Origin of the sequence: Achromobacter sp. 2789STDY5608615, assembly GCF_001298995.1 — a bacterium.
Classification (GTDB): Bacteria; Pseudomonadota; Gammaproteobacteria; order Burkholderiales; family Burkholderiaceae_B; genus Achromobacter; species Achromobacter insuavis.
Genome location: NZ_CYTY01000005.1, coordinates 102754 through 158641, shown reverse-complemented (window position 1 = coordinate 158641; position 55888 = coordinate 102754). Strand labels below are relative to the sequence as shown.

Below are 55888 nucleotides of genomic sequence, written 5' to 3'. Positions count from 1 at the left end.
CGCGCTATATCAAGAAGCTGGTGCCGGCGTGGCATATCGACGGCGCGCAGATGCTGCCGAAGGTGCTGGCCAGGGGAGCGGGCCTGCCGTTCACGGCGCCGGTCATCTCGATGGACGACCTGGCGGTGCTGCAATACACCGGCGGCACCACTGGCGTGCCCAAGGGCGCCATGCTGACGCATCGCAACCTGACGTCCAACGTGATGCAGATGGAAGCGGTGGCCTCGCCCGCGCTGCATGACCTGGCGGGGCAGCAGATCACGATCCTGAGCGCGCTGCCGCTGTACCACGTGTTCGCCATGACGGTCTGCGGCCTGTACGGGCTGCACGCCGGCATGCGCAACGTGCTGATCATCAATCCGCGCGACCAGCCATCGCTGATCGGCGCGTGGCGCAAGACGCCCATCAATGTGTTCCCGGGCGTCAATACGCTGTTCAACGCGCTGGTCCACAACGAGGATTTCGCCAAGCTGGATTTCTCCGGCTTGCGGCTGACGCTGGGCGGCGGCATGGCGGTGCAGCAGGCGGTGGCCGAGCGCTGGCTCAAGGTCACGGGCCGGCCGCTGGTCGAGGGCTATGGCCTGTCCGAAACCTCGCCGGTGGCCACGGTCAATCCGACCGATACCGACGCCTACTCCGGCGCCATCGGCCTGCCGCTGCCGTCCACCGATGTCGCGATCCTGGATGACGCGGGCAACGAGGTGGCGCTGGGCGAGCGCGGCGAAGTGGCCATCCGCGGGCCGCAGGTCATGGCCGGCTACTGGCAGAAGCCGGAAGAGACCCGCCACGCCATGACCGCCGACGGCTTCTTCCGCACCGGCGATATCGGCATCATGGACGACAAGGGCTACACCCGCATCGTCGACCGCAAGAAGGACATGATCACGGTGTCCGGCTTCAAGGTCTATCCGAACGAGGTCGAGGCGGCCGTGGCGCAGATGCCGGGCGTGCTCGAATGCGCCGCCATCGGCGTGCCGGACGAGCATTCGGGCGAGGCCGTCAAGGTGTTCGTGGTGAAGAAGGATGCGTCGCTGACCGAGGCCCAGGTGCAGCAGTGGTGCAAGGACAAGCTGACCGGCTACAAGCGGCCGCGCTTCGTCGAATTCCGCGACGAGCTGCCCAAGAGCAACGTCGGCAAGATCCTGCGGCGCGAATTGCGTCCGGACGCCGAGGCCGCCGCGCCGCAGGGCCAGGCGGCCTGATCGCGCGGGTCGCGCGGGCGGCCGGGCCTCAGCCCGGCTGGTCCAGGTGCGGGGCGATCATCTCGTGCAGGGCGCGTTCGATGTCGGGATTGCCGGCCACGACGCGCCTGCCGATGGGCCAGGAGTCCTGCTGGTGCATGTCGTTGCAGGCGCCGCCGGCTTCGCGCACGATCAGCGTGCCCGCGGCCACGTCCCAGGGCGCCAGTCCCATTTCCCAATAGCCGTCGTAACGGCCGCAGGCGGTCCAGGCCAGGTCCAGCGCGGCCGCGCCCATGCGCCGCACGCCGCGGGCGCGGTTGATGGCGTCATGCAGCATCGGCATGTACTGGCTGGCGAAGGAAAAGTCGCGGAAGGGAAAGCCGGTTGCCAGCACGGCGTCGTCCAGCGTGCGGGTGCGCGAGCAATTGATGCGGCGGCCGTTGAGCCAGGCGCCCAGGCCATATACGGCGGTGAACAGCTCTTCGCGGCAAGGGTCGTAGACCACGCCGGCCACGGGCGTTTCGCGGGCCAGGCGTTCGGTGGGGGACACCGCGGTGCCGGCGTGCGCGATGAGCGCGATCGACACGGCGTAATGCGGAATGTCGTGCAGGAAATTGGTGGTGCCGTCGAGCGGGTCGATGTACCAGGTGGCGGCGCCTTGCGCCTGACCGCCGGTCTCTTCGGCGACGATGCCGAACTGGGGCGTGCGCGCCTGCAATTCCTCGATGATCGCGGCCTCGGCCTCGCGGTCGGCCTGGGACACGAGATCGTTGCGCGCCTTGCGATCGATCACGAGATCGGCGCGATGATGCGCGTAGGATTGCAGGATGGCCGCGCCGGCGTGGGCTGCCGTGACCGCGGCGTCGAGCGCGGCGCACAGGTCTACGGGCGAGGCGAGCGAGCGGGGCGGGTCATAGGTTTCCATGAAACCAGTGTAAGCCCAGCCATGCGTCAAATCCGTGGCGGCGCGGCAAAAGCCCGGACGCCCGTGGCGCGCATCCAACGCAGCCGGCCGCGCCAGCCGATAATCCATCTTTTCCGATCGCCGCCGTTTCCATGTCTTCGTCCTACGTGCCCCTGACCCCCGCGGTCGCTGAATTCGATGCGCAGGGCCGGCTCTATAGCCCGGCCTATGGCGACGTGTACCACTCGCCGTCGGGCGCGCTGGGCCAGGCCGAACACGTTTTCCTGCGCGGCAACGGCCTGCCTGAACGCTGGCGCGGACGCGGCGCCTTCACGGTCTGCGAGACCGGTTTCGGCCTGGGGCTCAATTTCCTGGCGTTGTGGCGCGCGTGGCGCGATGATCCGCAGCGCTCGCGCACCCTGCACGTGGTGTCGCTGGAGGCGCACCCGTTCGGCCGCGCGGACTTGCAGGCCTTGCTGGCGCGCCATGCGCCCGAGCCCCTGGCCGCGCTGGCGGCGCAACTGGCGGCGCAGTGGCCGGCCTTGCTGCCCGGCCTGCACCGGCTGGAATTCGAGGGCGGCGCGGTGACGCTGACGCTCGGTTTCGGCGATGCGCAGGCGCTGGCGCCGCGGCTTGCGGCGCGGGTCGACGCGTATTTCCTGGATGGTTTCGCGCCGGAGCGCAATCCGCGCATGTGGCAGGCCGCCTTGCTCAAGGACCTGGCGCGGCTGGCCGCGCCGCAGGCTACGGTGGCCACCTGGGCCTGCACCGGCGAATTGCGCCAGGCCCTGCGTGATGCGGGGTTCGATGTCCGGCGGGCGCCGGGCTATGGCGGCAAATGGCACATGACGGTGGGCACCGCCACGCCCGGCGCCGACGCCGCGCCGGCCGCGGCGGCCGAGGAGGGCCGTCATGCGCTGGTGGTGGGGGGCGGGCTTGGCGGGGGGCGGGCATCGCGCAGTCCCTGGCGCTGCGAGGCTGGCGCGTGACGGTGCTGGATGCGGCGCTGGCGCGGGGCGCGCTGGCCCATGCCGGCCACACCGCGGCGGCGCTGACGCCGGTGCTGGCGCGCGACGACAACGCCCGCGCGCGCCTGTCGCGCGCGGGCAGCGGACGCGCCCAGGCTCGCTGGGCCGGGCTGGCCGGCGGCGCCGCGCCGACCGTGTGCGGCACCGTGCAGCTGGAGCGAGATGCGGGCCGCGCCGCGGCGCTGGAAGAAACATTGTCGGTGCTGGCGTTTCCGCGCGACTGGGTGCGCGCGGTCAGCCGCGACGAGGCCAGCGCGCTGGCCGGATTGCCGCTGGCGCGCGGCGGCATCTTCTTCGGTCAGGGCATGCTGGTGCAGCCCGGCCAATTGATCCCGGCCTTGCTGGCGACGCCCGGCGTGCGCGTGGCGGCGGGGACGGTGGCGCGGGTGGTGGCCGAGGGCGCGGGCTGGCGCGCGTTCGACGCCGCGGACACGGAGCTGGCGCGGGCCGATGTCGTGATCCTGGCCAACGCCTTCGGCGCGCAGGGCGTGCTGGCGGCCAGCGGCCTGCTGGCGCCGCTGCCGCGGGTGGCGCAGATGCATGCGCTGGCGGGCGAGGTCACGCTGGTGCCGGCGGCGGCGCTGGGCGGCGGTCCGCGCTGCGTGGTGGGCGGCGAAGGCTACCTGCTGCCCGATACCGGCGCCGGTTGCGTGGCGGGCAGCACCTATGTGCACGGCGCCACCGAGGCGCGTATCGGCGCCGAAGGCCAGCGCGTCACGTTGGACAAGGCGGCGGGACTGCTGGGCGGCGGTTTTCCGGCTTTCGACGCCCTGGCGCCGGGCAGCTTGCCGGGCTGGGCGGGATGGCGGGCGGTCTTGCCGGGACGCCTGCCCGCCGTGGGCGAGCTGACCCATGCGCCGGGGCTGTGGCTGGCGGCCGGTTACGCGTCGCGCGGGCTGTCCTGGTCGGCGCTGATGGGGGACCTGATCGCGGCCCGGCTATGCGGCGAGCCGTCACCGCTTGAAACCGATCTGTCCCGGTTGATCGCGCCACGCTGAAAAAAACTTCTGCGGGGCTGCCGGGCGCGGAATGGGGTGGCGTAGAATTGGGGCAAATGCCAGGATTTGGCGCCAAATGGGCCCGCGTTGGGCGCAGGTTTGGTGTTCCGGAGGCGCTCTGGCGACGACGCGCGGGAGGCCGGCCGGGGGCTTTGTGACCCCTTTTTTTGGATGATATCGCCATCCAAAAGAGGGGCCGAGTTTATTTCAAAGCTCAAATCCGTCAAAATAGCGTCTTTTGATGGTTTTTGGCTTAAGCCGGGGGATGCTCTGTGCCGCCCAAGTTCGACTTTGCCCATACTACCCAGCTCGACACCATCGAGCTGCTGACGTCCCGCCCCAGTCGCATCGATTTCGACGCGGGCGATGGGTTGCACCTGGTAGTCGAGGCGCATGCGCCTGGTGTGTTTCGCCTGCGCTGCGGCGAGGCGAACCACCTTACCGATGACAAGCCCGGCGCGCGCGCGCGCGCCGTGGCCGAGATGCTGCTCGCGCGCCAGGAGGCGGTGGGCGAGGCCGCCATCGCCCCGCGCGAAGGCGGGGACGGTTGGCGCATCACCCAGGGCGATGTGGCCCTGGAGCTCCAATCCAACCCGGTGCGCTTTGCGCTCTATCGCAATGAAGAGCGGGTGTTCGAGTCCGAGGTTTCCGCGCATACGCCCGCATTCGGGCACAACGCGCTGGACCAGGCCGACGACGCGGTCTGGACGGCGGGCTTCACCCTGCTGCCGGACGAGCGCGTGTACGGCCTGGGCGAAACCCCGGGCGACCTGAACCGCCGCGAAGAATCCGTGGTCTCCGACGATCCCGAGCATCGCGCCCTGCCGCTGGCATGGAGCCCGCGCGGCTGGGGTCTGTACGTCAACACCATGCGCCGCGTCGAGCACGCGGTGGGCACGGCGCCGGCCGATTCGGCCTACGTCGTCAGTGTCGACGACGTGGTGCTGGACGTGTTCCTGTTCGCCGGCGAGCCCGCTGAAATCCTCAACCAGTACACCGCGTTGACCGGCCGCGCCGGCCAGCCCGTGCTGTGGGCGATGGGCGCGTGGCTGCAGCAGGCCAGCGGCGAAATGCCGACGCAGACCGTGGCCCTGCTGGGCCGCATGCGCGAGAACCAGATCCCGGTCGACGCCGTGACGCTGGCGCAGCCGGCGGCGTGGGGCTTCCAGGCCGACAAGACCGTGTTCGAATGGGATGCCCAGCGCTTCCCCGACGCCAAGCAGATGCTGGCGCTGTTCCACAAGCACAACGTGCACGTGGCCGCGTCCGGTTTTCCCGGCGTCATCAAGACCAGCCCGTTGTTCGAGGAACTCGAAGACCGCGGCTGGCTGCTCACGCGTGAAGACGGCTCGGCGCAGGTGTTCGACGGCATCGCCGCCACCTCCGGCCAGCCCTACGGCCTGCTGGACCTGACCTATCGCGACATCTACAACCTGTGGGTCGAGCGCCATCGCCAACTGGTCGAGGACGGCCTGGACGCGCCGGCCTGCGACGCCCAGATCGCCATCCCCGACGGTGTCACCGCCCGCAATGGCGAGACCGGCCCGGCGCTGCGCAGCATGTATCCGCTGCTGGTGCGCCGCGCGCTGTTCGACGCCGTCGCCGGCCTGAAGGTGCCGCCCGAAGGCGTGGTGCCCAGCACCGACCTGTTCCCCGCCGCGCAGCGCCTGCCGTGGCAGGTGGGGCCGCAGGTCGACAACACCTGGGAAGGCCTGCGCCATACCCTGCGCACCGCGCTGTCGATCGGCGCCTCGGGCCTGCCGGTCCAGGTGCACGGTATCGGCACCGGGTCGCGCGGCACGGCCGACATGACGCCCGAGCTGTACCTGCGCTGGCTGACCGCCGGCGTGTTCTCGGCGAACTTCTCGTTCCAGGGCGTGAATGGCCTGCTGCCGTGGGACTTCGGCGACGAGACGCTGGCCCAGGTCAAGACCTGGATGCAGTGGCGCTATCGCCTGGTGCCCTATGTGCTGGGCGCCATCGAGGATGCCGCGCGCACCGGCCTGCCGGTGCAGCGTTCCATGGCGCTGTCGTTCCCGAACGATCCGCACGCCCACGAATGGGATCTGCAATACCTGCTGGGCCCGGCCCTGCTGGTGGCGCCGATCACCGCGCCGGGCAAGCAGGTGCGGGTGTATCTGCCCAAGGGCGAAGCCTGGTGGGACCTGAACACCGGCCATCGCTACGAAGGCGGCACCACCTGGACCATCGATTGCGATCATGGCCAGTTCCCGGTGTTCGGGCGCGAAGGGCACATGCTCTGTCTGGGTCCGGCGGCGCAGCACACGGGCGAATTCAATTCGGCCCGCATCCTCGACGAAGTCTGGATGTTCGGCATGCCTGTGCATAACCCGGTGGTCATGCGTAACAAGATCCGCGTCATGCAGATGCAGGGCTCCAGCTACATCAAGGGGCTGGAAGGCCTGCGCATTTCGCCGTCGGAAGGCCTGGAGGTCAAGCGCCGCGGCGCCGAGGTCCGTATCTCCCGCGCTCGTTGAGCCAGGCGGGGCTGGTCCGCCGGCCTCCGATGCAAAAAGGGCAGTCAGGAAGGCTTTCCTTCCCGACTGCCCTTTACGTCTTTTTGTGGACGTATTCTATATTACTGTCAGTTATTAAAAATGGAAAAAACGGTCGTTCTCTTTAGAAGAGAAAAGATACAAAATCGCTTGCCATGATTCAGATCGAGAACCTATCCAAGACCTACGCCACGCCGCACGGCCAGTTCCAGGCGCTGCGTGGCATCAACCTGCACATCCAGCAGGGCGAGGTCTTCGGCATCATCGGCCCCAGCGGGGCCGGTAAAAGCACGCTGGTCCAGTGCATCAATTTGCTGGAGCGTCCCAACGAGGGCTCCATCGCCATTGGCGGCCAGGCGCTGACCGGCTTGAGCGAGGCGCAACTGCGCGCCCAGCGCCGCCGCATCGGCATGGTGTTCCAGGGCTTCAACCTGCTGTCGCGCCGCACGGTGTACGGCAACGTGGCGCTGCCACTGGAAATCGCCGGCGTCGCCAAGAGCGAGATCCCGGCCCGCGTCGAGCGCCTGCTGGCGCTGGTGGGCCTTGAGCACCTGCGCGACCGATATCCCAGCCAGATCAGCGGCGGCCAGAAGCAGCGCGTCGGCATCGCGCGCGCCCTGGCCAACAATCCGGACGTGCTGCTCAGCGACGAAGCCACGTCCGCGCTCGATCCCGAGACCACCCACAACATCCTGGCGCTGCTGCGCGACATCAATCGCAAGACTGGCGTCACCGTGGTCATGATCACGCACCAGATGGAAGTGGTGCGCGAAGTCTGCGACCGCGTGGCCGTGCTGTCGCAGGGCGAAGTGGTCGAGATGGGCAGCACCCGCGAAGTGTTCGCGCAGCCGCGCCACGAAGTGACCCGCGCCATGGTGTCGGCCGCGACCGCCTCGGACCTGACCGACGCCACGCTGGCCGCCGTTAAGCAGCGCATCGAGACGCTGGCCGCCGCCAAGCCGGGCCAGGCCGTGCGCCTGCTGCGCCTGTCGCTGACCGGCACCGACGCGTCGGGCTCGTTCCTGTCCGACCTGTCGACGCAGTATTCGCTGGACGTGGGCCTGGTGCAGGCGCGCGTCGAAGACATCCAGGGCGTGGCCGTCGGCACGATGTTCGTGCTGGCCCAAGGCGCGCCCGCCGCGGTCAAGGACGCCATCGCCGCGTTGACCGCCCGTGACATCACCGTTGAAGAAATTGCTCATGAGTCCGCAACTGATCGACCTGCTTATTACGTCGCTGCTTGACACCCTGCTGATGGTGGGCGTGGCCAGCGCCATCGCGGTGCTGGTCGGCATTCCGCTGGGCGTGATCCTGACCGTCACCGCGCGCGGCAACATGCTCGAGAACCAGGCCGTCAACCACGCGCTGGGCGCGGTCATCAACGCCACCCGCTCGGTGCCGTTCGTGATCCTGATGGTCGCCATCATTCCGTTCACGCGCCTGGTGGCGCAGACCTCGATCGGCACCACCGCGGCCATCGTGCCGCTGTCGGTGGCCGCGATTCCGTTCATGGCGCGCATCGCCGAGAACGCCATGCGCGAAGTCGATCCGGGCCTGATCACCGCCGCGCGCGCCATGGGCGCGTCGCCGATGCAGATCATCATGAAGGTGCTGCTGCCCGAGGCGCTGCCCGGCCTGATCGCCGCCACCATCGTCACCGTGGTCAGCCTGATCGGTTATTCGGCCATGGCCGGCGCCATCGGCGGCGGCGGCCTGGGCGACCTGGCGATCCGCTATGGCTACCAACGCTTCCAGTCCGACGTGATGGCCGCCGTGGTCATCGTGCTGATCGTGCTGGTGCAGCTGATCCAGAGCCTGGGCGACCGCTACGTGCGCCGCATCTCGCACCGTTGAACGCAGGCTTTCCTCATCCTTCTCCTCCTTCCGACATTCGGGAAATTCGCAACATGAGCATCAAGGTTTTGAAGTCGCTGGCCGCGTTCGCCCTCGGCGCCGCCGTATTCGCCCAGCCCGCGCTGGCCCAGGACAAGCCGCTGAAGGTCGGCGTCACGGCCGGCCCGCACGCCCAGATCTTCGACGTGGTCAAGCAGGAAGCCGCCAAGCAGGGCCTGAACATCCAGGTGATCGAGTTCACCGACTACGTGCAGCCCAACGTCGCGCTGGCCTCGGGCGACCTGGACGTCAACAGCTACCAGCACCAGCCCTACCTGGACAACGCCAACGCCGACCGCGGCTACAAGCTGGTCAGCATCGCCAAGACCGTGATCTTCCCGATCGGCATCTACAGCAAGAAGATCAAGTCGCTGGCCGAGCTGAAGGAAGGCGCCCGCATCGCGCTGCCGAACGATCCCACCAACGGCGGCCGCGCCCTGTTGCTGCTGCAGGCCAACGGCCTGATCAAGCTGCGTCCGGAAGCCGGCCTGAAGGCCACCCCGATCGACGTCATCGAGAACCCGAAGAAGCTGCGCTTCATCGAACTGGACGCCGCCCAGCTGCCGCGTTCGCTGGACGACACCGACGCCTCGGCCGTGAACACCAACTTCGCGCTGGAAGCGGGCCTGAACCCGGCCACCGACGCCATCGCCCAGGAATCGCCCAACTCGCCGTACGCCAACGTGCTGGTGGTGCGTGAAAAGGACAAGGACCGTCCCGAGTTCGCCAAGCTGGTCAGCATCTATCACAGCCCGGCCGTGAAGCAGTTCATCGAGACCAAGTTCAAGGGCGCGGTGGTGGCTGCCTGGTAAGCCAGGATCGCCTCTCCGATGCAGAACGGCCGCGCAAGCGGCCGTTTTTCGTTGACGCGCGCGGGGCGGCCATTTTCCATTGTCCCGCCGGGCCGACCGGAGGGGCGTGTGCACTGGCGCGTCGGGCGGGTCGCGAACGGATGTTGCGTCGTTGAGGCGCCTCGTCTCTATTTTTTGACAAGGTCTGCGAAATCAGCCATAATTTCTGGCTTCGGTCGGGCTGATAGCTCAGTCGGTAGAGCAGCGGACTTTTAATCCGTTGGTCGCGAGTTCGAGTCTCGCTCAGCCCACCACCCCAATTTGCCGGAGCAAATGCCTGCGAGGTTGTTCAGGTCTTTGTTCCAGGCGGCCAGATTGCCTCTTGCGCCGCCGCATCGAAAAGACGCCGCTTTCATAGCGGCGTTTTTTTTTGCGACGCAGGTCTTGCCGCGGTTTTCTTCTGGCAGGGGCAGGGCCAGCATCGCATCCCGGCGGGGGAATCGTGTCATAATCAATAACGATTCCCATTTCCCTATTTTGTGCGCCGTGGACTCCCATCTGGCCAGAAACGCCCGCTTCGCCAGCATCTACAAAGACGATCATCCGTGGCTCGAGCGGCGCTTGCGCGATGGCCTGCGCAATCGGGAAGATGCGCAGGACGTCGCCAGCGAGACCTTCACGCAGCTGCTGCAGGCGCCGGCGCTGCATCAGTTGCTCGAGCCACGCGCGATGCTGGTCACGATCGCGCGACGCATCACCTGGCGGCTCTGGCGCAGGCGTGAACTGGAGCGGGCCTGGCTCGACATGCTGCGCATCCAGCCCGAACTGGTGGAGCCTTCGGCGGAGAGCCGCTACCAGACCTTGCAGGCATTGCAGGCCCTGGACGCCGTCCTCGATGGCTTGTCCTCCAAGGCCCGCATGGCGTTTCTCTACAGCCAGCTCGACGGCATGACGCATGTCGATATCGCCGGCCGCCTCGCTGTGTCTCCCACGATGGTGCGCAAGTACATCGCCCAGGCCTTGCAGCGCTGCTGCGCAGCGTTCGACGCATGAGCGCCACGCCCGCCACCGAGGCGCGCGAGGCCGCCATCGCCTGGCGGCTCTGTCTGTCGGGGGGGGGCGCGGCCACCGAAGCCGACCAGCGCGCATTCGAGGCCTGGTTGGCCGCCAGTCCGTCGCATCAGGCGGCCTGGCACCACCTGGAGGCCGCGCTCGGCAGCGCGCTGCACGCCATCGATCCCCGTCTGTTGAGCGCTTCCGGCGCGTTGCGGCGTTCCCTGCTGCGGCCGCAGGAGGCCCAGCGGCGTCGATTGAACAAGCTGCTCCTGACCGCCGGCGGGCTGTTCGGCGGCGCCGTCTGCCTGGACCGGTTCCTGCCGCTGACCCACGTGGCGGCGGACTATCTGACCGGCACCGGACAGCGCCGCACCGTGGCCTTGCCCGATGGCGCCATCATGGAACTGGACGCGCGCACCGCGGCCAGCGTCGATTTTTCGGGCGGGCGGCGGCGGGTGCGACTGGAAGCGGGCGCCATTGTCGTGAGGCTGGCCGACGGCGCCGACGCGGTTGGCGGAGCGTCACCGTTGCGCATCCAGACCGCGCAAGGCACGGTGCTGCCGCGCAGCGGCAGCGTCCTGGTGCGATGCGCCGAGAATCGCAGCCAGTGCGTGGCGCTGACCGGACAGGCCGGGATCGTCACCGTGGGCGGCCAGCAGCGCTTGCTGGCCGAGGGGGAGGGTGCGTGGTTCGACGCGCACAGGATCGACCCGGTCCAGGCGGCGCAGACCCATGCGGCCGCCTGGCAGGAAGGGCGGATCGAGGTCCACGACGAACCGCTGCAACGGGTGATCGACGCGCTGGCGCGCTATCGCCCCGGCTGGATCCGGGTGTCTGCCGCCGCCAGCCGCCTGCGGGTATCCGGCCTGTTCCCGCTGGACGACACCGAGCGCGCCCTCGAAGCCCTGCGCCACACGCAGCCGATCACCCTGCGCCGCTTCGGCGCCTGGCTGGTGATGATCGACGTCGCGACGCGGCAGGCCTGAGGCGCGCTTGCCGCGCCACGGAAAATTTTCCGCACTGGGTGTTTTTTTGGCGACGCCATTGCACATACATGGAACGCGTCTTCACGCAATCACGGAGTGTTCCATGTTCTGCTTCAGGTTCCCGGCTTCCCGCGCGCTGGCCGCGCTCGCCTTCGCCGCCGCCGTCCCGGTCCAGGCGCAAGTCGCCCAGGAGGTCCGGTCGTACCGCATCGCGGCCGGCCCGCTCGACGTCGCGCTGACCCAGATCGCGCGGACCGCGGGCGCGGTGATCTCGTATTCGCCCGAACTGGTGGCCGGCAAGATGGCGCCGGCGGTCTCCGGCGACCTGACGCTGCGGCAGGCCGCCGGGCGCGCGCTGGCCGACTCGGGCCTGGAGCTGTCCACGGCGGCGGACGGCACCCTGACGCTGCGCCGAAGCGCGACGGGCGTTGCCACGCTGGCGCCGGTGAGTGTCGAGGGCGCCACGCTGGGGCCGGTCACCGAGGGCTCGGGCGCGTACACGATCGGTTCGATGAGCACCGCGACCAAGTTCCAGCTGTCCCAACGCGAGACGCCGCAGTCGATCAGCGTGGTGACGCGGCAGCAGATGGATGACCGGGGTTTCCAGTCATTGGACGAGGTGGCGCGCGATACCACCGGGCTGACCACGCGCCAGATCGGCGGCGGCGAGCGGACCCAGTTCTTCTCGCGCGGGTTCGAGATCAGTTCCTTCCTGGCCGACGGGGTGCCGCTGGGCTACGACTACGACACGCAGGGCGTCGCCACCCTGGCGATGTATGACCACGTGGAGGTGCTGCGAGGCGCCTCCGGGCTGATGACCGGCGTGGGCAATCCTTCGGGCACGATCAATCTGGTGCGCAAGCGGCCGACCGCCACGCCGCAGTTCTCGGTGACGACCAGCGCGGGCAGCTGGGACAACTACCGTGGCGAGGTCGATGGGTCGGGTCCTCTGAACGCCAGCGGCAGCGTGCGCGCGCGTGGCGTGGTCGCCTACCAGGATTCGCGCACTTTCAAGAAGGCGTACGAGCATCAGCGGCAGCTGTACTACGGCACGATCGAGGCCGACCTGGGCGCGAACACCACGCTGAGCGTGGGCGGCTACTACAACCGCGAGGACAACCCGGGCGCCGACTGGAACGGCCTGCCGACGCGGCGTGATGGCTCGTTCTACGACTTCAAGCGGTCGACCCGCCTGACCCCCGACTGGGCCTACTGGAACAAGGAGAACTCCAGCCTGTTCGCCGAACTGGACCACCGTTTCGCGAACGGCTGGAAAGGCCGGGTGACGGCCCGCGTGCTGCGCTCGAAGCTGGACATGCTGGGCACGTATCTCTATCCCCTGGAGGATTCCGAGGACTTTGGCCAGGGCGCGGGCCAATACGCCTACGACAAGACGCAGCACAGCATCGACGGCTACCTGAGCGGTCCGTTCCAGTTGTTGGGCCGCACCCATGAACTGGTGCTGGGCGGCAGCTTTCGCCGCAACAAGGACGATGACGGCCCGGGCGGCTGGCCCACGGATTACAACGTGATCGTCGATCCGATGAACTGGGATTCCAGCGCGGTGCCCAAGCCCGCATTCACCTACCCGTGGTCGCGCAAGGGCCACCAGCGCCTGTCCAGCGCGTACGCCACCACCCGGCTCAGCCTGGCCGATCCCCTGACGCTGATGGTGGGGGCGCGCGTCGATTCGTATGAATACCGCATGACGCTGAAGTCCGGCGACTACGTCGATCCGGCCGGCTACAAGGTGAGCAACGAGATCACGCCCTACGCCGGGCTGGTCTACGACCTGGATGCCCACCACTCGGTCTATGCCAGCTGGACCTCGATTTTCCAGCCGCAGAACTACCAGACGGCGACGGGCGCATTGCTGGATCCGGTGACGGGCACCAATCTGGAGGCCGGGATCAAGGGCGAGTACTTCGACGGCAGGCTCAACGCCAGCGCCGCGATTTTCCAGATCAACCAGCGCAACCTGCCGGTCACGCAGTTGCAGTCCACTTGCGCGAACCCGACCCAGTCGTGCTATTCGCAATCCGGCGAGGTGCAGAGCCGGGGGGTGGAGCTGGAACTGGCCGGCACGCTGACGCCGGGTTGGCAGGTCATGGCCGGCTACACCTACAACCAGTCCAAGTACCTCAAGGATTCGGAGAACGGTCCGGCCGGCACGCGCTATGACACGCAGACGCCGCGCCACCTGTTCAAGCTGTCCACCATGGTCACGCTGCCCGGCGCGCTGAACGCATGGCGCGTGGGCGGCGCGGTCCGCCTGCAAAGCCCGATCAGCCTGCCGCGCTACAACGTGCGGCAGGCGGGCTACGGCATTGTCGATACGGTCGTGTCGTACCAGGCGAGCCGCAACCTGGACCTGCGCCTGAACGTGTACAACGTCTTCGACAAGTATTACTACCAGGCGATCGGCAGCACCCAGGACAACAACCATTTCGGCGCGCCGCGGTCGTTCCTGCTGACCGCCAAATACACCTTCTGAGTCAGGGGGGGTCAAAGCGGCAGCAGCGCCGTCGCCTCGATCTCCACCAGCATGCCGTCCAGCGCCAGGCGCGGCACCGGGATCAGGGTGCAGGCCGGCGCCAGGTGGATGCCCCAGCGCGCCTTGATCTCGTGGGTGAACAGCGCCAGGCGTTCCTGGCTGTGATCGACCACCAGCACGGTCAGCTTGGCGACATCGAACAGCGTGGCGCCGGCGCCTGCCAGTGCGGTCTGGACGTTGTCGAGCGCCTGGCGCACTTGCAGCACGAAGTCGGGGTGCAGCTCGCCCCGGGTGTTTTCACCGCCCTGGCCGGCGGCGAACACCAGGCGCGCGGGCGTGTCGGCGACGGCCACGTGCGAGTAGCCGTTGGGACGGGGGTCGTACAGGCCGGGCGGATTGAGGAAGGCGAGCGAGGGCAGGGCGGGGGTGATGCGGGACGACATGCTGGACTCCGGGAACGATTCGTCTTGTTGGAGCGCCAGTATCAGACCTCAACCACGGTTGAGGTCAAGGCAGGCCGCCAGGCATCACTTGTCGGCCGGGGCGACGGATCCGCGCCGGATCAGGACAGCGTGCGCGGCGGCATGGCCGACAGGTCGGCCAGGCTCAGGCCGCAGCCGCGGGCGCGTTCGGCCAGGATGGCGCTGTGCTGCAGCGCCCGCTGGCTTTCGGCCAACAGCACGTCCAGCTGTTCGTCGAGGGACGACGCCATGGCCCAGGCGCGCTCGGTGAACTCGGCCGAAAAGGCGTCGGCACAGGATTTGCAGATGGCGGCCCCGTTTCTTTCCAGCAGGGGCGCGCCTTGCGCCAGCGTCGATAGGCAAAAATGGCAGGCGAGGGCGCGGCTCATGCGTCGTGGGCTCGTGGTCGGTTTGAGGCCCGGCGCGGCGAAGGCCGCGGGGCCTGACCTACAGGACAACGGCTGATCGGACGAAGTCTTAAATCGCCGCGTGGCGGCGGCCCGCCGTCAGGCGACGTAAGCCGGGCGCAGCGGGGCGGCGATGGCCTGCGGCGTGACGTCGATCACGGTCTCGGCGGGCAGCTTGAAGAACGCGGCGGTGGCCGCCAGGCGCTTGGCCTGTTCCTCCAGCGAGGAGGCGGCGGCCGCCGCTTGCTCGACCAGCGCGGCGTTCTGCTGGGTGACGTCGTCCATCTGCGTGACCGCGCCGTTGATCTGGTCGATGCCGATGGACTGCTCGGTCGAGGCTTCGGTGATCTCGGCCATGATCAGGGTGACGCGCTGCACCGAGTCGACGATTTCCTGCATGGTGTCGCCGGCCGCGCGGACCTGCTCGGCGCCGCTGTCGACATTGCTGGAGGATTGCTCGATCAGGTCCTTCACTTCGCGCGCCGCCTGGGCGCTGCGCTGGGCCAGGGTGCGCACTTCGCCGGCGACCACCGCGAAGCCCTTGCCCTGCTCGCCGGCGCGGGCGGCCTCGACCGCGGCGTTCAGGGCCAGGATATTGGTCTGGAAGGCGATGCCATCGATCACCGAGACGATCTCGGAGATGCGGCGCGAGCTTTCCGAGATGCGGGCCATGGTTTCCACCACCTGGCCGACGGCCTGGCCGCCGCGCAGGGCGACGCCACGGCTTTCGGCGGCCAGGCTGTTGGCCTGGTGCGCGTGCTCGGTGTTCTGCTTGACCGCGGTGGCCAGTTCTTCCATCGACGCGGCGGTTTCTTCCAGCGAGGCGGCCTGTTCCTCGGTGCGCGCCGACAGGTTGGTGTTGCCCGACGAGATCTCGGCGGCGCCGGTGTTGATCTCGGTGACGCTGCGGCGCACTTCGCCCACCGTGCGGGTGAGGCTTTCCTGCATGCGCTTGAGGGCGGTGAACAGCACGCCGATTTCATTGCTGGAATTGACCGCGACGCGCTGCGTCAGGTCGCCGGAGGCGATGCGGTCGAAGTGCGTGGCGGCGTCCTTGAGGGGCTGCAGCACCTGGCGGCTGATGAAGCGCCAGCAACCCAGCGCCAGCGCGGCCGCCAGGACCAGCATGATGATGGTGGACAACTCGGCGCGTTCATAGCGCAGGTCGGATTCGGCGTTGATGGTGGCGCTGCGGCGTTCGGTGTGCTCGAGGAAGCTGTTCACACGTTCGGCGAAGCGGGCGTCGGCGCTGCGGGTGTCGACCACGGCGGCGGCGTAGCCCTCGGCCGACTGCTTTTGCAAGGAGGCTTCCAGGGCCTCGATGCTGCGCACGTAGGCGGTGAAAACGCTTTCCAGCTCGCCGGCCAGCTTCAGGCCGGCCTCGGTGTTCTTGCGCACGCGCTGGTACACCGCGAATTGCTTGCGCGCATCCTGCAGGTATTGGGTGGCCTGGTCGATGCTGCCTTGCGCCTGGCTGCCCTTGCCGGACACGATGTCCAGGTAGGCGGCCACCAGCGTCAGCCGGCTGCGCAGCAGCAGCGTCTGCGTTTCGTACAAGGGGCGGGTCTGCTCGGTGGCGACCGAGTTCAGGTCGTCCACCGCGGCATCGGCATCGCGGGCGTAGATCCAGCCCATGCTCGTGGCGGTTGCCAGCGCCAGGACGAAGATGGCCATCACGGCCAGCAGGCCGGTGCGTATCTTCAGGTTCTTAAGCATGGTGGGGAGGCTCCTGTGTGTGTCTTGGGGCTGACCCGTCAAAGCGTGGTCTCGGAAAATCCGGCTGACTGTAAATTTGAATTACAAATTTAACAATTGATCATTTTTCATCGAGGCATTCTGCTTTCGGCAATGCTGCCGCCGCGCCTGGCTTTCCTGCGCGTTGGCGGGCCCGGCCGCGGGGTCAGAACAGTTGGGGAGCGTCGCTGCGGATGAAGCGCAGGAAGCGGTGCGCGGCGTCCGACAGGGGGCGCGAGGCGTGCGTCTGGAACTGGAGCTGGCCGGCGTTGAGCAGCGCGTCATTGATCGGGCGGCAGATCAGCCGCCCGCTTTCGAGGTGTTCGGTGGCGGTCAGGCGGGCGCAGAGGGTGACCGCGTCGCTGGCCTGGACATAGTGATAGGCCGCGCCCGGCAGGTTCGAGGTGAAGGCCGGCGACAACGTGATGTTGTAGAGGCTGCAGGCCATGTCCAGCACCTGCCGCAGGGCGCTGCCGCCGTCCGGCAGCGCCAGCGGATAGGCCGACAGCTGCGTGATGTGCAGCGATTCGCTGGCGGCCAGCGGGTGGCCGGGGCGCATCACCGCGACGATCTCGGCGGGATGCGAATAGATCACGGCGATGTCCTTTTCCGCCGTGTGGCTGTAGGTGACGCCGATGTCGGCCTGCGCCGAACGGACCCGTTCGGCCACCAGGCCGGCGTCGAGGATGTGCAACTTGAAGCGGATGGTCGGGTGTTCGGCCTGGAAGGCGGCGAATTTGCGCGGCAGGGCGTAGGCGGCGAAGCCGGGCGCGCCGGCGATCTTCACGGTCTGGGTGTAGCGGCCGTTCTGGCCGTCGATTTCGGCATAGGTGCGGGCGGCGTCGGCCTCGACGCGGCGCGCATGGTCGGCCAGGATGCGGCCGACTTCCGTCACCCGCATGCCCTTGGGGTGGCGTTCGAACAATTGGTTGTGCAGGCGTTGCTCCAGGCCGGCGATCTGGCGGCTGACGGCCGAGCTGACGACGTTGAGCCGCGCGGCGGCGCCATTGACGGACCCTGTGTCGACGACAGTGAGAAAGTAACGAAGCGCGGTGCTGTCGAATTGGAATCGCTTCATTGATGTGCGTGCCGTAAATCTCAATGTCGAGTCCGGGCGGCTGGCAACCGCTATGAACAGCGCGGGAGGCGGCGGTCCTTGGGGTGGCCGCGCGCCGTGCCGTCTTGTGAACGCCACGGCCAACGGCGTCGGACCACGCAAGCGAGGGTGGGTTGCGCCGCGGGATGAGCGCTTTCCGGGAGCCCGGCGCGCTGCAATGCCAGCCCCGGGAGCCTGCGGGACAGGCGATTGGGCCAGTGGTGGAATTTATTCCAGCAACACCTTTTGCCACAATCGCAAATTTATCAATATTGCATTCTAATTTCGGCAATAAGCCCTGGCGCCGGGATTTACGGCCGTGCGCGGGCCGGATACGCAAAAAAAGCGCGCCCGAAGGCGCGCTTGAAAGCAGAGTGCAAGCGTGGTGCGCGTCAGTCGATCACGAAGCCGCCGGGGCCGGCCTGGCCGAGCAGTTCGCGCGCGCACTGCACCGCTTCATGCGGCGTGGCCACGGCCAGGAACGGCATGCCGAAGGCCCGCGCCATCTTCTCGCCGCGCTTGCGGATCTTGTCGAGCGCGCCGGCGTCGCGTTCGACGGCGATGAACGCGCGGCAACGCGCCTTCAGCCGCGGCATGTTGGTGGTCTGCCAGTCGATCATGGCCTTGCGGTCGTCGTGGCTGGCCTCGGTGCGCATGTCCGGCACCACCATGACGAAGGTCTGGGGGTTGTCGACCAGCATCTCCATCTCGCGGATCCAGCTGGCGGAATAGCCGGCCGGCGCGCTGCCGTGCCTGGCGGTGACGATGGGGAAGTGGGATAGATCGTGGAAGAAAAACTGGTCGCGGTTCATTCGAATTCTCCGATGGAAGGGGCGGGCGCGGCCTTGCGGCAGCCGCAGCCGCCGTAAAGCACCAGGCTGTAGGAATCCAGCGCGAAGCCGCGTTGCCTGGCGATATCGCGCACCAGCTGCGCCATCGCGGGGTCGCTGGATTCCTGGATCCGGCCGCAATGGCGGCAGACCAGGTGGTCGTGGTGTCCCTTGTCATTCAACTCGTACACGGTGGAGTGCGAGTCGAGCTGAGTACGTTTGAGCAGTCCGGCGTCCTCAAGTTGCGTGATGACGCGATAAACCGTGGCCAGGCCGATGCTGCTGCGTTCCGAGATGAGGTTGCGGTAGATGTCCGCCGCGCTCATGTGCTGGTCGGCGTGCTGGTGGAAGATGTCCAGGATCTTCAGGCGCGGGAAGGTGGCTTTGATGCCGGCCACGCGCAGGCGGGTATGGTCCATGTCGATTCTCCATTCGGGGGGGGGCGATGCCCGATTGATGAGAATGATGTACATTTTCAAATGACCCCGCTAACGGGAATCCGTCAACCTGTAGCTCAAATCTGCCAACCATGCGCGTGACCGTGGTCCACAACGCCTTGCCCGATGTCCTGCTGACGCCGTTCAGCATGCGGCATCCGCGCGCGTCCAAGGGGCTGTCCGTGCCTGACCACGTGCACAACGAGGGCATGCTGGTGCTGGTGCACGAGGGCCTGGTGCTGGTGCAGTCGGGCGCCGAGGTCTGGACCGTGCTGCCGGGCAGCCTGGGCTGGATTCCGCCCGGCGTGACGCACGCCGCGCGCTGGTTCGGGGAGGCGCGCGGGTCGTTCCTGTACGTGCGGCCCGACGCCTGCGCCCGGCTGCCGGATCATTGCCGCTCGTGGCCGTCGTCGCGCCTGATCGACGCGCTGATGGAACGCTTCACCACCAGCCCGCCCGGCGAGCTGTCCGAGGCCTACCTCGAGCAGCTGTTCGAGGTGCTGCTGGTCGAGGTCAAGCAGCGCGAGCACGCGCCGGTGTTGCTGCCGATGCCGGACGATCCGCGCCTGCAGGACCTGGCCAACACCCTGCTGGGCACGCCCGACGATCCTTCCGGCATCGACGAATGGGCGCAGCGGCTGAACATGTCGACGCGTACCCTGATGCGCCGTTTCCGCCAGGAGACCGGCGTCACGCTGGGCCAGTGGCGCCAGCAGGCGCGGCTGCTGCGTGGCCTGGAAATGCTGTGCCGCGGCGGTTCGGTCACGGAAGCCGCGCTGTCGGTCGGCTACGAAAGCACCAGCGCCTTCATCGGCAACTTCCGCGCCGCCTTCGGCATGACGCCCACGCGCTATCTGGCGGGCCGGGAATAAGTCTTCGACGGGCCGCCGGCCGGTCCGGGGCCGCGTGGCGGCAGGCCGCCAACACCCGTCGCCGGCCGCGCCCTCCAGCCCTGGCCAGCCTTTACGGATCTTCACTTTTTCCCGACAGATTTGCGGATCTTCGCGGATGCCCTTTGCCTACCATGGCGGCAGGGTAGGACAGGTCTTCTCGTCCTGCCCTCCATGCATCAAGGGTGTTCCATGACTTGCCAACCTTTCCTCGCTTTCTCGCCGGCCGGGAGCGCCGGCGCCGCCGCGGCTCCGACCCCGGTCCTCGCCTTCGCCCACGTCCTGGCGCGCCTGCTGGCGGCCACGCGCGCCGCCTGGCAGCTCGATGCCCCGGCCGGGAGCACGCCGTGACCACCCCGCGCACCGGCGCGTTGCTGATCCATGGCCTGGGCGGCACGGAATTCGACATGGGCTCGCTGCACAAGGTGCTGGCGCGCGCCGGGGTGGAAACCCATGGCGTGACCCTGCCCGGCCACGCGGGGCGGCCCGAGGACCTGCTGGACGTGCGGGTCGAGGACTGGATGGACGTCGTCACCCGGCGCTACCGCGAGCTGTGCGAACAGTACGAGGTGGTGCACGTCATCGGCATGTGCCTGGGCGCCTTGCTGGCGGCCGAACTCTGCAAGCGCGAGTCGCACACCCGCGGCGCGCTGGTGTCGCTGTCGGCGCCAGTGTTCCTGGATGGCTGGAGCACGCCCTGGTATCGGGGCCTGCGCTATCTGCTGTATCACGTGCCGGGCGTGCCGCGCCGCATCCGGGTCGAGGAAGAAGACCCGTATGGCGTCAAGAGCGAGCTGGTGCGGGCCTTCATCAAGGCGGGCTTCGCGCGCGGCGACGGCTTTCACTACCAATGGGTGCCGCTGGCGTGTGTGCGGCAGGTCGATCGCCTGCGCGGCATGGTCAAGCGCGGGCTGGAGCGGATGCGCTGTCCGACGCTGGTGATGCACGCGGTCGAGGATGAGCTGACCAGCCCGCGTTCGGCGCGGCTGCTGGGGGCGCGGATTCCCGGCGCGTCGGTGGTGCTGCTGCAGGACAGCTATCACATGATCTGTGTCGATCACGAGCGCGAGCGCGTGATGCAGAACGTGCTGAGCTTCCTGGGCAAGGATCCGGGCATCGTGCGCGTGCGGCGTCGCGACAATGCGCCGCGGGCCGCGCGTGGGCAGGAGGCGCAGGCGGGCGCCGAGGGCATGCTGGTCGCCGCCCGCTAGGACGACAGGCGTTTCAGGCCGCGGCCGGCTGGTCGGGCTGGTTGGGGTGCGACGGGCCTTGCGGATCGTTTTCCGCGTCGGGCCGCGGCGGCACCGCCGGCAGGCCCAGCGCCAGCCGCAGGCGCTGGCAATCGGGATTGGGCGAACCGTCGGGCATCCAGATGTCGAACTCGCGGCAGGGCGTGGGGCGGTTTTCGTAGATCGCGCAGTGGATGCCGGGCTGGCCCAGTTCGCCGCGCAGCGAGACGCAGCGGCCGCCGCCCATTTCGGTGCCCTTCATGCAGGCCCGCAGCGGGCTCATCTGCGTCACGAGATCCAGCGGCACCTGGCCGCCATTTTCGCCGGCCAGTTCACCGATATAGAACGACACCCGGAAATGCGAACAACAGGCGCCGCAGTCCAGACAGGGATTGGTGGCGGGGTTGTTGTCGCCGGCCAGCAGGGCGGGCGATACCAGGGTCAGGGCGGCTGTCTCGAGCAGGGACATGGCGGTGGATCCGAAAGCCTGTCCGGCCCCGGCATGACGCAAAACGGGCTTGCATGCCGCAAGCCCGCCTGGCCGATCCGGGGCGCGCTCGGGCACGGCCGGCGCGGGATCAGGGCGGGAAATAGTAGCTGGATTCGGCTTGCGGCCGCTACGACTTTTTTCGGGGACGTTGCTGCGGTAGCATCGGAAACCCGATAGCCGCCAGGACGCTTTTTCATGACCGCAAACTCCGCCTTTTCCGACGGCCTCGCCCGTTGCGCCTGGGTCGACACGTCCGCCGAATACATGGCGTACCACGACAACGAATGGGGCCGTCCGCAAGGCGACGACCGCGCCCTGTTCGAGCAACTGTGCCTGGAAGGATTCCAGTCCGGCCTGAGCTGGCGCACCATCCTGAACAAGCGCGAGGCCTTTCGCCGCGGCTTCGCCGCGTTCGATCCGGCCAAGGTCGCGCGCTTCGGCGAAAAGCAGGTGCTGGCGCTGCTGGCCGACGCCGGCATCGTGCGCCATCGCGGCAAGATCGAAGCCGTCATCAACAATGCCCGGCGGGCGCTGGAAATGATCGAGCGCGAAGGGTCGCTGGGGGCGTTCTTCTGGCGTTTCGAGGCGCCGCCGGGATCGCCGTCCACGCGCGGCGCGTCGACCTCGGCGCAATCCGAGGCCCTGTCCAAGGCCCTCAAGAAGCTGGGCTGGAAATTCGTCGGCCCGACCACGGTGTATGCCTTCATGCAGTCGGTCGGCATGGTCAACGACCACCATCCCGATTGCCACTGCCACGGTCCCAGCGAGCAGGCGCGCAAGGCATTCCGGCGGCCGGCGATCCGGCGGCCGGCGAACCGGCGGCCGACGTAAGCGCCTATCCGGCGGCAGCCGGCGTCTTCGCGTCCTGCGCCACGGCGGCCGCGCCCGGAATGCAGTAGCGCCCTTCGCGGTAGGCCCAGCTCGGCCACAGCGCGTGCGCCAGCGCCTCGTCGGCCAGCGCGGGATCCAGCGGCGCCGGGGCATAGTCTTCCGGTGCGGTGTAGCGGTACTGCACCGGCGTCTTGTTCGGCGCCAGCACCAGCAGGTCGTTTTCCTTCAGATAGCCGTAGGTGTTGTCGTACTGCATGATGGCGCGGCCCGGCGTGCTGCGCGTCAGGTCATGGCCGAGCATCGGGTGCTCGGTATCGACGCCGATCAGCGACAGCAGCGTCGGCGCCAGGTCGATCTGGCTGATCAGGCGGTCGTCGCGCCGCGGTTCGACGCCGGCGCCCAGGATCACGGCGGGAATATGGAAGTGGCGCACCGGCACCAGGCTGGCGCCGAACACCCGCGAGTCGTGGTCGGCGGCGATCAGGAAGACGGTGTTCTCCCAGTAGGGCGCGGCCTTGGCGCGCTCGAAAAAGCGGCCCAGGGCCCAGTCGGCGTAGCGCACGGTGTTCTCCACCGTGGCCGGGTTGCCTTCGGTCTGGATGCGGCCCGCCGGGTATTCCCAGGGCGAGTGGTTCGAGACGCTGAAGGCCAGCGTGAAGGTGGGCTGGTCGCCGTCCTCGCGCAGCAGCCGGTCGAGCTGGTTGAACATGTCCTCGTCCGACGCGCCCCACGTGCCGACGAAGGCCGGATCGACGAAGTCCTCGCGGTCGACGATCTGGCGAAAGCCGTTGCCCAGGAAAAAGCCCTTCATGTTGTCGAAGTGCGATTCGCCGCCGTAGATGAAGCGCGAGTGGTAGCCATGGCGGCCCAGCAGGTCGGCCAGCGAGAAGAAGCCGCGCTGCGAGCGCGGCAGCTTGAGCACGGCCTGCGCCGGGGTCGGCAGGAAGCCGGTCACCACCGCTTCCAGGCCGCGCACCGAGCGCGTGCCGGTGGCGTAGGCGCGGGTGAAGGTCCAGGCGTCGCGCGCCAGTGCGTCCAGTTCGGGCGTCAGATCCATGCCGCCCAGGCCGGCGCTGTACTGCGCGCCCAGGCTTTCTTCCAGGATGATGACCAGGTTGAGCGGCCGCGCGGTCTTGCGGCTGGCGGGCTGGCGATGCAGGCTGGGGTAGTCCGCGTTGGCCGGCGGATAGGGCAGGCCGGCCTGCGTCAGCACACGACGCTGCATGTCGTCGTCGTCCATGCCGCCGTACACGGCGGAGGCCGACTTCTCGTTCTTCATGCTGTAGACGGCGTAGAACACGTTGTAGAGCGAGTTCAGCGCCAGGGTGTTGAGCATGCCGTCGGAGCTGTAGGCCACCGACGACGGGTTGATGGGCCGGTGGCCGAGGGTGCCGCGGATCGCCAGGATCACCACCGCCAGAATTGCCAGGCTGGCCAGCGGCATCTGCCACCAGGCCAGGGGCGCGTCGGGCACGGCGTGGCCGAACAGCGCATAGCCGCCCCAGCCGATCAGCCCGAGGGCGCCGAAGCCGCCCAGCAGCGCGCCCTTGTAGCCGCGCCACAGCATGCCGGAGACCTCGCGCGGGTGCTTCAGGTATTCGACGAACAGGCGGTTGGGGCGGGTGTCGTATTCGAGGATGAAGGGCGGGGTGGCGACTTCCAGGAAGGCCAGCAGGATGAACGCGACCAGATACCAGATGCCGGCGGCGGTGGCGGCGAACGGCAGGTGGCCGAGCCAGGGCGACAGCACGATCGGCAGCGCGGCCAGCACGCCGATCTGGTGGGCGTCGATGCGCAGCCCGCCCAGCAGCAGGGGGGGCAGGCCGCCGGCGTTGCGCACCCGCTGCCATTGCCATGCGGCCAGTGCCAGGCGGCTGAGGGTCAGCAGCGCAAAGGCCGCCACCACGAAAATCAAGCTCGAATGCCGCATCGGGCCTCCAGGTAGTACTGCTGCTCCGTCCCCGGGGACGGTTGCGGGTCGATCGCCGCGCATTTGAACAGGGCGGGCGTCAAAAAATCGGTAGGAATTATTCCGTCCACGGCGGGCGAACGGCCGGTTCCCGCCCGGTCGCTTTGTAACTTTTGCCGACCGCGCTCTATGACACGGAAAAATCCGTACACATTATGGGGCCGGCAAGCTTAACCCGCCGGGCGCGGCGCGCTACCCTTGAGGGTAAATAGGGCCGGGGCATCGGCGCTCCGGCGGCAACGGCAAGGATGATAACGATGACGCGCAAAACAAAAATAGCGGTCGGGATTGTGGCCACCCTCGTCGTCCTGGTGGCGGCGCTGGTCGTGCTGGTCGCCACCTTCGACTGGAATCGCGCCCGGCCGATGATCAACGAACGCGTCAGCGCGGCCATCGGACGGCCCTTCGCGATCAACGGCGACCTGACCGTGGAGTGGTCGCGCGAATCGGACGAGGGCGGGTGGCGCGGCTGGGTGCCATGGCCGCACATCGTGGCCAATGACATCAGCGTCGCCAACACCGAATGGGCCCGCGTGCCGGAATTCGCCACCCTCAAGCGCGGTGAGTTCAGCCTGTCGCCCCTGCCGCTGCTGGCCCATCGGGTCGTGATCCGGCGCATCCAGCTGACCGAGCCCGCCGCCGACCTCGAACGCCTGGCCGACGGCCGCGCCAACTGGGTCTTCACCCTGCCCGAAACGGGCGAGCCGTCGCCGTGGGTGCTGGACATCAATGAAATCGGCTTCGACAAGGGCAGTGTCGGCCTGTCCGATGCGATCCTGCAGGCCGACCTGACCGTGCTGGTCGATCCGCTGGGCAATCCGGTGCCGTTCGCCGACGTGGCCGGCGCCGCCTTCGTGCCGGAAGACGCCGCCGCGGCGGCGCCGCGCGACTATGTCTTCGGCTGGAAGGTCGACGGAAAATTCAAGAACCTGCCCACCAAGGGCGAGGGCAAGGTCGGCGGCATGCTGGCGCTGCAGGATCCGAAGCAGCCCTTCCCGGTGCAGGCCGACGTGTCGATCGGCGGCACCAAGGCGGCCATCACCGGCACCCTGACCGACCCCGCCAACCTGGGCGCGCTGGACCTGCGCCTGAAGCTGTCGGGCGGTTCGATGGCGCAGCTGTATCCGCTGACCGGCGTGACGCTGCCCGACACGCCGCCGTATTCGACCGACGGCCACCTGGTGGCCAGGCTGCGCAACGCCGGCGGCGCGGTGTTCGAGTACCGTGACTTCAACGGCCGCGTCGGCAACAGCGACCTGCATGGCGATGTGACGTTCTCGCTGGCCGCGCCGCGTCCGAAATTGACCGGCAAGCTGTCGTCCAAGCAGTTGCGCATGGCCGACCTGGGGCCGCTGATCGGCGTGCAGTCCGGCAAGCCCGCCCCGGCCCAGGACAAGCCCAAGGACGCGCCGGCCAAGCCGCCCGACGGCAAGGTGCTGCCGACGCAGGCGTTCCGCACCGACCGCTGGCGCGACATGGACGCCGACGTGGCGCTGGAGGCCGGCCGCATCGTGCACGACGCCAAGCTGCCGCTGTCGGACCTGACGGTGCACGTGATCCTGCAGGATGGCCAGTTGACGCTCGATCCGCTGCGCTTCGGCATGGCCGGCGGCAGCATGGCCGCCATCGTGCGGCTGGACGGCTCCAAGGCGCCCCTGACGGGCCGCGTCGAGATGCACGCGCGGCGGCTGCGGCTCAAGCAGCTGTTCCCGGCGACGGCGTCGATGCAGAGCGCGCTGGGTGAATTGAATGGCGACCTGGCGCTGTCGGGCACGGGCAATTCCGTGGCCGCGCTGCTCGGCTCGGCCAATGGCGACGTGAAGATGCTGGTCAACGACGGCGTCATCAGCCGCAGCCTGATGGAGATCGCCGGCCTGAACGTCGGCAACTACGTGGTCTCGAAGCTGTTCGGCGACGACGAGGTCAAGATCAATTGCGGCGCGGCCGACCTGGAGATGAAGAGCGGCGTGATGACGCCGCGCGTCTTCGTGTTCGATACCGAGAACGCGTTGATCAACATCACCGGCACCACGGACTTCAAGAACGAGAAGCTCGACCTGGACATCACGCCCGACAGCAAGGGCTTCCGCATCTTCTCGCTGCGCTCGCCGCTGTACGTGCGCGGCACCTTCGGCAAGCCGGACGTGGGCGTGCACGTGGGGCCGCTGGCCGCGCGCGGCGCGGGCATGGTGGCGCTGGGCGTGATCCTGACGCCGGCGGCGGGTCTGCTGGCGCTGATCGCGCCCAGCACCACCGACGACAATTCTTGCGGCGCGCTGCTCAAGCAGATGCGCACCCCGCCCAAGGCGCCGGCGCCCAAGGGCAAGTAGGCGGCGTCAGCGCGGCAGCGCGAGGCGGGCGCCGTCGCGCGCCTGGTTGTCGGCGACGCAGACCGCGTTGCGGCCGTGGTTCTTGGCGTAGTAGAGGGCGCGGTCGGCGCGTTGGATCACTTCGTCCAGCGTGGCGCCGTGTTGCGGATAGCAGGCCACGCCGGCCGACAGCGTGATCGGCGCGGGCAGGCCGGTCTCGGTGCCGAGCGCTTCCAGCTTCTGACGCAGGCGCTCGGCCGTGGCCACCGCGGCGGCCAGCGGCGACCCCGGCATCAGCATCACGAATTCCTCGCCGCCGCTGCGCGCGACCGTGTCGCCGCTGCGCGAGCCTTCGGTCAGCAGCGCCGCCAGCACCTGCAGCGCGCGGTCGCCGGCGGCGTGGCCGTAAAGATCATTGACGTTCTTGAAGTGGTCGATGTCCAGCGCCACGATGGCCAGCGGCGTATCGGCCGCCTGCAGCAGCGCCATGGCCTCGTTCAGGCCGCGCCGGTTCAGCAGCGACGTCAGGGTGTCGGTGGTGGATGCGCGGCGCAGGTCGCGGATCTTGTGCTGGATCGACGTCAGCCCCATCAGCAGGGCGCGCTTGAGTTGCGAGGCCTCGAAATACCACGAGCGCACTTTGCGGATGCGTTCGGCCGAATCGGGATCCTGCATGTGCTTGGCGATGCTGGCCAGTTCCCCGAGCGGGCGGGCGATCCAGCGCGACAGCAGCCAGATCAGCAGGATCGAAATCAGCAGCAGCGGCAGGGTGTTGCGCGCGGTCGCCATCAGCAGGTCGTTCAGGGGCAGCAGGGTGCTGGCCACCGGCCGCTGCGCGATGATGGTCCAGCCGGTGCTCGGCACCGGCGCGTAGCCGGCCAGGATCTCGGCGCCCGTTGCGTCGGTGAAGCGCGCCTCGCCGGTCTCGCCGCGCAGCGCCGCGGCCAACGCCGTCTTGTTCGCGGACATGCTGCCCAGGCGGCTGCGGTCGGGGTGATAGATCAGCGTGCCGTCGCGCGCCAGCACGTACAGCAGCGAGTCGTCGCGGTTGAAGTGCTGGCCCAGCAGGCGGTCCAGCACGTTGTCCTCGTGCAAGTAGAGCGTGCCGGCGATATAGCCGAGATAGCGATAGTCGCGCGAAAAGATCGGATGCGTGTACAGGATCAGCCAGCGGCCGGTGCTGGCGCGGAAGGGTTCGCTGATGAACGGCCGGCGCGTGGTCAAGGCGGTCCGGGCGGCGTCGCTGGTCATCTGCTGGCCCATCAGCTGCGGGTAGGAGGTCGACACCGCCAGCACCTTGCCCTGCGCCGACACCACGAAGCTGGAATTGAAGTGGCCCAGCTGTTCTTCCTGGCGCCGTGTTTCCGACGTCATGAGTTCCGGATGGGTCTCCATGTCGGCCAGCATGTCGGCGCTGTAGGCCAGATGGCGCCGCAGGTCGCCGAGGAAGTATTCCGTGGTGGCCGCGAGCTTGGCGGCATAGACGCGGTTGCTCTCGAGCGCGTTGTGCAGCAGCAGGTCGCGTTGCACCAGGTAGCTGGCATGCAGACCCGCGGCCAGCACCAGGAAGATCGACAGCAGGCTGATCCAGAGGATGAGGCGCCGGAGGTCGATGCGGAGCATGGGAGGGCCCGTCAGGCGTGGGCGCGGCCTGGGGGCAGGCCGGAAGGGGGCATGCCGGCGAGCGCGTCCCAGGCGCACATCGCCTGGCGCGCGACCGCTTGCAAGGTCTTGCGGCTGGCGCCGTCGCGCGCCTGGATCGACATTCCGTGCAGGATGGTGGTGTAGAACGCCGCCAACCCTTTCAGGTCGGTGCCGGCGGGCAATTCGCCGGCGGCGGCGCCGGCGGTCAGGCGGGCCAGGATGCGGCCTTGCATTTCGCGGCGGTTGTCGCCCAGGAACACGCCCACGCCGGCATCGGTGTCGGCGCCGGACGGCGCGCCCAGCACGATCAGGCAGCCCGGCGGCGCGCCGGGCGTGGTGAAGCGTTCGGCCGCCGCCAGCAGCATGCCGCAGATGCCCGCGCGGGCGGTGGCGGCGTCGGTCAGGGCGCGGCGCGAGGCGGCGCCATCGGTGTCGCGGTAAAGCTGCACCGCTTCCCGAAATAGTCCTTCTTTTGAGCCGAATGCGCCGTAGAGGCTGGGCGAGTTGATGCCCATCGCGGCCGTCAGATCGGTTAGCGATGCTCCTTCATATCCCTTCGACCAGAAGACTTCCATGGCCTTGCGCAAGGCCTGGGCTCGGTCGAAGTTCCGGGGGCGCCCACGTTCTGCCATGAATCCGATTTTACCTGCGAGAGCTATTTTGTGTTGATTGATAAAAAAATCATTGACGCCTGGCCGCCGTCGGTTGATGATATTTGTACTGAACACTACAAATTAAGGTAGACCCATGCAGAACCTGAACGGAAAAGTGGCCTTCGTGACCGGCGGCAGCCGCGGCATCGGCGCGGCGATCGTGCGCCGCCTGGCGGCCGAAGGCGCGGACGTGGCCTTCACGTACGTCAGCGCCGCGTCGCGCGACACGGCGCAGGCATTGGCGCGCGAACTCGAAGCGGACGGCCGGCGCGCGCGCGCCATCCAGGCCGACTCGGCCGATCCGGCGCAAGTGCGGCGGGCGGTGGAGCAGGCCATCGGCGAACTGGGGCCGGTGGACGTGCTGGTGAACAACGCCGGCATCTTCCTGGCCGGCCCGCTGGACGAGGTCACGCTGGAGGACTACGACCGCACGATGAACATCAATGTGCGCGCGCCTTTCGTCGCGATCCAGGCGGCGCAGGCCGCGATGCCGGATGGCGGCCGCATCATCAACATCGGCAGTTGCCTGGCCGAGCGCTCGGGCCGCGCCGGCGTGACGCTGTACTCGGCCAGCAAGTCGGCGTTGCTGGGCATGACCCGCGGCGTGGCGCGCGACCTGGGCGCGCGCGGCATCACCGCCAACGTGGTGCATCCGGGCCCGATCGACACCGACATGAACCCGGCTGCCGGCGAGCACGCGGGCGACCTGGTGGCGGTGCTGTCGTTGCCGCACTACGGCGAAGTGCGCGACATTGCCGGCATGGTGGCGTTCCTGGCCGGTCCCGACGGACGCTACGTGACGGGCGCGAGCCTGGCGGTGGATGGCGGGTACGCGGCGTGATCCGCGGCGCGATCCCCAGCCCCGTCTACGCGGCCTGATGCCGCGGCGCGCCGCGCGTGACAGGCGGCCCGTTTCGGCGGAAGGCCGGGAGCGATCGGCGGCTCGGCTGCGAGAGGCCTGCGACTTTTTTTGCGGCCGATCGGCAATCGACTTGCACAAATAAAAAAAGGTCCCTATAATCTCGCTTCTTCGCTGGTTAAACACAACAACGCAGCGGCAACAACGCGAAAGCGGCGTTACCCAAGCAGTTGTGAATGAACATGCAGGGCTGTTAGCTCAGTTGGTAGAGCAGCGGACTCTTAATCCGTAGGTCGAGTGTTCGAGCCACTCACAGCCCACCAGAATTTCAAAGGCCGTCGACGTTCAACGTCGACGGCCTTTTTCATGTCCCGCGCGATCCCGTGTCGTCCCGTCGCTCGTCGGGCGCCAAAGCCAGGCCTTCAACGCCAATCCCCCACGCGATACACCACAACAGCCGGACACCAACGACGGCCAGCACGGCACGATCATCGTCGTTGCATGCGAACGCAGGCCATCAATGCGGCGTACATGCCACAACACACATCAGATTTCGTCTTCCGGCTTGGAGGATTCGAAACAATGCGAATAAGATTGATTATTGATTGTGAATAGTGCCGTCTTCCTCGCATGTCCCCGCCTCCAAGCACAGAGGGGGCTCTGTGCCCTGATTCCCAGCAGACCGTCTCCGACCTGTACCGCGCCCATCACTCGTGGTTGACCGGTTGGCTGCGCGTGCGCGTGGACGACCGGCATGACGCCGCCGACCTGGCGCAGGACACCTTCATCCGCGTGCTGCAATCGAACGTGGCCGCCACGCTGCGCGAGCCGCGTTCCTATCTGGCGACCATCGCGCGCGGCCTGCTGATTGATCTGTGGCGCCGCCGCGCGCTCGAGCAGGCCTACCTGCAGGTGCTCGAAAGCCTGCCCGAGACGCATCACCCGTCGCTGGAGGAGCGGGCGCTGGTCATGGAGCGGCTGGTCCGCCTGGACCGCATGCTCGACGGCCTGGGCCGCAAGGTCAAGGCGGCCTTCCTGATGGCGATGATCGAGGGCGCCTCCTATCCCGTGATCGCCGCGAGCCTGGGCGTGTCCGTGCGCACCGTGGGCGACTACATGGCGCGCGCCATGGCGCGCTGCTGCGACATACTGGATTGACCGCGCCATGATCCGGACTGCGAAAGCGCGTGAGCGCGAATCGGCGCGGCAGGCCGCTCAATGGTTTGCCCGCCTGATGGCGCCGCAGCATGACGAACAGATGCGCGCCGCCTGGCAGCAATGGCTGGAGGCCTGTCCGGAGAATCGCCAGGCCTGGACCAAGGTCGAGGCGGTGCAGCGCTGCTTTTCGGATGTGGCGTGCAAGCAGGTCGCGATGGCGACCCTGCAGGGCACCGACAGCGGGCGCAGGCAGATTTTGCGCCTGGCCGTGGCGGGCGCCGCCTGCCTGCCCCTGGGCATGCTGGCAATGCAGGCGCCGCAGGCCTGGCGTCGTTGGAATGCCGAATTCAGCACCGCGGTCGGGCAGATCTCGCGGTTGCCCTTGCGGGACGGCATGGTGGCCGTGCTGGATACGGACAGCGCCGCCGACGTGGTCTACGACGAGGGCGCAAGCCGGATCCTGCTGCGCAACGGCCGCGTGTATGTCAATGCGGCGGGCGAGCGCGGCGACGCCTCGTTGGCGGTGGTGGTGCAGACCGAATTCGGCGACGTGCATGCCGCGGGCGCTGAATTTGTCGTGTGTGTCGGTGACGGCCATGGCCAGGTGCGGGTCAACGCGCAGGCCGTGCGCGTCGTGCCGCGCGACGGCCGGGCGGGCGCGCGCCAGGTGGACGCGCACCAGTGGGCGGACTTCTCCGCCACCGAGGTCGCGCCGCCGCGTCATGTGCGCAGCGAGTGGTTCGCGGCGTGGCGCACGGGATCGCTGGTGGCGGTCAAGATGCCGCTGGGCCAGTTCGTCGCGCGCCTGCGCGCCTATCGGCCGGGCTGGCTGCTGCTGGATGACAGCCTGGCGGAACTGCCGGTGTCGGGCACATTTCCGCTGGCGAACGCCGATCTTGCCCTGGATGCGCTGGAGAACAGCTACCCGGTCGAGATCCGGCGCATGACGCGCTACGTCACGTGGATCGTTCCCCGCGCCAGGGGGCCGATCCGTTCGGTCTGATACATCTTGTTTCCAATCGAGGTTCCGGTTGGCGAGTCCTGGATCGGCCTACCAGGAAGCCATTCACTCAGCCGGATTTTCCTCGATGCCCCTCTTCACTTCGCCTGTCCAAGCCGCTTCCCCGTCCCGCGCCGTGTTGACGCCCAGGCGGCTGGTCCTGATCCTTGCCGCCGCCTGGTCGTTGCAGACGTCCGTGGCGCACGCGCAGGCCGCGCCGGCCGCCGCCGGCGCTTCGCAGCAGCATTACAGCCTGTCCGCCGGTCCGCTGGTCGATGTCGTCAACCGGTTCGCGAGCCAGGCGGGCATTGCGCTGACGTTCGATGCCGACGCGCTGCGCAATGAGTCATCGTCCGGCGTGCAGGGCAGCTATGGCGTGGAGGACGGACTGCGGCAGGTGCTGGCCGGCACGCGCTGGCAGGCCCGCCGCATGGCCAATGGCGCCTACATCCTGGAGACGCGCCCGCTGGCCAGCGGCGACGCGACCGTGCTGGCGCCGGTCAGGATCACCGCCCAGGGCTTCAATCCGGCCTCGACCGAAGGCTCGGGCGCCTATGGCGGCTCGGCCACCACGATCTTCAAGGGCGCCCAGTCGGTGCGCGACACGCCGCAGCCGGTGACCATCGTGTCGCGCCAGTTGCTCGACGACCGCAAGCTGCCGGATCTGCACGACGTGCTGCAGAACGTGCCCGGCGTCACCGTCGACTACACCGACAGCGAGCGGGTGAGCTACTACTCGCGCGGCTTCGCCATCGATTCGCTGCAGGTCGACGGCATGAACATGTACCAGGCCGGTTCGAACTTCATCCAGCCCGACACGGCGGTGCTCGACCGGGTCGAGATCCTGCGCGGGTCGGCCGGCATCCTGCGCGGCTCGGGCAATCCGTCGGCGACGGTGAACCTGGTGCGCAAGCGTCCGACGCGCGAGTTCCAGGCCAGCGCCGACGTGATGGTGGGCTCGTGGGACCGCCGCCGCGCCGAGGCCGACATCTCGGGGGGCCTTCAACGACAGCGGCACGCTGCGCGGCCGGGTGGTCGCGGTCGCCGACAACAAGGACTTCTTCCAGGATGCCCGCTACGAGCACCGCAAGGTGTTCTACGGCGTGCTGCGGGCCGACCTGACCGACCGCACCACGCTGACCGGGTCGTTCCAGCATACCGAGCTCAAGGCCACCGGCGCCTGGGGCGGGCTGCCGCGCGGTTTCGACGGCTCGGACCTGAAGCTGGGCCGCAGCACCTACCTGGGCGCGGACTGGAACCACTGGAACCGCTACAACGACCAGGCCATGCTCGAACTGGAGCACCGCTTCGACGGCGGTTGGGAAGTGAAGGCGACCGCGATGAACACGCGCTTCCGCTATTTCGACGGCGGCTTCAAGCAGTCGTACATCACGCGCGCCAGCACGACCAATCCCTATCTGTACAACGTCACGACCTCGATCTATCCGAGCAGCGCCAGCGACCAGAACGGCGTTTCGCTGACCGCCAATGGTCCGGTCGAACTGTTCGGGCGCACGCATCACCTGACCCTGGGGGCCGAGAGCAGCTACGTGCGGCAGACCAATTCCAGCGGTTATTTCAATGTGGGGCCGAAGAACAACATCGACATCCGCGACTGGGATCCGTCGAGCACGTATCCGGAGCCGCAGGGCACGACCGGCGGTTCGTTCTACGAAGCCAGCAACAATCGCACCAAGCAGCAGGCGCTGTACGCATTGGGCCGCATCTCGCTGGCCGATCCGCTGACGTTGCTGGTGGGCGCGCGCGCCACGTGGTGGGACTATGAAGTGCTGCAGGGCACGACCCAGTACAGCATCGACCGCGAGATCACGCCGTATGCCGGCCTGGTCTACGACCTCAACGAGAATTTCAGCGTGTACGGCAGCTACAGCGAGATCTTCACGCCGCAGCAAGCCTATGACAGCGGCGGCAATCTGCTGGAGCCGATCCGCGGCGAGGACTACGAGGCCGGCATCAAGGGCGCCTTCTACGATGGTCGCCTGAATGCCGCGCTGTCGGTGTTCCGCATCAACAATGTGGGCCGGGCCATGGACGACGCGGGCAGCGCCAATCCTTGCCTGCCCAATTACCCCACGGGCTATTGCAAGGTCGCCGGCGGCAAGACCCGCAGCGAGGGGTGGGAACTGGAAGTGAGCGGCGAGGTCACGCCCGACTGGCAGATCATGGCCGGGTATACCAACACCCGCACCAAGTACCTGAGCGATTCGACCGCCAGCAACGTCGGCCAGCCGATCCGCACGCTCGACCCGCGCCACCTGCTGCGCGTGTTCACCACCTATCGCCTGCCGGGCCAATTGCGCGGGTTGACGCTTGGCGCCGGGGTGCAGGCCCAGAGCGACACCTACGCCAGCGCGCGCGGCATCACGGCGCGCCAGGCCGGGTTCGCGATCTACAACGCGATGGCGAGCTACGACTTCAACAAGAACCTGCGCCTGCAGCTGAACGTCAACAACATCTTCGACAAGGTCTACTACAAGAAGGTCGACGCCACCGGCATCAGCAACTACTACGGCGACCCGCGCAACGTGATGCTGACGCTGAGCGCGCGCATGTGATGCGGGCGGCCGGCGCGGCGCTAGAACTCGCGCGCGATCGCGGCCGCCCGGACCTTGGCCTGCGCGATGGTGTCCGCGCCCAGGGCGTCCCAGGTGTGCTCGACCATCAGGCGCCGGACGTCCTTGACGCCGATGAACTTCAGCCAGAAGTCGAGGTAGTCGGCCTGGTGCGCGAAGCCGGGGCTGGCCGGGTAGGCGGCCGGATCGTGGCTCTGGCCGCGCACGTGGATCACCAGGGCGCGCGGGATGCTGAGCAGCGGGCTGTAGGCCTGGCCGTCGAAGCCGAACAGCATGCCGCGCTGGCTGACCAGGTCGATGAGCTGCTTGAGCTTGTAGGGATAGTCGAAATTCCACATCGGCACGCCGAGCACGATCCGGTCCGCCTGCTGGAAACGGCCGGCGAGCTCGGTGATGCGGGCCCAGATCGTGGTCTCGGCGTCGTCCAGCGGGGTTTTCGAGACGCCCTTGTACTTGGCGCCGATCGCCCGGCTGTCGAAATCGGGCAAGTCTTCTTCCCACACATTCAAGGTGTCGACCTCGAGACCGGGGTGGGCCTGGCCGCAGGCGGCCAGGAACGACTGGGCGATGGCGATCGACGCCGAGCGGGCGCCGCGAGGCGAAGACACGATGTTCAAGAGACGCATGCTGCGAGGTCCGGAGGTGGGCGGCGCGGGGCAGTCCGCTGCCGACGCGCCCGATGGTTGAATAATTGCAATTGCAATCGTTTGGCGGACGATTGTATCGTTGCCCGATGGAATTGCAAATGCAATTGCCGGGACTCCGATGGGACCGTCGTCGCGCGGCGGGCGTGTCCCGACGTCCGGGCCGCATGGCTGGCGGGCGCGGCCGGATTAAGCCTGGACTGAATGGTGATTGCATCCAGGCTAAATCACGGCGAGCGATGCCGTCTCTATAGTGACGGCATCGAATCCAAGGAGTGCCGCCATGCCCGTAGTTGCCCCGTCCGCCGCCTATCCCCGCGCGGTGCTGTTCGACCTGTTGACCGCGCTGCTGGATTCCTGGACGGTATGGAATGCCGCGGCCGGCTCGGAGGCGCGTGGCCGCGCCTGGCGCGCCGAGTATCTGCGCCTGACCTACGGCTGCGGCGCGTACCAGCCCTATGAGCAACTGGTCGAGGCCGCCGCCTCGGCCGTGGGGCTGCCGGCCAGCGCGCCGGCGGCGCTGGAGGCGGGATGGGAGCGGCTGCCGGCCTGGGACGGCGCGCGCGAGTTGTTGCAGGCGCTGCGGCCGCATTGCCGGCTGGGGGTGGTCACCAACTGTTCGCGGCACCTGGGCCATCGCGCGGCCGCCCTGCTGGGGGTGGACTGGGACGTGGTGGTGACCTCGGAAGAGGCGGGCTACTACAAGCCGGATCCCCGGCCCTACCAACTGGCGCTGGCGCGGCTGGAGATCCCGCCCGCGCAGGCGGCGTTCGTGGCGGGCTCGGGCTACGACCTGTTCGGCACCAGCAAGGTTGGGCTGCGCACCTATTGGCACAACCGTGTGGGCCTGGCCCTGCCTGAAGGCGCGCCGGCGCCGGAGGCGCAGTCGCCGCGATTGGATGACGCGCTGCCGTGGCTGGCCGGGTTCGGGAGCGGGCACTGAGGGCGTATCGGGATTGAACGGAGCCCTGGCCGGGCCGGCAACGGGGCGTCCGGCCTGGCGCGGTACAAAATGTTGCGTACCTTTGGGTCACGCAGGGGGCGGGACTGGCCTTAACATGATTCAGCCGGCATCGTGCCGGCGCACCGACAGGATCGTGGAGGTTGTCATGCAATCAAGAACAATGCTCAAGCGTATCGCTGTAGTCGCGGCAACGGGTGTGCTGGTGGCGGGGTGCGCCACGCAGCAGCAGACCAACACCGCGGTGGGAACCGGGGCGGGCGCGGCCGTGGGGGCCGGCATCGGCGCCCTGATCGGCCATGGCACCGGCGCGGCGGTCGGCGCCGGCATCGGCGCCGTGGCCGGCGGCCTGATTGGCTACAACTGGAAGGTGGTGAAGGAAGACGTGCAGCAGTCGGGGGCGACCTCGCTGGGCATCGACGTGGTCGAGATGCCGGATGGCAGCCTGAAGGTCAACATTCCGAGCAACGTGTCGTTCGATACCGACAAGACCGCCCTCAAGCCGGCGCTGCTGCCGGTGCTGGACAGCGTGGCGCGCTCGCTCAACCAGCATCCCGAGCTGCGCGCCAAGGTGGTGGGCCACACGGACAGCACGGGCTCGCTGGCGCACAACCAGACTTTGTCGGTGAACCGGGCGCGCAGCGTCACGGACTATCTGTCGCGGCAGGGCGTGGCGGCGACGCGGCTGACGATCGAAGGGCGCGGGCCCAACGACCCGATCGGCGACAACGCCACCGCCGACGGCCGGGCGCTGAACCGCCGGGTCGAGATCTACCTGTACGCGGTCAAGCAGTAGTAGCATGCGGGCGCCGCGCCCGCCGTGCGCCGGCGGCATGCCGCCGGCCGCGATGGCGCGCCGGGCCGTTGCCGGCGCGAACGGCGCGGCGCTCTTTCCTGGCCTTTCCTGGAGTTCGCCATGAGCATGTTTCCCCCTGCCCGTATCGGCACCGACATCGCGGTCGCGGCCCTGTCCGGTTGGCAGGCCGTCGCGATGCGCGACGCGATCGAAAAGCGCTTCCGCTTCGCCAATTTCAACGCCGCCTTCGGGTTCATGGCGCGGGTGGCGATGTTCGCCGAGAAGCTGAACCATCATCCCGAATGGACCAACGTCTACAACCGGGTCGACGTGATGCTGACCACGCACGATGCCGGCGGCGTGACCGAGCTGGACGTGCGCATGGCGCAGTTCATGGACGAGGCCGCCGCGCAGATGGGCGCCACCACGCCGAAAGCGGCGGCGTAGACGGATCAGTCCTCGCGCGCGCCGGATGGGTCGCGCTGGTGCGCGATCAGGCGGTCGAGCATGTCGCCCAGCTGGCGCTGCTCGTCGGCGCTGAGGCAGCCGAAGATTTCCTGGTTGCGGCGCGCGATCAGGTCGATGATGCGCCGGTAATGCGCATCGCCGGCCGTTGTCAGCGACAGCACTACGCCGCGGCCGTCGGCCGCCGAATCCTTTTTCTCGATCAGGCCGCGTTCGACCAGGGCCTGCGCCGAACGGCTCGCCTGCCCCTTGTTCAGGTTGGCGGCCAGCGCCAGGTCGTTGACCGATAGCGGCGCGTAGCGGCCGATCGCGGCCAGGCAACGCGCTTCGCCCAGCGGGATGCCGCAGTCTTCCAGGTAGGCACGATTCGTGTCGCGGTCGGTGATCTTGTTGATCACGTGCAGGCGGTAGGTCAGGAATCGTTCGAGGGCGGGCGTGGTCACGTCGGGTGGTCGGCGGTGGCGGCGGGATAGTGTGCCACAGGGGCGGCGCAGGCCGCCTCGGCCTGCGCCAGCAGGGCCGTGGCGGCCTGGGCATCGGGCAGGCGCGCCAGCGCCGACAGTCCCAGGATCGACAGGAACAGCGGCGCCTGCGCGGGGCCGACGCGGGTCAGGGTCTGCGCCATCAGGGTGTAGACCTGGTCCAGTTCATCGTTGCTCATGCTTGCGGCTCCTGCGGCGAGGGTTCGATCATCGGGTAGTAAGGCGCCAACGCGGCGCGCAGGACGCGTTCGTCCGCCGTGGCCCAGCGGCCGAGCACGTAGCCGTCCGGCCGCAGCAGCCAGATCGTGCCGGGCTGGGCGCCGAAGCGCTCGCGCAGGTGGCGGTGCGGGTCGCGCCAGGCGCCGGGCGCCGGTCCGTCCACGGCGATGGCCTGCAACGGCCGCGGGCTTTGCCGGGTGGCGGCCGCGAGCGCCTGCAGGTTCCGGGCCGCGGCGGCATCGGGGGCGCAGGCCAGCAGCACGAAGCCCTGGCCGAAGCAGGCGCTGAGGTAGCGCGGCGCCGCGTCGGCATCGGCCAGCAGCAGGTCGGGCGCGGGCTGTCCGGGGGCGGCGGCAGGATGTTGGTCCTGTGCGCCGTCGGCCAGGTTCAGCGGCGAGCCGTCATACGAGATGGGCGCGGACTGGCGCGGGTTGATCAGCGGGCGCGCGCGCTCGTCGGTCAGCGCCAGCCGCAGCGCGGCTTCGCGCATCAGGCGGAAGCCGAAATCCGGCGGCGCCATGAATTCGGTGCTCTTGGCGCCGTAGGCCAGGTTCTGGCGGGTGGCGTGGACGCGCTCGCCGCTGTAGCTGTCGAGCAAGTGTTCGGACGCCTGGCCGCGCAGCACCCAGGCCAGTTTCCAGGGGAGGTTGCCGGCGTCGTCCAGTCCGGAGTTCAGGCCCCGCACGCCGAAGATCGGCACCAGGTGGGCGGCGTCGCCCGCGAACAGCACGCGGCCGTGGCGGTAGCGCTCCAGCGTCAGGCATTTGGCGTTGTAGAGGGAGATCCAGAGCGGCTTCCACGGCGCCGTCTCGCCAATCATGTCGAGGTGGCTCTGCACCCGCGGCAGCACGTTCTCGGGCTTGACCGCCTCGGCGGCATCCTCGTCGTCGCGGATCTGGTAGTCGACGCGCCAGACGTTGCCGGGCTGGCGGTGCATTAGCAGGGTGGAGCCGGGATTGGAGGGCGGATCGAACCAGGCCAGCCGTTCGACGGGGCGGTCGGACGCCTGTTCGATATCGACGATCACGTAGCGGCCTTCGTACTGCATGCCTTCCAGCTTCAGGCCCAGCGCGTCGCGCACGCTGCTGCGGCCGCCATCGCAGGCCACCAGCCAGTCGGCGCGCACGGCGTGGCGCTGGCCGTCGATCTCGGCCTCGACGTCCACGCCGTCGGGGCCCGGCCGCACCGCGATGGCGCGGGCGGACCATTGCAGTGTTGCGTGGCCGGGCTGACGCAGCATGGCCTGGTGCGCGTATTCCTCGACGAAGTACTGCTGGATGTTGACCATGGGCGCGAAGCGCTGCGTCGGGTCGTGCGGCATTTCGAAGTGCAGCACTTCGCGGTCGCGATAGTAGCTGCGGCCGCCGCTCCAGGGCAGGCCGGTGGCGGTCAGCGCCGCGTCGGCGCCGGCCCAGCCCAGGATTTCCTGCGAGCGGCGCGAGATGCAGATGGCGCGGCTGCCGCTGCAATAGCCGTCGTCGGCCTCGAGCGTGAGCGAGGCAATGCCGTAATGCGCCAGCAGCGTGGCCAGGGTGAGCCCGACCGGACCGCCGCCGACGATCAGGACGGGCACGCGGGCGGGTGGCGTCATGGTGTCTCCGGGATATTGGTTGTTTACGCAACTATATCGCCGAGTTAGTTGTGTGCGCAACTATTTCGTCGGATCAAAAAAAACCCGCCGGGGCGGGCGGGTTCTTCTGACGGGGCGGTGAAGCTCAGTTGCGCACGTAGTAGATGCGCATGGCCTGCTGCTTCTGGCCGCCGTCCATGACGCGCAGCACCACGACCTTGGGGGTGAAGCCGTCGGGCAGCTTCAGCTGGCCCAGCGCGTAGTCGTAGCGGTCGACGTTGAGGGTCGGGCCTTCCGGGGTGATGGTGGCGGCGCGGCCGTTGGGGTAGCTGCCGTCGATGGAGAAGGTGAGCGTGCCCTTGAACGGCGCGCCATTGCGCTCTTCGCGCATCACCAGCACCTGGTAGTCGAGCAGGCCGGGCTGGCGCTTGAAGGTGGCCGAGCGGATGCCCAGGTTGCCGCCGCGGGGATCGGGCGGCATGGCGTCCTGGAACAGGACCAGTTCCTTGTTCAGGGTTTCCAGCTTGGCGCGGGTGTCGGCCAGGTCGGTGGTGAGTTTTTCGTGGCCGGACTTGTTGGCGTCGCGCTGCTGCGTGGCTTCTTCGAGCTGGCTTTGCAGGCGCTGGTTCTCGAGCTTGGAGGCGCTCAGTTCGCTGTGCAGCTGCTCGGATTGTTCCACGGTCAGCCGTTGCGGGCCGTAGTTGGTCTGCAGGAAGAGCACGCCGCCCGCGCCCAGGGCGATGCCCACCAGCAGCAGGACCAGCCAGCGCGGCATGCGGCGCGTGCGTTGGCCGGGTTGGTATACGGAGGGCTTGAATACGGCCCGTTGCGATCTTCCAAACATCCCCATTCCTAGAAAACGTCCTGTGTGTTGCCTGGCCGGGCGCAGCGCGCACTGGCCAAAGCGTCAGAGAATACCCGGTTAACCCGGGGCGATGGGCGCGCGGACAAGCCTCGTTGCGCACCTTGATATTGTGAAATATGTGGGCATTGGTCGGGCCTCACCGCGCGCCGGCACGGAGTTCGGCGTCGAGGTCGGCCAGCCGCTGGGGGGGTGCCGATGTCGGCCCATCGGCCGGCGTGGCGGGCGCCGCGGACGCGGTCCTGTTCCATGGCTTGCCGGAGCAGGGGCGCGAGCCGCGCGGCGGTGCCGCGGGCAATGTCCGCGAACAGCATGGGATGGTAGACGCCGATGCCGGAAAAGGTCAAACGGGCCTCGCCGCCGTCCTCGACCCGGCCGTCGGCCGTGAGGGTGAAATCGCCATCCGGGTGCTGCGGCGGGTTGTCGGCCATCAGCAGCCAGGCGCCGGCGGGCGGCAGCGCGGCCGCCAGGGCCGGCGCGGCGGCGGGATCCCAGTCGCACCAGATGTCGCCGTTGATCACCAGGAACGGGTCAGGCCCCAGCAGCGGCAGCGCCTGGGCGATGCCGCCGGCGGTTTCCAGGGCGGTGGCCTCGGGCGAGTAGCGGATCCGCAGGCCGAAGGCCGCGCCGTCGCCCAGCGCGCGCTCGATCTCGTGGCCGAGCCAGGCGTGGTTGATGACTACGTCCTGGAAGCCGGCCGCGGCCAGCCGTTCCAGGTGCCAGGCGATCAGGGGCTTGCCGCCCACTGGCAGCAGCGGCTTGGGCAGGCGGTCGGTCAGCGGGCGCATGCGTTCGCCGCGGCCCGCGGCAAGGATCATGGCCCGCATCAGAAGGTGTATCCGACGCTGACCTGCCGGTCGTCGAGCTGGTCCAGCAGGCGCAGCAGGGGCGTGAAGACGCCATAGCGCTGCGCCACCTGACGCACGTAGCCGTTCACGCGGGGCATGTGGGCCAGGTAGTGGGCCTTGCCGTCGCGGTGGTTCAGGCGGGCGAAGACGCCCAGGATCCGCAGGTTGCGCTGCAGGCCCATCCACTCATAGGCGCGATGGAATTCGGCGAAGTCGGCGTCGACCGGCAGGCCGGCGGCGCGCGCCATTTCCCAGTAGCGGATGGCCCAGTCGAGCTGTTGCGGCTCTTCCCAGGTGGTGCGGGCGTCCGTCACCAGCGACGCCAGGTCGTAGGTGATGGGGCCGGCCAGGGCGTCCTGGAAGTCGATGACGCCGGGATTGGGGCCGTATTGCGGCTGGTCGCAGACCATCAGGTTGGGCGAGTGGTAATCGCGGTGCACCAGCACGGTGGGCTGGTTGCCGTTGCTGGCCGAGAGCAGCGCGAAGATTTTTTCCAGGGCCTGCGCGGTCTTGTCGTCGAGCGTGGCGCCATGGTGCTTCTGCACGTACCACTCGGGGAACAGCTTGAGTTCGTCGGCCAGCCGCCCGGTGTCGTACCGGGCCAGGCCGGTGGTCCGGGCCTGCTGCAGGCGCACCAGCGCCGCCAGGGCGTCGCGGTACATCGATTGCAGGCGGGCGTCGTCCACGCCGTCCTGGATGCGCTGGTAATAGGTCTGCTCGCCCAGGTCGGACAGCAGCAGCAGGCCCTGGTCGAGGTCCTGCGCGATCACGTCGGGCACGTTCAGGCCGGCGTCGCGCAGCAACTGGTCCACGTGCAGGAACGGGCGGCAGTCCTCATGCTGGGGCGGCGCGTCCATCACGATCAGGGTGCGGCCGGCGGCGTCCAGGCGGAAATAGCGGCGGAAACTGGCGTCGGCGGAAGCGGGGCGCAGGCTGTCCACCGCCAGTCCCAGGGCGGCGGGCAGGCCTTGCAGCCAGGCGCGGATCTGCTCCAGGCGGGGGTCATGATCGTTTTTCAAGGAAGATCCGTGTCAGAAGGGCAAGATTGCGGAAAATTGGGTTGCGCGCACATAAGGCTGGGCGTCTGGCGCGGCTTCTCTATAATACCGGCTCGTTTCCGTTAGCATGGGCCCTTGCCGGGCGCCCTTGCCTGGTTCCCCCATCGTCAAAAAGGGCTGTTTTCACTCGTGCGCAAGGTTCGGTGGTTGATCCTATCTGCTATCAGCGTCGCCGGGGCCGTTCAGGCCCAGGGCAGCCAAGGTTCGGCTCCCTCGTCGACGTCGATCACCGCGGCCCCTGAGCTGCGCACGTCCCCCGGGCTGCGGGTGCACCGCCTGCCCGACGGGAACATCCCCGCCTATATGGAAGCGGACACCATCGAGGGGGATCCGGATTCCGACCTGACCCTGACCGGCGCGGCCCAGGTGCGCCGCATCGACGGCGTCATCAAGGGCGACCGGATCAATTACCGCAAGGACACCGGCGAGGTGGACGTGCAGGGCAACGCGCGCATGATGCGCGACGGCACCCTGGTCACCGGCCCCAACGCCAAGTTCAACGTCGACAAGTATTCCGGCGAAGTCGAGAAACCGAATTTCTGGCTGGGCGCCACCGGCGGTTTCGCCGTGGCCGAACACGCCGACATCTTCAGCAAGTCGCAGATGCGGCTGCATACGGTCACCTACAGCGGCTGCTCGTGCGAGACGCCGTCGTGGTACATCAAGGCCAAGACGGTCGACATCGACTTCGACGAAAACGAAGGCGTGGCCCGCAACGGCGTGCTGTATTTCAAGGACGTGCCGATCCTGGCATCGCCCTACATGACCTTCCCGGTCAAGAAGGAACGCAAGTCGGGTTTCCTGATGCCGACGTACGGCACCACCAGCAAGGGCGGTTTCGACTTCTCGCTGCCGTACTACCTGAACCTGGCGCCGAACTACGATGCCACGATCCAGCCGCGTTACTTCTCCAAGCGGGGGCTGCAGATGGGGGGCGAATTCCGCTATCTCCTGCCGAACTCCACCGGCAGTCTGTACGGTGCCTTTCTGCCCAACGACACCATTACCGGTGAGAACCGCTGGATGTACTGGTGGCGTCATCAGCAGTTGCTCTCGAATGGGTTCTACGCCGATTGGGATGTCGCCAAGGTCTCGGACGACAACTATTTCCGGGATATTTCCCAATTGGGTCTGAATCAGGCCTCCACAACCTATCTGCCTCAGCGTGCGCGGGTGGGCTGGGGGTCGACCTACTGGAGCGCGTACGCTCAAGTCTACAAATATCAGACCTTGCAAGATCCGGATGCACTGCTGACGCCGCCTTACGACAAAGAACCGGAAATTTATCTGCGCGGCGCGCGCTACGACTGGGGTGGTTTCGACGTGGATTGGACGTCCACGGCGGTGCGCTTTAGCAAGCCTTTGCTGCTAGGCCGGCGCAATGGTCCCAACGGGGACCGTCTGCAGAGCTATCCCTCGGTGTCGTATCCGATCGTTCGCCCAGGTTGGTTTGTTGTGCCTAAGGTCGGGGTGAACTACACCCAATATCAAACTAATTGGTACAGCGGTGATTGGCTTGGCCTGAACTCGGGGACGGCAAATGCAGGCACGGCTTTTGGCTACCCACGCTCTCAGTCGCGTACGGTGCCGATTATGTCGCTTGATACCGGGCTGATCTTCGAACGGGACACTACGCTGTTCGGCAAGGCATCGACGCAGACCCTGGAGCCGCGGTTGTACTACTTGCGAGTGCCGTACCGCGATCAGTCAAAAATTCCGGTTTACGACACCTCCCTGTCCGACTTCAGCTTCTCGCAGGCGTTCGACGAGAATATCTATACCGGTGGCTGGGACCGTATTTCCAACGCCAACCAGTTGACTGCCGCGCTGACGACGCGCTGGCTCGACGCCTCCACCGGCTTCGAGCGCGCGTCACTGGCGGTGGCGCAGCGGCTGTACTTCGCTGACCAGCAAGTGACGCTGCCGGGCGAGACGCCGCGCGAGAACGTGCGTTCCGACTTCCTGGTGGGCGCCAGCGCCGCGCTGACCGACACGTTCACGACTGACGTGGCGGCGCAGTACAACCCCTATGACAACCGCTGGTCGCGCACGTTGCTCAGCGGCCGCTGGTCGCCGCAGCGCCTGACCACGGTGGCGCTGGCCTATCGTTACCAGCGCGACCCGCAGACCGGCGTGGCCTACCAGCCGCAAGGCCAGAACCAGATCAGCCTGGCCGTGCAATGGCCGTTCACCAAGCGCTGGTATGGCGTGGGCCGCGTCGATTACTCGCTGCGCAATGGCCCGTCCAGCACGGTCAGCGGCACCACCGATTCCCCGCGTATCACGCAGGCCATCGCCGGCCTCGAATACAAGGGCGATTGCTGCTGGGTCGGCCGGATGGTGTTCCAGCGCTACGCTGTGTCCGCCACTGACGCCAACACGGCGCTGTTCTTCCAGCTGGAGCTGACCGGACTGGGTTCCCTGGGAACCGATCCGATGAACCTGCTGAACAGAAGTATCCCCGGTTACTCGCGCATCACCCCGCCTGTGCCTGCCGGGACCACATTTGAAAGGTATGAATGATGCGTAGGTTGCACTCTTTGCGTCGCTTCTCCGGCAACGCGCTGTTGCTGGCCGTTTGCGCCGCTTTCTCCGCCGCGCACGCGGCCGAGCCGAATGGCAAGGGCGCCAAGAATGCGCCGGCCGCGCAGAAAGCCGCGCCGCCCGTCGCCGGAGAGCAGTTCGTCGACGGCATTGCGGCCGTGGTCGACAAGGACGTGATCACCCTGCGCGAATTGCGCGACGCGTCGCTGCGTATTGCCGGTGAGCTGAAGGCGCGCGGCATCCAGGTGCCCGACGACAAGACCCTGCAGCACCAGGTGCTGCAGCGGCTTATCATGGAACGGGTGCAGCGTCACGAGGCCGATCGTCTCGGCATCCGCGTCGACGATGCCCAGGTCGATCAAGCCATCAAGACCATCGCCGAGCGCAACAAGATCAGTGCGGCGCAACTGCGCCAGGAAATCGAGAAGTCCGGCACGACCTGGGACAGCTACCGCAAGTCCCTGAAGGACGAGATCCGTTCCGATCGCCTGCGCCAGCGTGCGGTCGACTCCAACATCGTCATTTCCGACGCCGAGGTCGACGCCTTCCTGAAGGACCAGCGCCGCAATCCGGCGTTCGCCGCCGCGCCCCAGTCGGCGCAGCAGGCCCAGCCGCAACCGCAGCCGGAAGCCGCGCCCGAGCAGGCCGCCGCGCCGGCCGGCCCGATGCTTTACGCCGTGGCGCAGATCCTGGTGCGCGTGCCGGAAGGCTCGTCGCCCGACCAGCTGGCCGCGTTGCGCAAGAAGGCCGAGGACCTGCTGGCGCGCGCCAAGCGCGGCGATGATTTCGCCAGCCTGGCGGCCGCCAACTCGGACGGCCCCGAAGCCCTGCAGGGCGGCGTCATGGGCGTGCGTCCGCTGGACGGCTGGCCCGACCTGTTCGCCAAGGCCATCGGCAACCTGCAGAAGGGCCAGGTCTCGACGCTGCTCCAGAGCGGCAACGGCTTCCACATCCTCAAGGTGATGGACCGCGGCACCGCGCAACCGGCGCCCAGCCGCACCGCCCGCGCGCCCGCACCGGCGCCCGCGCCGCAGCCGCGTCCGCAACCCCAGGCCCAGGCGCCGCAGGGTCCGGTCGAAGTGATGCAGACGCATGCGCGCCACATCCTGATCAAGACCTCGACCGTCATGAGCGACGAGCAGGCCCGCCAACGCCTCGAACAGGTGCGTCAGCGCCTGGTGGCCGGCGACGCCAAGTTCGCCGACATGGCGCGCCAGTACTCGCAGGACGCGACCGCGCCGCAGGGCGGCGACCTGGGTTGGCTCAACCCGGGCGAAACCGTGCCGCCGTTCGAGGCCGCGATGAACGCGCTCAAGCCGGGCGAGATCAGCCAACCCATCCAGACGCCGTTCGGCTGGCACCTGATCCAGGTCGAAGAGCGCCGCCAGCACGACGCCACCGACGACCTGGCCCGCATGAAGGCCCGCCAGACCCTGTTCGAGCGCCGCGCCCAACCCGCTTTCGAAGATTGGCTGGACCAGCTGCGCGCCCAGGCGTACGTGGATAACCGTCTCGAGAAGCAGGACCGTATCAACCAGAACAACCGCTGATCGCAGCCCGGGCTTTTCATGTCTCAACACCAGGCGCGCAAGCGCTTTGGCCAGAACTTCCTGACCGACGAGAGCGTGGTCGAGTCGATCGTGCGGGCGGTCAACCCCGCCCGCGGCGATACCGTGGTCGAGATCGGTCCGGGCCTGTCGGCGCTGACGCGGCCGCTGCTCGAGCGGCTCGATCACCTGACCGCGGTCGAGATCGACCGCGATCTGGCGGCGCGCCTGCGCAAGCAGTTCGAGGAAGGCCGCCTGACCGTGGTCGAGGCCGACGCGCTGACGGTGGATTTCTCGCAGTTCGGCGCCGGGCTGCGGGTGGTGGGCAACCTGCCCTACAACATCTCCAGTCCGCTGCTGTTTCACCTGATGACCTGGGCCGATCATGTCCGCGACCAGCATTTCATGCTGCAGCGGGAAGTGATCGACCGCATGGTGGCGCAACCCGGCAGCGGCGATTTCAGCCGCCTGTCCGTGATGCTGCAGTCGCGCTATCGCATGCACAAGCTGTTCGACGTGCCGCCCGAGGCGTTCGATCCGCCGCCCAAGGTGGTGTCGGCTATCGTGCGCATGGTGCCGCTGCCGGCCGAACGCCTGCGCCCGGTCAGCGCGCGCGCCTTCGAGACCGTGGTGGCCCGCGCCTTCTCGCAGCGCCGCAAGATGCTGCGCCGAGTGCTGGCCGACTGGGCGCCGCAGGTGCCCTGGGAAGCGCTGGACATCGCGCCCACCGCGCGCGCCGAGGATATCTCGGTGGACCGCTACATCCGTCTGTCGGACGCGCTGGTCGAGGCCGGCGTGCTGCAGCGCGGTTGATGCCGCAATCCCCAAAAAAAAGCCCGCGTCGAGCGGGCTTTTTTTTGTGGCGCCGCGTTGTGCCGTGGCTACAGCATGCGCTTCTGCGCCGCCATCCACAGTTGCATCACGTCGCGGGCGCGATCGTGCAGCAGCCGCTCGGCATCGGCCAGGGCCTGTTGCAACGTGATGGGACCCGGCGCCAGGCTGAAGGCGGCGCTGATGCCGCCCGCGTGGAGCGCTTCGTAGCCTTCGCCCAGCGAGCCGGCCAGCGCCACCACCGGCACGCCGGCCTGGTGCGCGATGCGGGCCACGCCCGCGGGCGTCTTGCCGCGCAGGGTCTGCGCGTCCATGCGGCCTTCGCCGGTGAAGGCGAGCGTGGCGCCCTCCATGGCCTGCGCCAGGCCGCCGAGTTCGGCGACGATCTCGACGCCGGGGCGGAAGTGCGCGTTCAGGAAGGTCTTGGCGGCGAAGCCGAGACCGCCGGCCGCGCCCGCGCCGGCGTCATCGCGGCGATCGCTGCCCAGCTGGCGCGCACAGACGTCGGCGAAGTGGCCGAGCATGGCGTCCAGCGCCAGCACCTGTTCGGGCGTGGCGCCTTTCTGCGGACCGAAGATGTGGGAGGCGCCCTGCGGTCCGCACAGCGGGTTGTCGACGTCGGAGGCGATGACGATGCGCGTCTTCGCCAGCCGCGGATCGAGGCCGCGCGGGTCGATGCTGGCCAACTGCCCCAGCGCGCCGCCGCCCGGCGGCAGGCTGTGGCCGTCCTGGTCGAGCAGGCGCAGGCCCAGCGCGGTCAACATGCCGGCGCCGCCGTCATTGGTGGCGGAGCCGCCCAGGCCCAGGATGATGCGTTCGGCGCCGGCGTCCAGCGCCGCGAGGATCAGCTCGCCCACGCCATGGCTGCTGGCGCGCATCGGGTCGCGCTTGGCCGGCGCGATCAGTTCCAGCCCGGCGGCCGCGGCCATCTCGATGATGGCAGTGCCGTCTTCGAGCAGGCCCCACACGGCGTCGACCTTGTGGCCCAGCGCGTCGTTGACGGTGCGCTCGCGCGCCTGGCCGCCGGCGGCCGCCAGCACCGCCTCGACCGTGCCTTCGCCGCCGTCGGCCATCGGGATGCAGACGGTCTGCGCCCCGGGGCAGGCGGCCTTGACGCCGCGGGCGATGGCCGCGGCCGCGTCCGGCGCGGAAACGCTTTCCTTGAAAGAGTCGGGTGCGATGACGATTTTCACGAGGCCTGCCACGGTTCGTTGGGGACGGGATGTCGATCATGATACCCGCGTGTCCGCCGCCGTCGTACCATAGCGCTTTCGTTGTTCATGTGAGAGTGGATCGCCATGCCTGTATTGCGCCGCACCAAAATTGTCGCCACCCTGGGGCCCTCGACGTCGACGCCGGAACGCATCGACGCCATGATCAAGGCCGGCCTGGACGTGGCGCGGCTGAACTTCTCGCACGGCAGCGCCGACGACCATCGCGAGCGCGCCCGCCTGGTGCGCGAGAGCGCCGCGCGGCAGGGCCGCTTCGTCGCCATCATGGGCGACCTGCAGGGCCCCAAGATCCGCATCGCGCGCTTCACCGACAAGCTGGTGCAGCTGCAGGTGGGCCAGCCGTTCACGCTGTCGCGCGTGCATCCGAAAGAGGCCGGCACGGCCAGCATCGTCGGCATCGACTATCCCGAGCTGGTGACGGACTGCCGCGTCGGCGACGAGCTGCTGCTCGACGACGGCCGCGTGGTGCTGGTGGTCGACCGCGTCGAGGGCGACGAGGTCCACACCACCGTCACGGTCGGCGGCCCGCTGTCCAACAACAAGGGCATCAACCGCCGCGGCGGCGGCCTGTCGGCGCCGAGCCTGACCGACAAAGACCGCGTCGACATCAAGCTGGCCGCTGAAATGCAGCTGGACTTCGTGGCGGTGTCGTTCCCGCGCTATGGCAGCGACATCGACGAGGCGCGCGAACTGCTGCGCGCCGCCGGCAGCGAAGCCTGGATCATCGCCAAGATCGAACGCGCCGAAGCGGTGGCCGACGACGAAGCGCTGGACGCGCTGATCCGCGCCAGCGACGGCGTGATGGTGGCGCGCGGCGACCTGGGCGTGGAAGTGGGCGACGCAGAATTGGTCGGCATCCAGAAGCGCATCATCCAGCACGCCCGCACCCTGAACAAGGTGGTGATCACCGCGACCCAGATGATGGAGTCGATGATCTCCAGCCCGATCCCGACGCGCGCCGAAGTGTCGGACGTGGCCAACGCGGTGCTGGACTACACCGACGCGGTGATGCTGTCGGCGGAAAGCGCGTCGGGCGCTTATCCGGTCGAGACGGTGCAGGCCATGGCGCGCGCCTGCCTGGGCGCGGAAAAGCATCCCACCAGCACGCAGTCGCATCACCGCCTGGGCGAGACCTTCACGCGCTGCGACGAAACCATCGCGCTGGCGGCCATGTACGCGGCCAACCATTTCCCGGGCGTCAAGGCCATCATCGCGCTGACCGAAAGCGGCCATACGCCGCTGATCATGTCGCGCATCCGCTCGGGCGTGCCGATCTACTGCTACAGCCCGCACAGCATCACGCAGAACCGCGTGACGATGTTCCGCGGCGTCTACACCATTCCGTTCGCGCCGTCGGACTACGAGCCGGCCGACCTCAGCAACGCCGCCATCGACGAACTGAAGAAGCGCAATCTGGTGAAAGAGGGCGACTGGGTCATCCTGACCAAGGGCGACTTCTACCGCGACAGCGGCGGCACCAACGGCATGAAGATCCTGCTGGTGGATTGAGCGGTCCCGTGGCGCGCCGGGCCTGCAAGCAGGCTTCGCGCGCCGTTCAGCCGAAGAACCAGTAGCACACGCCGATGGCCGCCAGCACGCCGGCCAGGTCGGCCACCAGCGCGCAACCCACCGCATGGCGCGCGCGCAGGATGCCGACCGAGCCGAAATACACCGCCAGCACGTAGAAGGTGGTTTCGGTGCTGCCTTGCACCACCGCGGCCAGCAGCGCGGGGAAACTGTCCACGCCGAAGTGTGTCATGGTCTCGAGCATCATGGCGCGCGCCGCGCTGCCCGAGAACGGCTTGACCAGCGCGGTCGGCAGCGCGTCGACGAAGCGCGTGTCCCAGCCGGCATTGGCGGCCAGCCAGCGGATGCCGTCGAGCAGGAAATCCAGCGCGCCCGAGGCCCGCAGCACGCCGACCGCGCACAGCATCGCCACCAGATAGGGCAGCAGGCTCTTGGCGATGTCGAAGCCTTCCTTGGCGCCTTCGATGAAGGCCTCGTAGACCGGCACCTTCTTCCAGGCGCCGACGATGAGGAAGGCCAGCAGGATGCCGAACAGGGCCAGGTTGCCCATCAGCGACGACAGCGCGGCGATGGCGCTGGCCGACATGCTGGCCAGCAGCGCCATGAAGCCGCCCATGACCAGCGCCGCGCCGCCCAGCCACAGCATCACGACGGGATCGATCAGGCGCAGGCGCTGGCATGCCGCCACCACCAGGAAACCGGCCAGCGTCGACGCGCTGGTGGCCAGCAGGATCGGCAGGAACACCAGGGTGGGGTCGGGCGCGCCCTGCTGCGCGCGGAACATGAACAGCGTCACCGGCAGCAGCGTCAGCGACGAGGCGTTGAGCACCAGGAACAGGATCTGGGCGTTGCTGGCGGTGTCGGGCCTGGGGTTGAGCGATTGCAGTTCGCGCATGGCGCGCAGGCCGATGGGCGTGGCGGCATTGTCCAGCCCCAGGCCGTTGGCGGCGAAGTTGAGCGTGATCAAGCCGATCGCGGGGTGGTTGCGCGGCACCTCGGGCATCAAGCGCGCGAACAGCGGCCCCAGCAGCCGCGCCAGCCGTTCCACCAGCCCGGCGCCCTCGGCGATGCGCAGGAACCCCAGCCACAGCGTCAGCGTGCCGAACAGTAGCACCATCACCTCGACCGACATCCGCGCCATGTCGAACAGGCTGGCGACCATGGCGCGGAACACGTCCGGGTCGCCGATGGCCAGCCAGCGGTATAGCGCGGCCGCGGCGGCAGTCAGGAAGAAGCCCAGCCAGAGTTTGTTCAGCATGCGGTGTGTGCCCGGATAGCGATTGGATTGCGCACCAGCGCGGGGAGGCCCATTGTCGCAGAGTCGGACCGGTGGGGTTTGGCCCCGATGGCCCAATTCTGGTACTTTGCCCTGATATGCCCAGTGGCATCGAACGAGAGGGGAGCTCATGGATTTCAACGCATGGCGCCGGCGCCGCATCTCCGAACCCGCGTACCGCTGGGCGCGCAACGCGATGCCGCCGCTCTCGGCCACCGAACGCGAGGCCATCGAGGCCGGCGACACCTGGTGGGAAGCCGACCTGTTCACCGGCAATCCCGACTGGCGCAAGCTGCTGGACGTGCCCGCGGCCGCCCTGACGCCGGAGGAACAACGCTTCATCGACGGCCCGGTGGCGCAGTTGTGCGCCATGCTGGACGAATGGGACATCACCTGGCATCGGCGCGACCTGCCGCCCGAGGTCTGGGCCTTTCTGAAGGCGCAGCGCTTCTTCGGCATGATCATTCCCAAGCGCCACGGCGGCCTGGGGTTCTCGCCCTACGCGCATTCCGAGGTGGTGCGGCGTATCTCGGCCTATTCGATCACCGCCGGCGTCACGGTCATGGTGCCCAACTCGCTGGGGCCGGGCGAGCTGCTGATGCAGTTCGGCACCCAGGCCCAGCGCGACTACTGGCTGCCGCGCCTGGCCGACGGCCGCGAGGTGCCGTGCTTCGGCCTGACCAGTCCCGAGGCCGGCTCGGATGCCGCCTCCATGGTCGATACCGGCGTGGTCTGCCGCCAGGTGGTGGACGGCCGCGAGCTGATCGGCGTGCGCCTGAACTGGCACAAGCGCTACATCACGCTGGGGCCGGTGGCCACGGTGCTGGGGCTGGCGTTCAAGATGTCGGACCCCGACGGCATCCTGGGCGAGGCGCGCGACATCGGCATTTCCGTGGCGCTGGTGCCGACCGACGCGCCGGGCGTCGAGATCGGCCGCCGCCACCTGCCAGCGATGCAGGTGTTCCAGAACGGACCCAATCGTGGCCGCGACGTGTTCGTGCCGCTGGACGCGCTGATCGGCGGCGTCGAGCGCGCCGGCCATGGCTGGCAGATGCTGATGAGCGCGCTGGCGGCGGGGCGCGGCATTTCACTGCCGTCGCTGTCGGCCGCGGCGTGCGTGATGAGCGCGCACGCCACCGGCATGTACGCGCGGGTGCGCGAACAGTTCGGCATCCCCGTCGGCAAATTCGAAGGCGTGCAGGAAAAGCTCGCCAGCCTGGCGGGCAATGCCTACCTGGTGGAAGCGGCCCGGCGCCTGACCTGCGCGGCGCTGAACCAGGGCGTGAAGCCGGCGGTGGTGTCGGGCATCATGAAATACCACGCCACCGAGCGCATGCGGGTGTCGGTCAACGACGCCATGGACGTGCATGCCGGCCGCGCGGTGATCGACGGACCCAGCAACTACCTGGGCGCGCTGTACCGGGCGGTGCCCATCGCCATCACGGTCGAGGGCGCCAACATCCTGACGCGCAACCTGATCATCTTCGGCCAGGGCGCGATCCGCGCCCATCCCTACCTGATGCCGGAGATCCTGGCGCTGGGCAATCCCGATGAAGAGCGCGGCATGGAAGTGTTCCATGACGTGTTCTGGCGCCACCTGCGCCATACCGGCATGAACACGCTGCGCGCCATCGGCCGCGCCTGGACCGGCGGCGTGCTGGCGCCGTCGCCGGTGTCCGGTCCCACCGCCGGCCATTACCGCCGGCTGGGCCGCTATGCGGCCGGCTTCGCGCTGCTGGCCGACGCCACGCTGGCGCGGCTGGGCGGCGGCCTCAAGCGCCGCGAGATGATCTCGGCGCGGCTGGGCGACATCCTGGCCGAGCTGTACCTGCTGTCGGCCGTGCTCAAGCGCTGGGAGGACGAAGGGCGCAAGCACGACGATCTGCCGCTGGTGCGCTGGTGCATGGAACAGGGCTATGCCGAGATCGAGAAGCGCATGGACCAGGTGCTGTCGAACCTGCCGGGCCGGCCGCTGGCCTGGGCGCTGCGCGCGGCCATCCTGCCGTTGCGGCTGGCCAAGGGGCCGGGCGATGCGCTCAGCCGCGAATGCGCGGAACTGCTGCTCAAGCCGTCGCCGACCCATGTGCGGCTGGCGGCCGACCTGCAGCGCGTGTCAGGCAGCGGCGGCCAGGGCGATGCCGATCCGCTGGCGCTGCTGACCCGCGCCTTCGCCCTGGTGGACGCGGTGCAGCCGATCCGCGACCGGCTGCGCCAGTCGGGCGTGCGCGATTGGCGCGAGGCGCACCGGCACGGCGCCATCACGGCGACGCAGGCCGCGCAACTCGAAGAGGCCGAGGCGATCGTGTCGCGCGTGCTGCAGGTAGACGATTTCGCGCCCGAGGAATTGTCGCCGCGGGACGATCAGTCGTCCTGATTCGGGTCCATGCCCGGGAACAGGATTTCGGTGAAGCCGAACTTCGAGAAATCCTGGATCCGGGAAGGATAGAGTCGGCCGATCAGGTGGTCGCATTCATGCTGCACCACGCGGGCGTGGAAGCCCTCGGCCTCGCGGTCGATGTCACGGCCGTAGGGATCCTTGCCCTGGTAGCGGATGTGGCGATAGCGCGGCACCAGGCCGCGCAGCCCCGGCACCGACAGGCAGCCTTCCCAGCCGTCTTCCATGTCGTCGGACAGCGGCGTGATGACCGGGTTGCACAGGATCGTCTGCGGCACCGCCGGCGCGTCGGGATAGCGCTCGTTGCGATCGAAGCCGAAGATGACCAGCTGCAGGTCCACGCCGATCTGCGGCGCGGCCAGGCCCACCCCTTGCGCCGCCGCCATGGTCTCGAACATGTCTTCGATCAGGGCGTGCAGTTCGGGGGTATCGAAGCGCTCGACCGGCGGCGCGATGCGCAGCAGCCGGGGATCGCCCATTTTGAGGATGGAGTGGATCATGGCGATGGTGGAAAAAAAGTGGTCCGTCGTTAGAAGGGGGCTTTCCCCGCCGGGCCGCCCCAAGGGGAAAGCGCCCCCTCGGGGGGGGGGGCAGCTAGCTCACGTAGTGAGCGCGGCGTGGGGGCCTCAATCCACTCGTCCCTTCTTCTGGATGAATTCGATCTTGTAGCCGTCCGGGTCCTCGACGAAGGCGATCACGGTGGTGCCGTGCTTCATCGGGCCGGCCTCGCGGGTGACCTTGCCGCCGCGTTCCTTGACCTTGTCACAGGCTTCGTAGGCGTTGTCGACTTCCAGGGCGATGTGGCCGTAGCCGGTGCCCAGGTCGTACTTGTCGGTATCCCAGTTGTGGGTCAGCTCGATCACGGCGCCTTCGGATTCATCCTGGTAGCCGACGAACGCCAGCGTGAACTTGCCGTCGGGGTAGTCGTTGCGGCGCAGGACGCGCATGCCGAGCACGTTGGTGTAGAAGTCGATGGACTTGTCGAGGTTGCCGACTCGCAGCATGGTGTGGAGCATACGCATGGTGGAATTCCTTAAGCGATGAGGGGGGGGGGCGGGAAGCCGTGGACGTGTCCGGCGGACTCCCGGGTTATGCCGAGGTCTTGCAGCGCGCCGCCCATGGCGTCGACCGCAAGCCGCATCTGGTCGGGCCCGAAGGCGCCGATGCAACCCACCCGGAAAGTGGGCAGTTCGGTGTTGGTGAAATTGCTGAGCACGAAGCCGCGCTGCTTGAGCGCGTCCACGAACAGCTGCAGGTTCCAGGTCGGCGCGTCGGGCGCATGCACGTTGACGACGATCGGGCCTTGCAGCGCGGGCGGCAGGTAGGGGCTGAGCCCCAGGCCGGCCACGCCGTCGTAGAGGGTGCGCATGTTGGCGGTGTAGCGCGCCAGCCGGGCTTCGCGGCCTTCCTGATGATACAGCTCCAGCGCCACGGCCAGCGCCGCCAGCGTCGGCGCCGGCGGCGTGAAGCGCGGGCCGGCATTGGGCGCCAGGGTGTGCTGGTAGATGTCGGCCAGGTCCAGCGACCAGCTGCCGGCGTTGCCGCGCGCGGCCTCCAGGCTGTCGCGGCGGCCCACCACGAAGGCGGCGCCGGGCAGGCCTTCCAGGCACTTGTTGGCGGTCAGCACCACGGCGTCCACGGCCGGCAGGGCGCGCATTTCCAGCGGCAGCGCGCCGAAGGCCGAGACCGCGTCGACGATGACGCGGCGTCCCAGCGCGTGGGCGATGCGGGCCAGTTCCGGCACGTCGTGGCAGATGCCGCTGCCGGTCTCGCTGTAGACCAGCGCCACGTGCGTCAGGCTCGGGTCCTGCTCCAGCGCCCGCGCCACGGCCTGGGGATCGACGCGGTCGCGCACGCCCACGTACAGCGGCACGGCGACGCGGCCGGCCTCGGCGGCCAGCTTCTGCAGGCGGCCGGCGTAGGCGCCGGTGGACGGCACCAGCAGGCGGCCGCCGGGCGGCACCAGGGTGCGGATCGCGGCTTCCACCGCGAAATGGCCGCAGCCCGGCAGCGCCAGCGCCACGTGCTCGTCCGCGTCGGCCTCGGCCACGCGCAGCACGCTGGCGCAGACCTGGTGGTACAGTTCGCGGAATTCGTTGTCCCAGGGCGCATAGTCCTGCGCCATGGCGGCCTTCACCCGCGCATCGGTCGTGACCGGGCCGGGAATCAGCAGAAGCATGGTGTGTCTCCGTG

48 protein-coding genes, 2 tRNA genes and 3 pseudogenes (1 of these 53 cut by a window edge) are annotated in these 55888 nt (G+C 68.3%); 29 read left to right on the top strand and 24 right to left on the bottom strand.

Going from position 1 to position 55888, the window contains the following annotated elements; genetic code table 11:
• Positions 1-1202 carry the 3' portion of an AMP-binding protein gene (locus tag AOZ49_RS06245; RefSeq protein WP_054474632.1) on the top strand. Its footprint begins 499 nt before the window's first position, so 1202 of the gene's 1701 nt are visible here — the last part of the coding sequence; its start codon lies off the left edge, out of view; its stop codon occupies positions 1200-1202.
• A gap of 28 nt (positions 1203-1230) precedes the next feature.
• Here the strand turns inward: AOZ49_RS06245 and AOZ49_RS06240 are convergent, their stop codons facing one another.
• Entirely contained in the window at positions 1231-2106 is an 876-nt protein-coding gene (locus tag AOZ49_RS06240; RefSeq protein ID WP_054474687.1) for an inositol monophosphatase family protein, read from the bottom strand.
• 131 nt (positions 2107-2237) lie between these two features.
• On the opposite strand from AOZ49_RS06240, the pseudogene mnmD reads away from it, so the two are divergent.
• From mnmD to AOZ49_RS06195, 9 genes and pseudogenes are all read left to right on the top strand, one after another.
• A pseudogene (gene mnmD / locus AOZ49_RS06235) lies at positions 2238-4111 on the top strand (tRNA (5-methylaminomethyl-2-thiouridine)(34)-methyltransferase MnmD).
• A gap of 272 nt (positions 4112-4383) precedes the next feature.
• Positions 4384-6609, top strand: a complete 2226-nt coding sequence (locus tag AOZ49_RS06230) for a glycoside hydrolase family 31 protein (RefSeq protein WP_054433523.1) — start codon at positions 4384-4386, stop codon at positions 6607-6609.
• A 173-nt stretch (positions 6610-6782) separates the two neighbouring features.
• On the top strand, positions 6783-7871 hold the full coding sequence (locus AOZ49_RS06225; protein ID WP_054433524.1) for a methionine ABC transporter ATP-binding protein: 1089 nt from the start codon (positions 6783-6785) through the stop codon (positions 7869-7871).
• Positions 7828-8481 carry a methionine ABC transporter permease gene (locus AOZ49_RS06220; protein WP_006388812.1) on the top strand — a complete coding sequence of 218 codons (654 nt, stop codon included), beginning with the start codon at positions 7828-7830 and terminating at the stop codon, positions 8479-8481. Before AOZ49_RS06225 ends, AOZ49_RS06220 begins: the two co-directional genes overlap by 44 nt.
• Positions 8482-8534: 53 nt before the next feature.
• Positions 8535-9332 (top strand): MetQ/NlpA family ABC transporter substrate-binding protein, encoded by a 798-nt coding sequence (locus tag AOZ49_RS06215; RefSeq protein WP_006392982.1) that lies wholly within the window; start codon positions 8535-8537, stop codon positions 9330-9332.
• A 217-nt stretch (positions 9333-9549) separates the two neighbouring features.
• Positions 9550-9625 (top strand) — tRNA-Lys (locus tag AOZ49_RS06210).
• 232 nt (positions 9626-9857) lie between these two features.
• Positions 9858-10364, top strand: a complete 507-nt coding sequence (locus AOZ49_RS06205) for a sigma-70 family RNA polymerase sigma factor (RefSeq protein WP_054474686.1) — start codon at positions 9858-9860, stop codon at positions 10362-10364.
• The gene (locus AOZ49_RS06200; RefSeq protein ID WP_054474631.1) at positions 10361-11353 is read left to right on the top strand and encodes a FecR family protein; all 993 of its coding nucleotides are present in this window, start codon (positions 10361-10363) and stop codon (positions 11351-11353) included. The genes AOZ49_RS06205 and AOZ49_RS06200 overlap by 4 nt, the downstream gene beginning before the upstream one ends.
• 103 nt (positions 11354-11456) lie before the next feature.
• Positions 11457-13847: a TonB-dependent siderophore receptor gene (locus AOZ49_RS06195; protein WP_054474630.1), complete on the top strand. Its 2391-nt coding sequence runs from the start codon at positions 11457-11459 to the stop codon at positions 13845-13847.
• An 11-nt stretch (positions 13848-13858) separates the two neighbouring features.
• Here AOZ49_RS06195 and AOZ49_RS06190 read toward each other — a convergent pair whose 3' ends face one another.
• The 6 genes from AOZ49_RS06190 to AOZ49_RS06165 all read right to left on the bottom strand — a co-directional run bounded on the left by AOZ49_RS06190 (position 13859) and on the right by AOZ49_RS06165 (position 18794).
• Positions 13859-14290 carry a RidA family protein gene (locus tag AOZ49_RS06190; protein WP_054474629.1) on the bottom strand — a complete coding sequence of 144 codons (432 nt, stop codon included), beginning with the start codon at positions 14288-14290 and terminating at the stop codon, positions 13859-13861.
• 119 nt (positions 14291-14409) lie between these two features.
• On the bottom strand, positions 14410-14697 hold the full coding sequence (locus AOZ49_RS06185) for a hypothetical protein (RefSeq protein WP_054433528.1): 288 nt from the start codon (positions 14695-14697) through the stop codon (positions 14410-14412).
• Positions 14698-14814: 117 nt separating this feature from the next.
• Positions 14815-16431, bottom strand: coding sequence for a methyl-accepting chemotaxis protein (locus AOZ49_RS06180; protein ID WP_054474628.1), 1617 nt, complete (start codon positions 16429-16431; stop codon positions 14815-14817).
• A 184-nt stretch (positions 16432-16615) separates the two neighbouring features.
• A complete protein-coding gene (locus AOZ49_RS06175; RefSeq protein ID WP_054433530.1) occupies positions 16616-17527 on the bottom strand; it encodes a LysR family transcriptional regulator in 912 nt (303 codons plus the stop codon).
• Positions 17528-17937: 410 nt separating this feature from the next.
• Positions 17938-18357 (bottom strand): hypothetical protein, encoded by a 420-nt coding sequence (locus AOZ49_RS06170; protein WP_054433531.1) that lies wholly within the window; start codon positions 18355-18357, stop codon positions 17938-17940.
• Positions 18354-18794 carry a Fur family transcriptional regulator gene (locus AOZ49_RS06165; protein WP_054433532.1) on the bottom strand — a complete coding sequence of 147 codons (441 nt, stop codon included), beginning with the start codon at positions 18792-18794 and terminating at the stop codon, positions 18354-18356. The genes AOZ49_RS06170 and AOZ49_RS06165 overlap by 4 nt, the downstream gene beginning before the upstream one ends.
• A gap of 110 nt (positions 18795-18904) precedes the next feature.
• Here AOZ49_RS06165 and AOZ49_RS06160 point away from each other — a divergent pair, with 110 nt between their 5' ends.
• The 3 genes from AOZ49_RS06160 to AOZ49_RS06155 all read left to right on the top strand — a co-directional run bounded on the left by AOZ49_RS06160 (position 18905) and on the right by AOZ49_RS06155 (position 20913).
• The gene (locus AOZ49_RS06160) at positions 18905-19684 is read left to right on the top strand and encodes a helix-turn-helix domain-containing protein (protein WP_006392995.1); all 780 of its coding nucleotides are present in this window, start codon (positions 18905-18907) and stop codon (positions 19682-19684) included.
• Positions 19685-19894: 210 nt separating this feature from the next.
• Complete coding sequence (locus tag AOZ49_RS32390) at positions 19895-20053, top strand: hypothetical protein (RefSeq protein ID WP_156333492.1); 159 nt, start codon at positions 19895-19897, stop codon at positions 20051-20053.
• On the top strand, positions 20050-20913 hold the full coding sequence (locus AOZ49_RS06155; RefSeq protein ID WP_054474627.1) for an alpha/beta hydrolase: 864 nt from the start codon (positions 20050-20052) through the stop codon (positions 20911-20913). The genes AOZ49_RS32390 and AOZ49_RS06155 overlap by 4 nt, the downstream gene beginning before the upstream one ends.
• A 13-nt stretch (positions 20914-20926) precedes the next feature.
• Here the strand turns inward: AOZ49_RS06155 and AOZ49_RS06150 are convergent, their stop codons facing one another.
• Positions 20927-21400, bottom strand: a complete 474-nt coding sequence (locus AOZ49_RS06150) for a YkgJ family cysteine cluster protein (protein ID WP_054433534.1) — start codon at positions 21398-21400, stop codon at positions 20927-20929.
• Between the two features lie 216 nt (positions 21401-21616).
• Between AOZ49_RS06150 and AOZ49_RS06145 the strand changes: the two genes are divergently transcribed.
• On the top strand, positions 21617-22252 hold the full coding sequence (locus AOZ49_RS06145; protein ID WP_054474626.1) for a DNA-3-methyladenine glycosylase I: 636 nt from the start codon (positions 21617-21619) through the stop codon (positions 22250-22252).
• Positions 22253-22256: 4 nt separating this feature from the next.
• On the opposite strand, the gene AOZ49_RS06140 is transcribed toward AOZ49_RS06145, so the two are convergent.
• On the bottom strand, positions 22257-24182 hold the full coding sequence (locus tag AOZ49_RS06140) for an LTA synthase family protein (protein WP_054474625.1): 1926 nt from the start codon (positions 24180-24182) through the stop codon (positions 22257-22259).
• 296 nt (positions 24183-24478) lie between these two features.
• On the opposite strand from AOZ49_RS06140, the gene AOZ49_RS06135 reads away from it, so the two are divergent.
• Positions 24479-26551: an AsmA family protein gene (locus AOZ49_RS06135; RefSeq protein ID WP_054474624.1), complete on the top strand. Its 2073-nt coding sequence runs from the start codon at positions 24479-24481 to the stop codon at positions 26549-26551.
• Positions 26552-26557: 6 nt separating this feature from the next.
• On the opposite strand, the gene AOZ49_RS06130 is transcribed toward AOZ49_RS06135, so the two are convergent.
• Together AOZ49_RS06130 and AOZ49_RS06125 are read right to left on the bottom strand one after the other, a co-directional pair.
• Positions 26558-28153, bottom strand: a complete 1596-nt coding sequence (locus AOZ49_RS06130) for a sensor domain-containing diguanylate cyclase (RefSeq protein ID WP_054433538.1) — start codon at positions 28151-28153, stop codon at positions 26558-26560.
• An 11-nt stretch (positions 28154-28164) separates the two neighbouring features.
• A complete protein-coding gene (locus AOZ49_RS06125; RefSeq protein WP_054433539.1) occupies positions 28165-28806 on the bottom strand; it encodes a TetR/AcrR family transcriptional regulator in 642 nt (213 codons plus the stop codon).
• 115 nt (positions 28807-28921) lie between these two features.
• On the opposite strand from AOZ49_RS06125, the gene AOZ49_RS06120 reads away from it, so the two are divergent.
• From AOZ49_RS06120 to AOZ49_RS33355, 5 genes and pseudogenes are all read left to right on the top strand, one after another.
• A complete protein-coding gene (locus AOZ49_RS06120; protein ID WP_054433540.1) occupies positions 28922-29668 on the top strand; it encodes an SDR family NAD(P)-dependent oxidoreductase in 747 nt (248 codons plus the stop codon).
• A gap of 265 nt (positions 29669-29933) precedes the next feature.
• A tRNA-Lys gene (locus AOZ49_RS06115) sits at positions 29934-30009 on the top strand.
• 337 nt (positions 30010-30346) lie between these two features.
• On the top strand, positions 30347-30844 hold the full coding sequence (locus AOZ49_RS06110) for a sigma-70 family RNA polymerase sigma factor (RefSeq protein ID WP_156355605.1): 498 nt from the start codon (positions 30347-30349) through the stop codon (positions 30842-30844).
• Positions 30845-30851: 7 nt separating this feature from the next.
• On the top strand, positions 30852-31847 hold the full coding sequence (locus AOZ49_RS06105; protein ID WP_054474622.1) for a DUF4880 domain-containing protein: 996 nt from the start codon (positions 30852-30854) through the stop codon (positions 31845-31847).
• 613 nt (positions 31848-32460) lie between these two features.
• Positions 32461-32676: pseudogene (locus AOZ49_RS33355) on the top strand (TonB-dependent receptor plug domain-containing protein); the annotation flags it as partial.
• Here the strand turns inward: AOZ49_RS33355 and AOZ49_RS33350 are convergent.
• Positions 32577-32834 carry a hypothetical protein gene (locus AOZ49_RS33350; RefSeq protein ID WP_231690258.1) on the bottom strand — a complete coding sequence of 86 codons (258 nt, stop codon included), beginning with the start codon at positions 32832-32834 and terminating at the stop codon, positions 32577-32579. The pseudogene AOZ49_RS33355 and the gene AOZ49_RS33350 overlap by 100 nt on opposite strands.
• A gap of 41 nt (positions 32835-32875) precedes the next feature.
• Between AOZ49_RS33350 and AOZ49_RS32910 the strand changes: the two genes are divergently transcribed.
• Positions 32876-34420, top strand: coding sequence for a TonB-dependent siderophore receptor (locus AOZ49_RS32910; protein ID WP_197286705.1), 1545 nt, complete (start codon positions 32876-32878; stop codon positions 34418-34420).
• Between the two features lie 20 nt (positions 34421-34440).
• Here AOZ49_RS32910 and AOZ49_RS06095 read toward each other — a convergent pair whose 3' ends face one another.
• The gene (locus AOZ49_RS06095) at positions 34441-35064 is read right to left on the bottom strand and encodes an FMN-dependent NADH-azoreductase (protein WP_054433544.1); all 624 of its coding nucleotides are present in this window, start codon (positions 35062-35064) and stop codon (positions 34441-34443) included.
• Between the two features lie 301 nt (positions 35065-35365).
• Between AOZ49_RS06095 and AOZ49_RS06090 the strand changes: the two genes are divergently transcribed.
• From AOZ49_RS06090 to AOZ49_RS06080, 3 genes are all read left to right on the top strand, one after another.
• On the top strand, positions 35366-36025 hold the full coding sequence (locus AOZ49_RS06090) for an HAD family hydrolase (protein WP_054474621.1): 660 nt from the start codon (positions 35366-35368) through the stop codon (positions 36023-36025).
• Positions 36026-36191: 166 nt separating this feature from the next.
• Complete coding sequence (locus AOZ49_RS06085; RefSeq protein WP_054433546.1) at positions 36192-36839, top strand: YiaD family glycine zipper/OmpA-like lipoprotein; 648 nt, start codon at positions 36192-36194, stop codon at positions 36837-36839.
• 120 nt (positions 36840-36959) lie between these two features.
• Entirely contained in the window at positions 36960-37286 is a 327-nt protein-coding gene (locus AOZ49_RS06080) for a 4a-hydroxytetrahydrobiopterin dehydratase (protein ID WP_054433547.1), read from the top strand.
• A 5-nt stretch (positions 37287-37291) separates the two neighbouring features.
• On the opposite strand, the gene AOZ49_RS06075 is transcribed toward AOZ49_RS06080, so the two are convergent.
• From AOZ49_RS06075 to AOZ49_RS06050, 6 genes and pseudogenes are all read right to left on the bottom strand, one after another.
• Entirely contained in the window at positions 37292-37747 is a 456-nt protein-coding gene (locus tag AOZ49_RS06075) for a MarR family winged helix-turn-helix transcriptional regulator (RefSeq protein ID WP_054474620.1), read from the bottom strand.
• Complete coding sequence (locus AOZ49_RS06070) at positions 37744-37965, bottom strand: hypothetical protein (protein WP_054433549.1); 222 nt, start codon at positions 37963-37965, stop codon at positions 37744-37746. The genes AOZ49_RS06075 and AOZ49_RS06070 overlap by 4 nt, the downstream gene beginning before the upstream one ends.
• Positions 37962-39596 carry an FAD-dependent monooxygenase gene (locus AOZ49_RS06065; protein WP_054474619.1) on the bottom strand — a complete coding sequence of 545 codons (1635 nt, stop codon included), beginning with the start codon at positions 39594-39596 and terminating at the stop codon, positions 37962-37964. Before AOZ49_RS06065 ends, AOZ49_RS06070 begins: the two co-directional genes overlap by 4 nt.
• Before the next feature lie 124 nt (positions 39597-39720).
• Positions 39721-40419, bottom strand: a complete 699-nt coding sequence (locus AOZ49_RS06060) for a DUF6776 family protein (RefSeq protein ID WP_054474618.1) — start codon at positions 40417-40419, stop codon at positions 39721-39723.
• 157 nt (positions 40420-40576) lie between these two features.
• Positions 40577-41264 (bottom strand): annotated as a pseudogene (murU, locus tag AOZ49_RS06055) (N-acetylmuramate alpha-1-phosphate uridylyltransferase MurU).
• Positions 41264-42304, bottom strand: coding sequence for an aminoglycoside phosphotransferase family protein (locus AOZ49_RS06050; RefSeq protein WP_054433553.1), 1041 nt, complete (start codon positions 42302-42304; stop codon positions 41264-41266). Before AOZ49_RS06050 ends, murU begins: the two are co-directional and overlap by 1 nt.
• A 168-nt stretch (positions 42305-42472) precedes the next feature.
• Here AOZ49_RS06050 and AOZ49_RS06045 point away from each other — a divergent pair, with 168 nt between their 5' ends.
• Genes AOZ49_RS06045 through rsmA form a run of 3 tightly spaced genes read left to right on the top strand, consistent with a single transcriptional unit; the run spans position 42473 to position 47247 of the window.
• Positions 42473-44866, top strand: a complete 2394-nt coding sequence (locus AOZ49_RS06045) for an LPS-assembly protein LptD (protein ID WP_054474617.1) — start codon at positions 42473-42475, stop codon at positions 44864-44866.
• On the top strand, positions 44863-46437 hold the full coding sequence (locus AOZ49_RS06040) for a peptidylprolyl isomerase (protein ID WP_054474616.1): 1575 nt from the start codon (positions 44863-44865) through the stop codon (positions 46435-46437). Before AOZ49_RS06045 ends, AOZ49_RS06040 begins: the two co-directional genes overlap by 4 nt.
• Before the next feature lie 18 nt (positions 46438-46455).
• Positions 46456-47247, top strand: a complete 792-nt coding sequence (gene rsmA / locus AOZ49_RS06035; RefSeq protein WP_054433556.1) for a 16S rRNA (adenine(1518)-N(6)/adenine(1519)-N(6))-dimethyltransferase RsmA — start codon at positions 46456-46458, stop codon at positions 47245-47247.
• Positions 47248-47315: 68 nt separating this feature from the next.
• Here the strand turns inward: rsmA and AOZ49_RS06030 are convergent, their stop codons facing one another.
• Positions 47316-48458, bottom strand: a complete 1143-nt coding sequence (locus AOZ49_RS06030; protein WP_054474615.1) for a glycerate kinase — start codon at positions 48456-48458, stop codon at positions 47316-47318.
• A 105-nt stretch (positions 48459-48563) separates the two neighbouring features.
• On the opposite strand from AOZ49_RS06030, the gene pyk reads away from it, so the two are divergent.
• Positions 48564-50006, top strand: coding sequence for a pyruvate kinase (gene pyk, locus AOZ49_RS06025; RefSeq protein WP_054474614.1), 1443 nt, complete (start codon positions 48564-48566; stop codon positions 50004-50006).
• 46 nt (positions 50007-50052) lie between these two features.
• On the opposite strand, the gene AOZ49_RS06020 is transcribed toward pyk, so the two are convergent.
• The gene (locus tag AOZ49_RS06020; RefSeq protein ID WP_054474613.1) at positions 50053-51282 is read right to left on the bottom strand and encodes a nucleoside recognition domain-containing protein; all 1230 of its coding nucleotides are present in this window, start codon (positions 51280-51282) and stop codon (positions 50053-50055) included.
• A 148-nt stretch (positions 51283-51430) separates the two neighbouring features.
• Here AOZ49_RS06020 and AOZ49_RS06015 point away from each other — a divergent pair, with 148 nt between their 5' ends.
• Entirely contained in the window at positions 51431-53674 is a 2244-nt protein-coding gene (locus AOZ49_RS06015; protein ID WP_054474612.1) for an acyl-CoA dehydrogenase, read from the top strand.
• Here AOZ49_RS06015 and def read toward each other — a convergent pair.
• The 3 genes from def to AOZ49_RS06000 all read right to left on the bottom strand — a co-directional run bounded on the left by def (position 53662) and on the right by AOZ49_RS06000 (position 55874).
• Positions 53662-54195: a peptide deformylase gene (gene def / locus AOZ49_RS06010; RefSeq protein WP_054433561.1), complete on the bottom strand. Its 534-nt coding sequence runs from the start codon at positions 54193-54195 to the stop codon at positions 53662-53664. The genes AOZ49_RS06015 and def overlap by 13 nt on opposite strands.
• A 126-nt stretch (positions 54196-54321) precedes the next feature.
• The gene (gene gloA / locus AOZ49_RS06005) at positions 54322-54717 is read right to left on the bottom strand and encodes a lactoylglutathione lyase (RefSeq protein ID WP_006388855.1); all 396 of its coding nucleotides are present in this window, start codon (positions 54715-54717) and stop codon (positions 54322-54324) included.
• An 11-nt stretch (positions 54718-54728) separates the two neighbouring features.
• Positions 54729-55874, bottom strand: a complete 1146-nt coding sequence (locus tag AOZ49_RS06000) for a 2-aminoethylphosphonate--pyruvate transaminase (RefSeq protein WP_054474611.1) — start codon at positions 55872-55874, stop codon at positions 54729-54731.
• Positions 55875-55888 lie beyond the last annotated feature (14 nt).

Bases quoted from the DNA above. Each gene is read 5' to 3' on its own strand.
- AOZ49_RS06240 (WP_054474687.1), bottom strand. From the start codon at position 2,106: ATGGAAACCTATGACCCGCCCCGCTCGCTCGCCTCGCCCGTAGACCTG.
- AOZ49_RS06225 (WP_054433524.1), top strand. From the start codon at position 6,783: ATGATTCAGATCGAGAACCTATCCAAGACCTACGCCACGCCGCACGGC.
- AOZ49_RS06220 (WP_006388812.1), top strand. From the start codon at position 7,828: ATGAGTCCGCAACTGATCGACCTGCTTATTACGTCGCTGCTTGACACC.
- AOZ49_RS06215 (WP_006392982.1), top strand. From the start codon at position 8,535: ATGAGCATCAAGGTTTTGAAGTCGCTGGCCGCGTTCGCCCTCGGCGCC.
- AOZ49_RS06200 (WP_054474631.1), top strand. From the start codon at position 10,361: ATGAGCGCCACGCCCGCCACCGAGGCGCGCGAGGCCGCCATCGCCTGG.
- AOZ49_RS06195 (WP_054474630.1), top strand. From the start codon at position 11,457: ATGTTCTGCTTCAGGTTCCCGGCTTCCCGCGCGCTGGCCGCGCTCGCC.
- AOZ49_RS06190 (WP_054474629.1), bottom strand. From the start codon at position 14,290: ATGTCGTCCCGCATCACCCCCGCCCTGCCCTCGCTCGCCTTCCTCAAT.
- AOZ49_RS06185 (WP_054433528.1), bottom strand. From the start codon at position 14,697: ATGAGCCGCGCCCTCGCCTGCCATTTTTGCCTATCGACGCTGGCGCAA.
- AOZ49_RS06180 (WP_054474628.1), bottom strand. From the start codon at position 16,431: ATGCTTAAGAACCTGAAGATACGCACCGGCCTGCTGGCCGTGATGGCC.
- AOZ49_RS06175 (WP_054433530.1), bottom strand. From the start codon at position 17,527: ATGAAGCGATTCCAATTCGACAGCACCGCGCTTCGTTACTTTCTCACT.
- AOZ49_RS06170 (WP_054433531.1), bottom strand. From the start codon at position 18,357: ATGAACCGCGACCAGTTTTTCTTCCACGATCTATCCCACTTCCCCATC.
- AOZ49_RS06165 (WP_054433532.1), bottom strand. From the start codon at position 18,794: ATGGACCATACCCGCCTGCGCGTGGCCGGCATCAAAGCCACCTTCCCG.
- AOZ49_RS06160 (WP_006392995.1), top strand. From the start codon at position 18,905: ATGCGCGTGACCGTGGTCCACAACGCCTTGCCCGATGTCCTGCTGACG.
- AOZ49_RS32390 (WP_156333492.1), top strand. From the start codon at position 19,895: ATGACTTGCCAACCTTTCCTCGCTTTCTCGCCGGCCGGGAGCGCCGGC.
- AOZ49_RS06150 (WP_054433534.1), bottom strand. From the start codon at position 21,400: ATGTCCCTGCTCGAGACAGCCGCCCTGACCCTGGTATCGCCCGCCCTG.
- AOZ49_RS06145 (WP_054474626.1), top strand. From the start codon at position 21,617: ATGACCGCAAACTCCGCCTTTTCCGACGGCCTCGCCCGTTGCGCCTGG.
- AOZ49_RS06140 (WP_054474625.1), bottom strand. From the start codon at position 24,182: ATGCGGCATTCGAGCTTGATTTTCGTGGTGGCGGCCTTTGCGCTGCTG.
- AOZ49_RS06135 (WP_054474624.1), top strand. From the start codon at position 24,479: ATGACGCGCAAAACAAAAATAGCGGTCGGGATTGTGGCCACCCTCGTC.
- AOZ49_RS06130 (WP_054433538.1), bottom strand. From the start codon at position 28,153: ATGCTCCGCATCGACCTCCGGCGCCTCATCCTCTGGATCAGCCTGCTG.
- AOZ49_RS06125 (WP_054433539.1), bottom strand. From the start codon at position 28,806: ATGGCAGAACGTGGGCGCCCCCGGAACTTCGACCGAGCCCAGGCCTTG.
- AOZ49_RS06120 (WP_054433540.1), top strand. From the start codon at position 28,922: ATGCAGAACCTGAACGGAAAAGTGGCCTTCGTGACCGGCGGCAGCCGC.
- AOZ49_RS06105 (WP_054474622.1), top strand. From the start codon at position 30,852: ATGATCCGGACTGCGAAAGCGCGTGAGCGCGAATCGGCGCGGCAGGCC.
- AOZ49_RS33350 (WP_231690258.1), bottom strand. From the start codon at position 32,834: ATGTCGGCCTCGGCGCGGCGGCGGTCCCACGAGCCCACCATCACGTCG.
- AOZ49_RS06095 (WP_054433544.1), bottom strand. From the start codon at position 35,064: ATGCGTCTCTTGAACATCGTGTCTTCGCCTCGCGGCGCCCGCTCGGCG.
- AOZ49_RS06090 (WP_054474621.1), top strand. From the start codon at position 35,366: ATGCCCGTAGTTGCCCCGTCCGCCGCCTATCCCCGCGCGGTGCTGTTC.
- AOZ49_RS06085 (WP_054433546.1), top strand. From the start codon at position 36,192: ATGCAATCAAGAACAATGCTCAAGCGTATCGCTGTAGTCGCGGCAACG.
- AOZ49_RS06080 (WP_054433547.1), top strand. From the start codon at position 36,960: ATGAGCATGTTTCCCCCTGCCCGTATCGGCACCGACATCGCGGTCGCG.
- AOZ49_RS06070 (WP_054433549.1), bottom strand. From the start codon at position 37,965: ATGAGCAACGATGAACTGGACCAGGTCTACACCCTGATGGCGCAGACC.
- AOZ49_RS06065 (WP_054474619.1), bottom strand. From the start codon at position 39,596: ATGACGCCACCCGCCCGCGTGCCCGTCCTGATCGTCGGCGGCGGTCCG.
- AOZ49_RS06060 (WP_054474618.1), bottom strand. From the start codon at position 40,419: ATGTTTGGAAGATCGCAACGGGCCGTATTCAAGCCCTCCGTATACCAA.
- AOZ49_RS06040 (WP_054474616.1), top strand. From the start codon at position 44,863: ATGATGCGTAGGTTGCACTCTTTGCGTCGCTTCTCCGGCAACGCGCTG.
- rsmA (WP_054433556.1), top strand. From the start codon at position 46,456: ATGTCTCAACACCAGGCGCGCAAGCGCTTTGGCCAGAACTTCCTGACC.
- pyk (WP_054474614.1), top strand. From the start codon at position 48,564: ATGCCTGTATTGCGCCGCACCAAAATTGTCGCCACCCTGGGGCCCTCG.
- AOZ49_RS06020 (WP_054474613.1), bottom strand. From the start codon at position 51,282: ATGCTGAACAAACTCTGGCTGGGCTTCTTCCTGACTGCCGCCGCGGCC.
- AOZ49_RS06015 (WP_054474612.1), top strand. From the start codon at position 51,431: ATGGATTTCAACGCATGGCGCCGGCGCCGCATCTCCGAACCCGCGTAC.
- def (WP_054433561.1), bottom strand. From the start codon at position 54,195: ATGATCCACTCCATCCTCAAAATGGGCGATCCCCGGCTGCTGCGCATC.
- gloA (WP_006388855.1), bottom strand. From the start codon at position 54,717: ATGCGTATGCTCCACACCATGCTGCGAGTCGGCAACCTCGACAAGTCC.
- AOZ49_RS06000 (WP_054474611.1), bottom strand. From the start codon at position 55,874: ATGCTTCTGCTGATTCCCGGCCCGGTCACGACCGATGCGCGGGTGAAG.